This window comes from Halomonas sp. H33-56, assembly GCF_040147035.1.
GTDB classification, from domain to species: domain Bacteria; phylum Pseudomonadota; class Gammaproteobacteria; order Pseudomonadales; family Halomonadaceae; genus Halomonas; species Halomonas litopenaei.
Map to the genome: position 1 here is coordinate 2,405,848 of NZ_JAMSHP010000001.1, position 57,671 is coordinate 2,463,518.

Annotated in this window: 49 protein-coding genes and 4 tRNA genes (2 of these 53 only partly in view); 20 read left to right on the forward strand and 33 right to left on the reverse strand. The window is 62.8% G+C overall.

Going from position 1 to position 57,671, the window contains the following annotated elements; all coding sequences use genetic code 11:
* Both NFH98_RS10170 and NFH98_RS10175 read right to left on the reverse strand, forming a co-directional pair.
* Positions 1-300, reverse strand: the start of a protein-coding gene (locus tag NFH98_RS10170) for an alpha/beta fold hydrolase (protein ID WP_045993713.1). The gene continues 480 nt to the left of window position 1, outside the view; only the first 300 of its 780 coding nucleotides appear in the window; its start codon is at positions 298-300; the stop codon falls past the left edge of the window.
* A 192-nt stretch (positions 301-492) separates the two neighbouring features.
* Positions 493-1,182 carry a 7-cyano-7-deazaguanine/7-aminomethyl-7-deazaguanine transporter gene (locus NFH98_RS10175; RefSeq protein WP_045993714.1) on the reverse strand — a complete coding sequence of 230 codons (690 nt, stop codon included), beginning with the start codon at positions 1,180-1,182 and terminating at the stop codon, positions 493-495.
* 711 nt (positions 1,183-1,893) lie between these two features.
* Between NFH98_RS10175 and NFH98_RS10180 the strand changes: the two genes are divergently transcribed.
* The gene (locus NFH98_RS10180; RefSeq protein ID WP_045993715.1) at positions 1,894-2,223 is read left to right on the forward strand and encodes an ArsR/SmtB family transcription factor; all 330 of its coding nucleotides are present in this window, start codon (positions 1,894-1,896) and stop codon (positions 2,221-2,223) included.
* 185 nt (positions 2,224-2,408) lie between these two features.
* Here the strand turns inward: NFH98_RS10180 and sohB are convergent, their stop codons facing one another.
* On the reverse strand, positions 2,409-3,428 hold the full coding sequence (gene sohB, locus NFH98_RS10185) for a protease SohB (RefSeq protein WP_349622635.1): 1,020 nt from the start codon (positions 3,426-3,428) through the stop codon (positions 2,409-2,411).
* 143 nt (positions 3,429-3,571) lie between these two features.
* On the opposite strand from sohB, the gene NFH98_RS10190 reads away from it, so the two are divergent.
* A complete protein-coding gene (locus NFH98_RS10190) occupies positions 3,572-3,880 on the forward strand; it encodes an SCP2 sterol-binding domain-containing protein (RefSeq protein WP_045993717.1) in 309 nt (102 codons plus the stop codon).
* Between the two features lie 38 nt (positions 3,881-3,918).
* On the opposite strand, the gene nudC is transcribed toward NFH98_RS10190, so the two are convergent.
* The 4 genes from nudC to NFH98_RS10210 are packed head-to-tail and all read right to left on the reverse strand — an operon-like array spanning position 3,919 to position 6,678.
* Positions 3,919-4,695, reverse strand: coding sequence for an NAD(+) diphosphatase (gene nudC, locus NFH98_RS10195; protein ID WP_222516780.1), 777 nt, complete (start codon positions 4,693-4,695; stop codon positions 3,919-3,921).
* Positions 4,695-5,471: a DNA polymerase III subunit epsilon gene (gene dnaQ, locus NFH98_RS10200; protein WP_349622636.1), complete on the reverse strand. Its 777-nt coding sequence runs from the start codon at positions 5,469-5,471 to the stop codon at positions 4,695-4,697. The genes nudC and dnaQ overlap by 1 nt, the downstream gene beginning before the upstream one ends.
* A gap of 47 nt (positions 5,472-5,518) precedes the next feature.
* Positions 5,519-5,953: a ribonuclease HI gene (gene rnhA, locus NFH98_RS10205; protein ID WP_231498692.1), complete on the reverse strand. Its 435-nt coding sequence runs from the start codon at positions 5,951-5,953 to the stop codon at positions 5,519-5,521.
* A gap of 23 nt (positions 5,954-5,976) precedes the next feature.
* Positions 5,977-6,678 (reverse strand): class I SAM-dependent methyltransferase, encoded by a 702-nt coding sequence (locus NFH98_RS10210; RefSeq protein WP_315900829.1) that lies wholly within the window; start codon positions 6,676-6,678, stop codon positions 5,977-5,979.
* Between the two features lie 208 nt (positions 6,679-6,886).
* Here NFH98_RS10210 and gloB point away from each other — a divergent pair, with 208 nt between their 5' ends.
* The 7 genes from gloB to NFH98_RS10245 all read left to right on the forward strand — a co-directional run bounded on the left by gloB (position 6,887) and on the right by NFH98_RS10245 (position 17,214).
* On the forward strand, positions 6,887-7,654 hold the full coding sequence (gene gloB, locus NFH98_RS10215) for a hydroxyacylglutathione hydrolase (protein WP_045993722.1): 768 nt from the start codon (positions 6,887-6,889) through the stop codon (positions 7,652-7,654).
* A gap of 74 nt (positions 7,655-7,728) precedes the next feature.
* Positions 7,729-8,922 (forward strand): transglycosylase SLT domain-containing protein, encoded by a 1,194-nt coding sequence (locus NFH98_RS10220; RefSeq protein WP_045993723.1) that lies wholly within the window; start codon positions 7,729-7,731, stop codon positions 8,920-8,922.
* Positions 8,923-8,967: 45 nt separating this feature from the next.
* Complete coding sequence (locus NFH98_RS10225; RefSeq protein ID WP_045993724.1) at positions 8,968-10,794, forward strand: extracellular solute-binding protein; 1,827 nt, start codon at positions 8,968-8,970, stop codon at positions 10,792-10,794.
* A 190-nt stretch (positions 10,795-10,984) separates the two neighbouring features.
* Positions 10,985-12,058, forward strand: a complete 1,074-nt coding sequence (locus NFH98_RS10230) for a microcin C ABC transporter permease YejB (RefSeq protein WP_349622637.1) — start codon at positions 10,985-10,987, stop codon at positions 12,056-12,058.
* A 2-nt stretch (positions 12,059-12,060) separates the two neighbouring features.
* Entirely contained in the window at positions 12,061-13,134 is a 1,074-nt protein-coding gene (locus NFH98_RS10235; protein ID WP_231498690.1) for an ABC transporter permease, read from the forward strand.
* Positions 13,124-14,713 (forward strand): ABC transporter ATP-binding protein, encoded by a 1,590-nt coding sequence (locus tag NFH98_RS10240; RefSeq protein ID WP_349622638.1) that lies wholly within the window; start codon positions 13,124-13,126, stop codon positions 14,711-14,713. The genes NFH98_RS10235 and NFH98_RS10240 overlap by 11 nt, the downstream gene beginning before the upstream one ends.
* 206 nt (positions 14,714-14,919) lie before the next feature.
* Complete coding sequence (locus tag NFH98_RS10245; protein WP_052704431.1) at positions 14,920-17,214, forward strand: sensor domain-containing diguanylate cyclase; 2,295 nt, start codon at positions 14,920-14,922, stop codon at positions 17,212-17,214.
* Positions 17,215-17,395: 181 nt separating this feature from the next.
* Here the strand turns inward: NFH98_RS10245 and NFH98_RS10250 are convergent, their stop codons facing one another.
* Positions 17,396-18,091 carry a pseudouridine synthase gene (locus NFH98_RS10250; RefSeq protein WP_045993727.1) on the reverse strand — a complete coding sequence of 232 codons (696 nt, stop codon included), beginning with the start codon at positions 18,089-18,091 and terminating at the stop codon, positions 17,396-17,398.
* Positions 18,091-18,906, reverse strand: coding sequence for an amidohydrolase (locus tag NFH98_RS10255; RefSeq protein ID WP_045993728.1), 816 nt, complete (start codon positions 18,904-18,906; stop codon positions 18,091-18,093). The genes NFH98_RS10250 and NFH98_RS10255 overlap by 1 nt, the downstream gene beginning before the upstream one ends.
* Positions 18,907-19,126: 220 nt before the next feature.
* Here NFH98_RS10255 and rarD point away from each other — a divergent pair, with 220 nt between their 5' ends.
* Positions 19,127-20,026, forward strand: coding sequence for an EamA family transporter RarD (gene rarD, locus NFH98_RS10260; RefSeq protein WP_045993729.1), 900 nt, complete (start codon positions 19,127-19,129; stop codon positions 20,024-20,026).
* Here the strand turns inward: rarD and NFH98_RS10265 are convergent.
* Complete coding sequence (locus NFH98_RS10265; protein ID WP_349622639.1) at positions 20,002-22,431, reverse strand: EAL domain-containing protein; 2,430 nt, start codon at positions 22,429-22,431, stop codon at positions 20,002-20,004. The genes rarD and NFH98_RS10265 overlap by 25 nt on opposite strands.
* 285 nt (positions 22,432-22,716) lie before the next feature.
* Here NFH98_RS10265 and NFH98_RS10270 point away from each other — a divergent pair, with 285 nt between their 5' ends.
* From NFH98_RS10270 to NFH98_RS10285, 4 genes are all read left to right on the forward strand, one after another.
* The gene (locus NFH98_RS10270; RefSeq protein ID WP_349622640.1) at positions 22,717-23,874 is read left to right on the forward strand and encodes an NAD(P)/FAD-dependent oxidoreductase; all 1,158 of its coding nucleotides are present in this window, start codon (positions 22,717-22,719) and stop codon (positions 23,872-23,874) included.
* A 99-nt stretch (positions 23,875-23,973) separates the two neighbouring features.
* Entirely contained in the window at positions 23,974-25,686 is a 1,713-nt protein-coding gene (locus NFH98_RS10275; RefSeq protein WP_045993732.1) for a SulP family inorganic anion transporter, read from the forward strand.
* 237 nt (positions 25,687-25,923) lie between these two features.
* On the forward strand, positions 25,924-26,610 hold the full coding sequence (csiR, locus tag NFH98_RS10280) for a DNA-binding transcriptional regulator CsiR (RefSeq protein WP_108449393.1): 687 nt from the start codon (positions 25,924-25,926) through the stop codon (positions 26,608-26,610).
* A gap of 276 nt (positions 26,611-26,886) precedes the next feature.
* Positions 26,887-27,099, forward strand: a complete 213-nt coding sequence (locus NFH98_RS10285) for a YlcI/YnfO family protein (RefSeq protein ID WP_045993734.1) — start codon at positions 26,887-26,889, stop codon at positions 27,097-27,099.
* Between the two features lie 156 nt (positions 27,100-27,255).
* Here NFH98_RS10285 and NFH98_RS10290 read toward each other — a convergent pair whose 3' ends face one another.
* The 8 genes from NFH98_RS10290 to osmF form a co-directional block, all read right to left on the reverse strand.
* Positions 27,256-29,160, reverse strand: coding sequence for a protein kinase domain-containing protein (locus NFH98_RS10290; protein ID WP_349622641.1), 1,905 nt, complete (start codon positions 29,158-29,160; stop codon positions 27,256-27,258).
* A 64-nt stretch (positions 29,161-29,224) separates the two neighbouring features.
* Entirely contained in the window at positions 29,225-30,895 is a 1,671-nt protein-coding gene (locus tag NFH98_RS10295) for a dihydrolipoyllysine-residue acetyltransferase (protein WP_349622642.1), read from the reverse strand.
* A 21-nt stretch (positions 30,896-30,916) separates the two neighbouring features.
* Positions 30,917-31,894, reverse strand: a complete 978-nt coding sequence (locus tag NFH98_RS10300; protein WP_045993737.1) for an alpha-ketoacid dehydrogenase subunit beta — start codon at positions 31,892-31,894, stop codon at positions 30,917-30,919.
* A 1-nt stretch (position 31,895) separates the two neighbouring features.
* Complete coding sequence (locus NFH98_RS10305; RefSeq protein WP_349622643.1) at positions 31,896-33,104, reverse strand: thiamine pyrophosphate-dependent dehydrogenase E1 component subunit alpha; 1,209 nt, start codon at positions 33,102-33,104, stop codon at positions 31,896-31,898.
* Positions 33,105-33,447: 343 nt separating this feature from the next.
* Positions 33,448-34,182 carry an ABC transporter permease gene (locus NFH98_RS10310; RefSeq protein ID WP_349622644.1) on the reverse strand — a complete coding sequence of 245 codons (735 nt, stop codon included), beginning with the start codon at positions 34,180-34,182 and terminating at the stop codon, positions 33,448-33,450.
* The gene (locus tag NFH98_RS10315) at positions 34,175-35,119 is read right to left on the reverse strand and encodes an ABC transporter ATP-binding protein (protein ID WP_045993740.1); all 945 of its coding nucleotides are present in this window, start codon (positions 35,117-35,119) and stop codon (positions 34,175-34,177) included. The genes NFH98_RS10310 and NFH98_RS10315 overlap by 8 nt, the downstream gene beginning before the upstream one ends.
* On the reverse strand, positions 35,116-36,270 hold the full coding sequence (locus tag NFH98_RS10320) for an ABC transporter permease (protein ID WP_342586445.1): 1,155 nt from the start codon (positions 36,268-36,270) through the stop codon (positions 35,116-35,118). Before NFH98_RS10320 ends, NFH98_RS10315 begins: the two co-directional genes overlap by 4 nt.
* Positions 36,271-36,291: 21 nt before the next feature.
* A complete protein-coding gene (gene osmF / locus NFH98_RS10325) occupies positions 36,292-37,194 on the reverse strand; it encodes a glycine betaine ABC transporter substrate-binding protein OsmF (protein WP_045993742.1) in 903 nt (300 codons plus the stop codon).
* A gap of 87 nt (positions 37,195-37,281) precedes the next feature.
* Between osmF and NFH98_RS10330 the strand changes: the two genes are divergently transcribed.
* Positions 37,282-38,421 (forward strand): DUF1853 family protein, encoded by a 1,140-nt coding sequence (locus NFH98_RS10330; protein ID WP_349622645.1) that lies wholly within the window; start codon positions 37,282-37,284, stop codon positions 38,419-38,421.
* A gap of 2 nt (positions 38,422-38,423) precedes the next feature.
* Here the strand turns inward: NFH98_RS10330 and cysS are convergent, their stop codons facing one another.
* Entirely contained in the window at positions 38,424-39,809 is a 1,386-nt protein-coding gene (gene cysS / locus NFH98_RS10335) for a cysteine--tRNA ligase (RefSeq protein WP_108133375.1), read from the reverse strand.
* A gap of 1 nt (position 39,810) precedes the next feature.
* Positions 39,811-41,490: a glutamine--tRNA ligase/YqeY domain fusion protein gene (locus tag NFH98_RS10340; RefSeq protein WP_045993745.1), complete on the reverse strand. Its 1,680-nt coding sequence runs from the start codon at positions 41,488-41,490 to the stop codon at positions 39,811-39,813.
* Positions 41,491-41,662: 172 nt separating this feature from the next.
* Between NFH98_RS10340 and NFH98_RS10345 the strand changes: the two genes are divergently transcribed.
* Together NFH98_RS10345 and NFH98_RS10350 are read left to right on the forward strand one after the other, a co-directional pair.
* On the forward strand, positions 41,663-42,163 hold the full coding sequence (locus tag NFH98_RS10345) for a peptidylprolyl isomerase (protein ID WP_045993746.1): 501 nt from the start codon (positions 41,663-41,665) through the stop codon (positions 42,161-42,163).
* Positions 42,164-42,221: 58 nt separating this feature from the next.
* A complete protein-coding gene (locus tag NFH98_RS10350; protein ID WP_311767537.1) occupies positions 42,222-43,004 on the forward strand; it encodes a UDP-2,3-diacylglucosamine diphosphatase in 783 nt (260 codons plus the stop codon).
* 62 nt (positions 43,005-43,066) lie between these two features.
* Here the strand turns inward: NFH98_RS10350 and NFH98_RS10355 are convergent, their stop codons facing one another.
* The 11 genes from NFH98_RS10355 to NFH98_RS10405 form a co-directional block, all read right to left on the reverse strand.
* Positions 43,067-44,128, reverse strand: coding sequence for a CobW family GTP-binding protein (locus NFH98_RS10355; RefSeq protein ID WP_349622646.1), 1,062 nt, complete (start codon positions 44,126-44,128; stop codon positions 43,067-43,069).
* 320 nt (positions 44,129-44,448) lie between these two features.
* On the reverse strand, positions 44,449-46,269 hold the full coding sequence (locus NFH98_RS10360; protein ID WP_349622647.1) for a SurA N-terminal domain-containing protein: 1,821 nt from the start codon (positions 46,267-46,269) through the stop codon (positions 44,449-44,451).
* Positions 46,270-46,462: 193 nt separating this feature from the next.
* Positions 46,463-46,735, reverse strand: a complete 273-nt coding sequence (gene hupB / locus NFH98_RS10365) for a nucleoid-associated protein HU-beta (protein ID WP_045993749.1) — start codon at positions 46,733-46,735, stop codon at positions 46,463-46,465.
* Between the two features lie 177 nt (positions 46,736-46,912).
* On the reverse strand, positions 46,913-49,321 hold the full coding sequence (gene lon, locus NFH98_RS10370) for an endopeptidase La (RefSeq protein ID WP_045993750.1): 2,409 nt from the start codon (positions 49,319-49,321) through the stop codon (positions 46,913-46,915).
* Between the two features lie 163 nt (positions 49,322-49,484).
* Positions 49,485-50,774, reverse strand: a complete 1,290-nt coding sequence (clpX, locus tag NFH98_RS10375) for an ATP-dependent Clp protease ATP-binding subunit ClpX (RefSeq protein ID WP_045993751.1) — start codon at positions 50,772-50,774, stop codon at positions 49,485-49,487.
* A gap of 75 nt (positions 50,775-50,849) precedes the next feature.
* Positions 50,850-51,470 carry an ATP-dependent Clp endopeptidase proteolytic subunit ClpP gene (gene clpP, locus NFH98_RS10380; RefSeq protein ID WP_045993752.1) on the reverse strand — a complete coding sequence of 207 codons (621 nt, stop codon included), beginning with the start codon at positions 51,468-51,470 and terminating at the stop codon, positions 50,850-50,852.
* 73 nt (positions 51,471-51,543) lie between these two features.
* Entirely contained in the window at positions 51,544-52,884 is a 1,341-nt protein-coding gene (gene tig / locus NFH98_RS10385; protein WP_045993753.1) for a trigger factor, read from the reverse strand.
* Positions 52,885-53,170: 286 nt separating this feature from the next.
* A tRNA-His gene (locus tag NFH98_RS10390) sits at positions 53,171-53,245 on the reverse strand.
* 58 nt (positions 53,246-53,303) lie between these two features.
* A tRNA-His gene (locus tag NFH98_RS10395) sits at positions 53,304-53,378 on the reverse strand.
* A 67-nt stretch (positions 53,379-53,445) separates the two neighbouring features.
* Positions 53,446-53,522: transfer RNA gene (locus NFH98_RS10400), tRNA-Arg, on the reverse strand.
* A gap of 69 nt (positions 53,523-53,591) precedes the next feature.
* A tRNA-Pro gene (locus NFH98_RS10405) sits at positions 53,592-53,668 on the reverse strand.
* Positions 53,669-53,871: 203 nt separating this feature from the next.
* Here NFH98_RS10405 and folD point away from each other — a divergent pair.
* The 3 genes from folD to mtnN all read left to right on the forward strand — a co-directional run bounded on the left by folD (position 53,872) and on the right by mtnN (position 56,067).
* Positions 53,872-54,750 carry a bifunctional methylenetetrahydrofolate dehydrogenase/methenyltetrahydrofolate cyclohydrolase FolD gene (gene folD / locus NFH98_RS10410; protein WP_045993754.1) on the forward strand — a complete coding sequence of 293 codons (879 nt, stop codon included), beginning with the start codon at positions 53,872-53,874 and terminating at the stop codon, positions 54,748-54,750.
* 83 nt (positions 54,751-54,833) lie between these two features.
* Positions 54,834-55,301 (forward strand): S-ribosylhomocysteine lyase, encoded by a 468-nt coding sequence (locus tag NFH98_RS10415; RefSeq protein WP_108133369.1) that lies wholly within the window; start codon positions 54,834-54,836, stop codon positions 55,299-55,301.
* A gap of 28 nt (positions 55,302-55,329) precedes the next feature.
* Positions 55,330-56,067 carry a 5'-methylthioadenosine/S-adenosylhomocysteine nucleosidase gene (gene mtnN, locus NFH98_RS10420; RefSeq protein ID WP_045993756.1) on the forward strand — a complete coding sequence of 246 codons (738 nt, stop codon included), beginning with the start codon at positions 55,330-55,332 and terminating at the stop codon, positions 56,065-56,067.
* A gap of 76 nt (positions 56,068-56,143) precedes the next feature.
* Here the strand turns inward: mtnN and NFH98_RS10425 are convergent, their stop codons facing one another.
* On the reverse strand, positions 56,144-57,151 hold the full coding sequence (locus NFH98_RS10425; RefSeq protein WP_349622648.1) for a DUF5801 repeats-in-toxin domain-containing protein: 1,008 nt from the start codon (positions 57,149-57,151) through the stop codon (positions 56,144-56,146).
* Positions 57,152-57,452: 301 nt separating this feature from the next.
* Positions 57,453-57,671, reverse strand: the 3' end of a protein-coding gene (locus NFH98_RS10430) for a retention module-containing protein (RefSeq protein WP_349622650.1). The gene runs 4,995 nt beyond the window's last position; the window shows 219 of its 5,214 coding nt (coding positions 4,996-5,214); its start codon lies beyond the right edge, outside the window — the gene reads right to left on this strand; the stop codon is at positions 57,453-57,455.

A 57,671-nucleotide genomic window follows, 5' to 3' on the forward strand; every position in this document is an offset into this window, starting at 1 on the left:
ATGAAGCCTGGCCAGGGTCATCACCACCTTGCCGCCCATGGAGTGGCCAAGCAGGTGCCCTCTGGTGACGCCGCAGCGGTCCATCACCGCTGCCACGTCTTCGGCCATCTGGTCATAGTCCATACCCTCGGCATGAGGAGAACGGCCATGATTGCGAAGATCCAGGGCGATCACACGGCGCTCGCCCGACCACTGTTTGACATGGGAGCGCCAGTTGTCGGCGCTACCCAGCAGGCCATGAACGATGACCAATGGCTCTCCCTGACCACCACTGTCCGTATATTCCAGGGAAACCGTCATAGCTGCACTCCTTTGAGCGATCGAAGGTTGGTAGAGAGCCGGTAGAACGTCGTACTTCACGACACCAGCATAGTACTGAACGTGCCAGGCGGGGCGCGGAGCCAGGCAGCAAGCACAGCCATAGCAAACCAGGGCGGGGCTAGATCGCAACACCGGCCCAGCAGGCTCAACCGCCGGGGATCGAGGCCCTTATCAGCGTCCCTCTCCCCGAGCGACCTGCTCCGGCCAGACGTCCTGACTGCCGGTCACCGCCACCAGTCGCTGGCTCAGATAACGCAGCAGCACGCCGTACAGGGGCAGGAAAAAGGCCAGACTGATCGCAAGTTTGATGGCGTAGTCGACCGCTGCGATTTCTGGCCAATGCTGCGCCATGAACGGGTCAGGGCCAGCCTCGAAGGCGATGGAGAAGAACGCCACGGTATCCACCAGATTACCGACCAGGGTCGACGCCGCCGGCGCCACCCACCAGTGCTTGAGTCGCCTGAGCCGGTCGAAGACCTGCACGTCGAGCAATTGTCCGAGCAGGTAGGCCATGAAACTGGCCAGTGCGATCCGGGCGACAAACAGATCGAAACCATCGAAGGCTGCAAGGCCAGCGAAGCCGCCCTGCGGGAAGACCACCGAGACAACGTACGACACCACCAGCGCGGGCAGCATCACGCGCATCACGATGGCGCGCGCCGGCCCCTTGCCGAACAGGCGTACCGTCAGATCGGTGGCCAGGAAGATGAAGGGAAAGCTGAAAGCGCCCCAGGTCGTGTGCAAGCCAAATACCGTAAACGGCAGCTGGACCAGGTAGTTGCTGGCGGCGATAACGACGATATGGAAAACGACCATCAGCGCCAGCAGGCGACGGCGCTGTTCGAAGGACAGAGTGAACATCATGATTCCTTTTTCGCAAGGGGTGAGGGAACCCTGGGAACAACCACAATACGGCTACAGGCACGCCTGGCTGCGATACCTCTGGATGGCGCAAGATTTCGAGCCGTATGGCGATAAGTCTCGCGCCACCGCGTGGGGTGCAAATTTTGCGGCAGAAATTATACGAGACAAGCCTGCGCCTTGCCAGCACTCCCTTGCTCGACCCCTTCCCCTTTACCCACAGGCCACCCCGGGTAGACGGGCAAAATCAGATAACTGCAGATCCAGGCACCAGATGTGCCATACAGGATACCTAGAGAAACCTGATATTGCACAATATTGTCAGTCTGCTAAATACAAATACAAGAAACAACGCGATGGACACACTTTGAAAAACTTATTATCTAATTCTGCCGAAACGGTCACAAACACGCGTTTAAGACGCGTTTACTTCAACAATGCGCTATTATTGAGAAGTTTCTTAATCACTAACGGAAAGAAAGGCTTCGGCTTTCATCAGCGACCAAATGAAAGGAGTCCTGCGCCCCGGACCAACACTATTCCGAGGAGCCGGATACGCCGAATCCGACTAGCGGATCTCTTCGATGAGGATGACAAGCCATCCATGCACAACACCTCGATCCCTATTGCCGTCCATCTCGGGTGGCGCCTAGCGCCACGACGTCCAACGGGTGAAATTCGTGTCAGTCACCGCTGCAAGGGAGAGTGCTGATGAACAGCTCACAACGTGTTGCCGGCCGCCTGCTTGAGGGTGGAGATGCCGTGGTAGACAGAGCGAGCGGCCTGCTGAAAGCCATCGCCAACGACAATCGCCTAAGAATCCTGTGTCTACTTGAAGGCAACGAGCTGTCCGTGACAGAGCTCAATCAACGCCTGAGCCTGAGCCAGTCGGCCCTATCCCAGCACCTTGCCATCCTCAGGCGAGCCGAGCTGGTCAGTACTCGGCGCTCCTCCCAGACCATCTACTACTCGCTGCAAGGCGACAGCGCGAGCATCATGATCGCCGCCATCGTCAAGATGAACGCAGCCAACGACGACTGAGGCGCGACCACAGACTTTGCAGGCGCTTCGCACCCGATAGCCCTCACTGGAGGGCATCGGGCTCGCTCGATGGACAGAACGACACGGGCAGGCGGAGCTGGGGCGGCTCAGGTCAGGCAGCATTGTGATCCAATATTGCGATCCAATATTACGAACCACGACGCGGGCTTCGCCTACCGATGCTCTCAGCCGGACGCATCGACACGCTCTTCCACCCGATCGAGCGCCTGCTCGACCATGCCAGAGGCGGAAAAACCAAGACGCTCGGCCAGTGATGGCACCGCCGCAAGCCTCAGGCTCAGCACCTTGCCACGTTCCATCGCCTTGCTGAGATAAGCCTCGCTGGTGGTGACCTCATCCGCCAACCCTCTGGACACGGCCTCTTCTCCGTACCAGACCTCGCCGGTAGACACGGCGTCGATATCCACGCCGGAGCGGCGCTGGTCGACGTAGTCCTTGAACTTGGCATGGATGGCGTCGAGGTCCGCCTGCAGCTTGTCTCTGCCTTCCTCGGTGTTTTCGCCCAGCACGGTGAGCGTGCGCTTGTAGCGCCCGGCGGTCACCAGCTCCACATCGACGTCATGGCGCTTGAGCAGGCGGTGGATATTGGGGATCTGGGCCACCACCCCGATGGAGCCGATTACCGCAAACGGGGCCACCAGGATGCGTTGTGCGTTGCACGCCATCAGGTAGCCGCCGCTGGCCGCCACCTTGTCCACGCAGACCGTCGTCTTGAGGCCCCCCTCGGTGAGCCGGTGCAGTTCCGCCGCCCCCTGCCCATAGGTGTGGACCAGGCCTCCGGGGCTCTCCAGCCGAATGACCACCTCGTCCCCTTCCTTAGCCACACCAAGCAGCAAGGACACTTCGCGAGCCAGGCGGTCCACGCCGCTGGCCTTGAGGTTGCCATGAAAATCGATCACCCAGGTGGTGGCGTTCGATGCCACGCCTTCGTCCTGCCTGGGCTTGGTATCCCGACGCCACGGCCAGCGCAGACGAGACCGCTTTTCTGTGCCTGTCCTGGCTTGTACCAAACGCTCGCGCCACTGACGCTGACGCTGACCCAGGTCCTCGATCCTGAGTTGCTCCCTGGGTACACTGCCGCCAGCCTTGGCCCGGGCAAGCACGATCAGCGCCAACAGCACGACCCCTGCCACCAGCAGTAGCTGAACAAAAAAGGTCAGGATCTCACCCAGCCAGTCTTCCATCGCTCTCTCCCTGTCAGCCGGCACAATTCTGCAAAGACCTGGACCTTGACGGTCATAGGCCCTGAACGGCGCCCGGCCTTGATTGAAACATTCGTTTGAAATACGCTGCCTGACAGCGACTCACACAACTGCAAGGAATTCTCATGTCACAGACACTCGATACGCTACGCTCTCGCTTCAATCCTGACGCTGCCCAGGGCATGCACGAGATCTTCCAGTTCCACTTCAGCGATACCGAGGATCACTATGTCGTCATCGACGATGGCGCACTGGACATCCAGCAGGGCGAGCACGACGATCCCTCTGTCAGCCTGAGCATGAGCAGCGACACCCTCAAGGGCATCATGACCGGTGATATCAACGGCATGACAGCCTTCATGACCGGCAAGCTCAAGGCGACCGGCAATATCATGCTGGCGACCCGCCTGACCGAGCTGTTTCCCGAGAAGTGATGCTCAAATGGGCAGTGGCTACTCCCGGCGACTGCCCGTCAGGACCGACCGTCACGCACCTCGGACAGGTGCAACTCGATCAACTCCCGCGAGATCGAATAAAGCGGCGGCAACTGCGGTAGCTGCCGTGGCGAGAACCAGGCGGCGTCTTCGATCTCGTGGCCGTCGATCACGATGCGTCGGCTTGCCGCCTCGACCAGATAGCCCAGCATCAGGGAGTGGGGAAAAGGCCAGGCCTGACTGCGAATATAACGCAGCCGCCCCAGCTTCAGACCGACCTCCTCGTGGACCTCGCGATGCACCGCCTGCTCCGCCGATTCTCCCGGTTCGATGAATCCTGCCAGGGTGGAATAGCGTCCGGGTGGAAAACGCGGGCTACGAGCCAGCAACAGCGACTCCCCGTGGGTCACCAGGGTGATGATGCAGGGCGAGATGCGCGGGTAGTTGCGATGGCCGCAATTGTCGCAGTGCATCGCAAACTCGTGTTCCAGACGCCTGGCTGGGCTGCCGCAACGCCCGCAAAACCGGTGGTTGCCCATCCAGGCACCCACCTGCAGCGCCGTTGACACCAGCCCGTACCATGACTCGGGCAACCTCGACAGCCAGCTACGGCCGTCTGGCCAGTCGGCGCCTGGGCTGTCTTCAAGACGCAGCCCCACCGGTTCGTCCGACCACCAGCACAACGGCTGAACACGCTCATCCCAGGGCTCGACCGGCCCCAGCGGCGTATTGTCCAGGCCAGGCGCCATACAGCCCTTCGACAGGCGAATGATACGCCCCGACTCGACACCTCTTGGCAGCTCCCGATGCAGCATCAGACACCGTCCTGCGTGGCGCTGCCGGGGCCGACGTAGGCAGGGTCCAGGTCGTCCCAGCGACACTCTCCTGCCTTGCCACGCACCTTGTCGAGCTTGGCCAGATGGGCCGCCATCTCCTGATCTGTCGGGCGTACCACGCTCAGCCGCCCCGGCTCCAATGACAGCCGACGCACCGAAAGCTCGCCGGGCACCGCCGCCTGCTGGTCGCTGTCGTTGCCCGCATCCAGGGTCAGGGCGGTCTGCCCACCGGTCATCGCCAGATAGACGTCTGCCAGGATCTCGGCATCGAGCAAGGCCCCGTGCAGCACGCGGTGACCATTGTCGATATCGTAGCGCTTGCAAAGGGCGTCGAGGCTGTTGCGCTGCCCCGGGTGCAGTCCCCTTGCCATGGTCAGGGTATCGAGGATACGACAGTGATCCTTGACGGGCCCTGCATATAGCTCGGGGTGGGTGGCCTTCAACAGCTTGAATTCGTGGTCGATGAAGCCGACATCGAAGGGCGCGTTATGGATGACCAGCTCGGTGCCGCGAATAAACTCCCAGAAGTCGGCCGCCACCTCGGCGAAAACCGGCTCATTGGCGACCCGCTCGTTGGTGATGCCGTGGACACCGATCGCCTCGGCATCGATCTCACGCTCGGGGTTGATGTATTGATGGTAGGAATTTCCGGTCAGACGCCGGTTTATCATCTCCACGGCGCCGATCTCGATGAGACGGTGGCCGTCGCGCGTCTCGATACCGGTGGTCTCGGTATCCAGTACAATCTGTCGCATTCTGGGTCCCTGAAGTCGGATGGGCTGTGGGGTGTGGGCCGACGGCGTCAGGCGCCTTCCAGCAACTCGTCGATGGCCTCGTTGACCAGGGCGTCGGCGGCCTCGTTTCCAGGGTGGCCGCTGTGCCCCTTGACCCAATGCCAGCTGACCTGGTGTCGGCGTGTCTGCTCATGCAGCTCGCGCCACAGATCGGCGTTCTTCACCGGCTGCCTGGAAGCCGTCTTCCAGCCACGCTTGATCCAGCCATGGATCCATTCGGTGATGCCCTTGCGCAGATACTCCGAATCGGTCCAGAGATCCACGTGACACTCGCGCTTGAGCGTCTTCAGCGCCATGATCGCGGCGGTCAGCTCCATTCGGTTGTTGGTGGTATCACGCTCGGCGCCCTTGAGCGACTTGCGGTGATCCCCGCTTTCCAGCAGCGCTCCCCAGCCGCCGGGTCCGGGATTGCCGCGGCAACCCCCGTCGGTGTAAATGGTCACGACAGGGAGTGAATCGGGAGTGGTCAACGCATTGCTACCTTCTTCTGCTTGGGGGTCTGCCGCACACTGGGCTCGAGCCTGGTGGTGCCGAGTGCGGTGTTACCGACCGGCAAGCCGAACAGCGGGCGTTTTCCCTGGGTACAGGCCAGCTGCGAGCGGCAGCGAGCCTGGATGATATAACAATCGCCCAGGGGCAGGTTGTGGCGCCGGCCGAGGGTTTCCAGCATGCCATTGCCACCGGCGAGCCCCGGCAGGCGAAATCGGCAGTAGTCTACCCGCTCGATCTCGAAGTCGACAAACTGAAGCCAGTCCTTCATCGTCCGCGGCGTTCGCCATACGCCCTGCCCCGGCATCTGCCGCCGGCGGCGAGGCCGCACCCTCATCAAACCCGACGATGACAGCGGGGACCAGCCAAGCAGTACCAGTCGCCCCTGCGGCGAGACCACCCGGGCGGCCTCCTGCAGAAGCTGGTGGGGGTGGGACACCACCTCCAGCAAGTGATTGAGCACCACCACGTCCATCGCTCCGTCGGGCAGTGCCAAGCGCTCAGGGCGGCAAACCAGCGTGCTGGAACTTTCCGCCAGCTCCCTGGTCGGAGACCACCGTATCCAGTGGCGAACCGCGCTCATGTCGGCCAGTGGCTCGGCCAGTGACATTTCAAGACCGTGCTGGCCGCACCAGCGTTCGGCCAGCGGGCCCAGGCAGGCTCGCTCGGAACGCCGCACGGCGCACCCGCTGTCACTGGACCAATAGCGTCGAGCGTGCCGCACCAGGCACGCGAGCTCCATCGGCTCCGACGCATTTGACATAGTCGACCTGTGCCTCCAAAGTGTCTGATTTTGCAAGGCGAAAAAACGAAGTTTACTGAAGTCTGCGCCGGCCGCCCAGCTAGATGCTGCCCGCTCAAGGCTCGCTCCGAGGACCCTGCCGACCATGTTAAGCGTGACACCGATTCCAGCCTTTAGCGACAACTATATCTGGCTGCTGCGCCAGGATTCGAGTCAAGAGGTCTGCGTCGTGGATCCCGGTGACGCCGAGCCTGTTCTGCGCTTTCTCGAACGTGAAGGGCTGAGCCTGGGCTGCATCCTGCTGACCCATCACCACCATGACCACACCGGCGGCGTTGCCGAACTGATCCAGCGCTATTCGCCCCGGGTGATCGGGCCGGATAACCCCGAGATCGCAGGCGTCGACGAGATCGTGCGTGACGGTGACGAGTTTCGCGTCATGGGCCGCCTGTTCGAGGTGATGGCGGTGCCTGGGCATACCCTGGACCATCTGGCCTTCTTTACCGCAGGCATCCCGCCGCTGCTGTTCTGTGGGGACACCCTGTTCAGCGGTGGCTGCGGACGCCTGTTCGAAGGTACCCCGGAGCAGATGAAGGGGTCCCTCGACCGACTGAATTCCCTGCCGGCGGATACACTGGTATTCTCCGCGCACGAATATACATTGGCCAACCTCGCTTTTGCGAAGGCGGCCAACCCCGGCAACCCCGACGTTGCCACCGCCTTCGACGAATGTCAGAAGGCACGAGATCTGGACCGACCCACGCTGCCTACAACGATGGAACGTGAGCGCCGCATCAATCCCTTCCTTCGTTGCGATGATGAAGATGTCAAGCGCGCTGCCTCAGCCCATGGGTCGACCGATAGCACGGACGCCACCTTTGCCACGCTAAGAGCCTGGAAGGATTCCTTCTGAACGGCTCGGCGTCCTGAACCATCGTCCCACAGGACGCCCGCGATAAGCATCGCGGGCCAGGAGTTTCTGTACGCATGACATTTCACACGACCCGTAGACGACTTCTTGGCGCGGCCAGCAGTCTGGCCCTCCTTGGCTCGTTGATGGCCGGTGCCTATACATCCCAGGCCTCGCCACTCCCCCCCGGTGGCGCCATGCCATATGGCGGAACCAGCGCTGACGCAAGCGCCGCGCCTTCGCATCAACACCTGACTCGCCACTTCTGGGATGCCCTGGAACTCGAGCCGCAGGATGCCTGGACAAGTCTGCGGGCGGATTTCCAGTGGCAGGACCAGCCGGTCAATGCCCGCGTGCAGGAATGGATCGACTACTACCAGGACAGCCCCCATAACGTGGCGGAGATCACCGAGCGCGCCCGCCCCTGGCTCGCCTGGATCACCCAGCAGGTCGAATCACGTGGTCTGCCGGGCGAGATCGCGCTGATCCCCTTCGTCGAGAGCTCCTTCGATCCCAAGGCACGTAGCCACTTTGGCGCCGTCGGACTGTGGCAGATCATGCCGCGTACCGGTGACGCCCTCGGCCTCAAGCGCAATGGTGCCTGGGATGGCCGCAATGATGTCGTGGCCTCCACCCGCGCCGCCCTGGACTACATCGAGATGCAGGCGGATCAGTGGTACGAGGGCGACCTTCAGTTGTCACTCGCGGCATACAACGCCGGCGCCGGCACCGTCAACAATGCCCGCCGTGCGGCACAGGCTCGCGGACTCGCCGGCGACTACTGGGATCTCAACCTGCCCTCGGAGACCATGGCGTACGTGCCGAAGCTGATGGCCATCTCGCGGATCATCAATGATCCCGAGCGCTATGGCGTCAACCTTCCGGAGATCAGCGGCTCGGCGGCCTTTGCCAAGGTCTCGGTCACCGCACCGATCTCGTTGAACAAGGCAGCCGCTCTGGCCGGAGTGACCACCCACGAGCTGAGCGAACTGAACCCCGGACTCAAGTCGCGCAACGTCAACCCGCGTCACACCCGTCAGATTCTGGTGCCGGCAGAGAGCGCCGCCACCCTGCGCAATGCCTTGAGCAACCTGGGGCAGATCGAAGTGGCCAGCGCCTCCGACGAGACCCATGTCGTCGAGAGCGGAGACACCTTGAACCGCATCGCCATGCTTCATTCCATCTCGCCTCGGGACCTGGCACGCTGGAATGGCATCGACAACCCGCAGGCTCTTCAACCCGGTCAGCAACTGACACTTTCCGGTCGGTAAAGCGGGCGCCACGGTGGCGCCCCTCAGGACAAGGACTCCACCGCCATGCGACAGGTGGCAATTGGCGCCTGCCTGCTGGGCGCCCTGCTGGCGACCGCCAGCGAGGCCGCAGACGTTTCCAGCGTGCCCACCGTGCACGCCCTTCCGCTCTATGGTGAGCCGGCCCTGCCGGCTGACTTTCGCCACTTTCCCCATGCCAATCCTGATGCTCCGTCAGGCGGTGATTTGATTCGCGCCGCCCAGGGCAGCTTCGATTCGACCAATCCGTTTATTGTTCGTGGCACGCCAGCCTCTGGCCTTACACAGATCTACGACACCCTGCTCGAATCGAACCCGGGAGAGCCCTTCACCATGTATGGGCTCCTGGCCGAGGGTATCCGCCTGGACCCCGAACGGCGCTGGGTCGAGTTCGACCTGCGCCCCGAAGCGCGCTTCCATGACGGCGAACCCATGGACGCCCAGGACGTGGTATTCAGCTTCGAGACGCTGACCACCAAGGGGCAGCCCTTCTACCGCGCCTACTACAGCGATGTCGACAGCGTCACCGCCATCGACAGCGACACCGTGCACTTCGACCTCGGTGACAGCGAAAGCCGTGAACTGCCGCTGATCCTGGGCCAGATGCCGATCCTGCCCGAGCACTACTGGCGTGATCGCGACTTCGAGGCGGTGACCCGCGATTCGCTGCTCGGCTCCGGCCCCTATCGGATCGCCGAGGTCGATCCGGGCCGCCGCATCGTCTACGAGCGCGTCGACGACTACTGGGGTAGCGAGGTACCGGTCAACGTCGGCCGACACAATATCGGACGGCTGATCTACGACTACTATCGCGACCAGACGGTGGCACTGGAGGCCTTCAAGGCCGGCAATCTCGACTTCCGCCTCGAGAATTCCGCGAGCAACTGGGCCACGGCCTACGAATTCCCGGCGCGCGAGCAGGGCTTTGTCAGGCAGCTTCAGGTCCATGACGGCCAGCCCGCCGGCATGCAGGCCTACGTCATGAACCTGCGCAAGGCCAAGTTTCAGGATCGCCGCGTGCGCGAGGCGATCACTCTTGCCTTCGACTTCCCGTGGCTGAACAGAAACCTGTTCTACGACGCCTATGCGCGCACCGACAGCTACTTCGAGAATTCCGAGATGGAAGCCACCGGCTTGCCGTCCGAAGACGAGCTGGCAATGCTCAAGCCCTTCCGCGACCAGCTGCCGGAGAGCGTCTTCAGCGAGCCACTGCCGATGCAGCAGCCCCAGGAGATGCGTCCACGCCTGAGGAAGGCCCTGGAACTCCTGCGTGAGGCCGGCTACGAGGCCCGTGACGGGGTAATGATCGACCCCGAGAATGGCGAGCCACTGCACGTCGAGATCCTGCTTTACAGCACCCAGTTCGAGCGCATCGCCCAACCGCTGCTGCGAAGGCTGGCCCGACTGGGGGTGCAGGGCAATATCCGTACCGTCGACGTCAATCAGTACCTCAATCGTCTGCGCAGCTTCGACTTCGACATGGTGGTGGGCAGCTTTCCGCAGTCCTTGAGTCCCGGCAATGAACAGCGTGAGTTCTGGGGCAGCGAGTATGCCGAACGCCCCCAGAGCCGGAATCTGATCGGCCTTCAGGATCCCGTCATCGACGCTCTGGTCGATCGCCTGATCGCCGCCGACTCGCGCCAGGCACTGGACACCGCCGCCCAGGCGCTGGACAGAGTGCTGCGCTGGGGCTTCTACGTGGTCCCGCAGTTCCATCTGGCCGCCCACCGCATCGCGGTGTGGGACAAGTTTGCCTGGCAGGAGCCCTTCCCCGAGTACACGCTGGACCTGAGCGCCTGGTGGGTAGACCCTGAACGCGAGGCGGTCATCGAGGATCGTCAGCGTAGCCGTTGATTCAACGGCGGCCCAAGGGCGCCGTGCTGTGGTAAGAAGGTCAAAGATTCAGAGGGCAGGCGCACGTGTCCAGCCCGAACGGCAGGCCCGACCACGCCGGCGGCCCTGATACAGAAAATGTTTCTGGTGGTGCGAAGCGTCGTGCGAAACGACGCTTCGCCTTGGCAAACCCAATCCTCAAGGAAATGCCGTGGGTGCCTACGTACTGCGCCGTCTGCTGCTGATGATCCCCACCTTGCTGGGGATCATGCTGCTCAACTTCATCATCGTCCAGGCCGCGCCGGGCGGGCCCATCGACCAGTTGCTGGCACGTTTCGAGGGCTTTTCCAGCGAGGCCAGTACGCGCCTGCAGGGCGGTGGCCGCGAGACCATCGATAGCGGCGAGTCTCGCGGCAGCCGCGGGATCCCCGAGCAGTTCATCACCCAGCTTGAGCAGCAGTTCGGCTTCGACAAGCCGGCCCATGAACGCTTTATCGACATGATGGTGGACTACGCCACCTTCGACTTCGGCGAGAGCTTCTTTCGCGGCGAGGCGGTCACCACCCTGATGTTCGAGCGACTTCCGGTGTCGATCTCGCTAGGTCTGTGGACCACCCTGCTGGTGTATCTGGTGTCGATCCCGTTGGGTGTACGCAAGGCCCTCCGACACGGCTCCGCCTTCGATGTCTGGACCTCCGGCCTGGTCATCGTCGGCTACGCCATTCCCGGCTTCCTGTTCGCTATCCTGCTGATCGTGCTGTTCGCCGGCGGCAGCTACTTCGACGTCTTCCCGCTGCGAGGGCTGACGTCACCGGACTTTTCCGAGCTCAGCGCCTGGGGCAAGGTCAAGGACTACCTGTGGCATATCGTGCTGCCGGTCAGCGCCTCGGCCATCGGCAGCTTCGCCACCCTGACCATGCTGACCAAGAACAGCTTTCTCGACGAGATCCACCGCCAGTACGTGCTGACCGCCCGGGCCAAGGGTGCCAGCGACAGGCGGGTGCTCTATGGCCACGTCTTCCGCAACGCCATGCTGATCATCATTGCCGGGATGCCGTCGGCGCTGATCGGGATCTTCTTCACCGGCTCGCTGTTGATCGAGGTGATCTTCTCGCTCAACGGGCTGGGCCTGCTCGGCTTCGAGGCGGTCATGCAGCGTGACTATCCGGTGATCTTCGGCACCCTCTACCTCTACACCCTGATCGGCCTGATACTCAAACTGGTTTCCGACCTGACGTACGTCTGGGTGGATCCGCGCATCGACTTCGAGACACGGGAATCCTGATCGTGCCTAGCCTTTCTCCCATCACCCGCCGTCGCCTCGCCGTCTTTCGCCACCAGCGCCGTGCCTGGTGGTCACTGTGGGCCTTCGGCCTACTGTTCGTGCTCAGCCTGGGGGCCGAACTCATCGCCAATGACAAGCCGCTGCTGGTGCAGTATCAGCAGCAATGGTACTTCCCGATGCTGGTCGACTATCCGGATACCGTCTTCGACGGCTTTCTGCCGACCGCGGCCGACTATCACGATGACTTCACCCGCAACGCCATCGAGTCGGATGGCTGGATGCTGTGGGCGCCGATTCCGTTCTCCTACGACACTCTGGACGAGTATCTCGACCACCCTGCGCCGTCACCCCCGGATGGCCGCCACTGGCTGGGTACCGATGACCAGGGACGTGACGTGCTGGCGCGGGTGATCTACGGCTTTCGCCTGTCGGTGATCTTTGCTCTGGTGCTGACCGCCGGATCGCTGGTGCTGGGGGTGCTGGCCGGTGGCGTGCAGGGCTATTTCGGCGGCAAGGTCGACCTGATCGGCCAGCGCCTGACCGAGATATGGTCGGGGTTGCCGGTGCTGTTCCTGCTGATCATCCTGGCCAGCCTGGTGGAACCCAATCTGTGGTGGCTGCTCGGGATCATGCTGCTGTTTTCCTGGCTCGGACTGGTGGATATCGTGCGTGCCGAGTTTCTGCGCGCGCGCAATCTGGAGTACGTACGGGCGGCCAAGGCCATGGGGCTGCCGTCGCATCTGATCATGTGGCGCCATGTGCTGCCCAACGCCATGGTGGCGACCCTGACCTTCATACCCTTCCTCTTCACCGGCGCCATCACCACCCTCACGGCGCTGGATTTTCTCGGGTTCGGGCTGCCGCCAGGTTCGCCTTCCCTTGGCGAGCTGGTGGCCCAGGGCAAGAACAACCTCCAGGCGCCATGGCTTGGGATTACCGCCTTCATGACCCTGGCGGTCATGCTGTCGCTGCTGGTATTTATCGGCGAGGGGATCCGCGACGCCTTCGACCCGCGCCACGTCCAAAGCGCCAGCGGCAACACGACACCGCAAGGAAGCCCCGCGCATGAACAATGACACCCTGCTGTCGCTGGATCGGCTGTCGATCGGCTTCGGCGACACCACCGTGGTCAAGGAACTGTCGCTGGACGTCAGGCGCGGAGAGACCCTGGCGCTGGTGGGTGAGTCGGGGTCCGGCAAGTCGGTCACCGCGCTTGGCGCGCTCAACCTGCTGCCGCCCAACGCCACAATCAAAGGCGGTAGATGGCTCGGCGACACCGACCTGTCGCGGCTGACGCCGCGTAAATGGCAGGGGCTGCTCGGCAACCGCGTCGGTTTCGTGTTTCAGGAGCCGATGACCTCTCTCAATCCGCTGCACACCATCGGACGACAGCTGGCGGAGACCCTGCGCCTGCACCAGGGCCTGCGAGGCCGCGGGGCTCGCCACCGCTGCCGCGAACTGCTGGAACAGGTAAAACTGCCGCGAGCCGAGGAACTGCTCGATGCCTGGCCCCACCAGCTGTCCGGCGGGCAGCGTCAGCGGGTAATGATCGCCATGGCCATCGCCAACCAGCCTGAGCTGCTGGTGGCCGATGAACCCACCACCGCCCTGGACGTGACCGTACAGCAGGAGGTACTCGCCCTGCTGGCCGAGCTGCGTGATCACCACGGCATGGGCATGCTGTTCATCACCCACGACCTGAATCTGGTGCGTCGACACGCCGACCGCGTGTGTGTCATGCGTCATGGCGAGCACCAGGAAACCGGGACCGTCGAGCGGGTCTTCCAATCCCCCCAGAGCGCCCACGCGCGGGAGTTGCTGGACGCCGAGCCGGAAGGTGTCCCGACCCCCTGTAGCGATGCCCCGACCCTGATCGAGGCCCGCCAGCTAAGCGTCACCTTCGAACGGCGCCGACGCCTGTTCCAGCGTCCCCAGCCCGGCTTCGAAGCGCTGGCCCCGCTGGACTTGCACATCGCCGCCGGCGAGACCCTGGGCGTGGTCGGCGAATCGGGATCCGGCAAGACCACCCTGGCCTCCGCTCTACTGCGCCTGAACCAGGCCAAGGGGGTCATCGACTTCGCCGGCGCCAGGCTGGATCAGCTATCGGGCAAGGCACTGCGCCAGCAGCGCAGAAATCTGCAGATCGTGTTCCAGGACCCCTACGGCTCTCTCTCTCCGCGAATGCCGGTGGCGGATATCATCAGCGAGGGACTTCGCTATCATCAGCCTGAGCTTTCCGAGCAGGAAGTCAGCGCTCGGGTCCGTGCGACCTTGCGTGAGGTGGAGCTCCCGGAACACGTCGCCCAACGCTATCCCCACGAGTTCTCCGGCGGTCAGCGCCAACGCATCGCGGTGGCCCGAGCGATCATCCTCGAGCCGCGCCTGATCGTACTCGATGAACCGACCTCGGCACTGGACAGGACAGTGCAGAAACAACTGATCGCCCTGCTCAGGGACCTCCAGGCACGGCGCGGACTGAGCTATCTGTTCATCAGCCACGACCTGGCGGTAGTGCGCGCCATGGCCCACAGGGTGATGGTGCTGAAGGAAGGCCGTCTGATCGAACAGGGGGCCTGCATGGACGTACTTTCCCGGCCGGCCGATCCCTACACCAGGGCTCTGGTCAAGGCGGCGGGGCTTGAGCCCCAGAGATGAAGCAAGGCTGACAGGAGGTGTCCCGACAGGGGGGCGGTAGAAGGCATGGCATCTGAGCGCGGTTGCAGCCAAATGCGCTCCATGGCGGTTCATGCCGGGACTGGGGCCGTCCAGGCCTCAAACGTTTATTCTTTCGACTATGCCGTCGAATGTTGTTATTGCCACCTCGTTCTATACTGGCCGGGTTACCGTCTATAGGTCTCGCCATGTTCCGCTGCATCACGCTTCTTGTACTCGCCCTGCTCTGGCTGCCCGGCAGTCAGGTACTGGCTGGCGAGCTCGCGTTGAATGATGACTGGCAATATCGTTGGGGGGACTCGCCCCGCACTCCTGACGGAGAGCTTGAGTGGCTCACCGCCGCTGAAGGGGAATGGAAGTCCCTGGAGGGCATCGGCAATCCCCCGGGTCGTGACGGTCGCGACAGCCTCTGGCTGCGTCGGGAGTTGCCCGCCGGTGACTGGCTTCAGCCGGCGCTGTTCGTCTCAAGCCTCAACCTGGTCGCCGAAGCCTACGTCGATGGGCAACACGTCTATCGCCACGGTCAGCTCGAAGGACCGGACGCCGGGGCCTTCGCCGGCTGGACCTGGCACGCCATCGAGCTGCCCTCGCCCACCCAGGGCAAGACCCTGTACCTGCGCCTGAAGTCGTCCTACAAGGACATCGGGCTTTGGGGCAAGGTCGTGATCATGGAACAGTCACGGATACTGCCCTCGATTCTCGAGGCCACCAAGGGCGAACTAGTGATCGCGCTTGCCTGCCTTATCGTCGCAGCCCTGGCGCTCGTGTTGATCCTGACCCAGCCCGAACGCTGGCGGCTGGGTAGCCTCGGGCTCTTCTCGCTGGCGGTCGGTTTGATGGTGCTGGCCGAGAGCGACGCCAGCCAATTGATCGTGTTCGCGCCCCTGGCGTGGGACTATGTCGCCGCCATTGCCTATTTTTCTTTGCCGGTGGCCATGGCGCTGATCCTCGAGCACTGGTTTCCGCAGATCCCGCGACAGGGCATGCGACGTCTGTGGCTAGGCTTGCTGGCCTACGCCATCATCGCCCCGGCGCTGGCGATGCTGGACGTGGTATCGCTTCCTCCGACCTTTCCCTTGTTCGACCTGATACTGCTCGGGGCGCTGGCCTATATGGCACGCTGGCTGTTTCGCTATCGACGAGAGTTCGACAGCGACCAACGCCTGATCGTCGCCAGCTACGCCATCTTTGCTGCCATCGCCATCACCGACATGCTGGTGGCCCACGGCCTGGTGGGCTGGATCAGTGTACCGGTTCACCTTGGTGCCCTGGCCTTCATCGTCGCCATGATCGTCATCTCGACACGCCACTATGCTCGCTCCCAACGCCAGTTGCAGCGACTCAACGATCACCTCGAGCAAGAGGTGGCCGAGCGCACCCGACAACTGGAAAGCCTCGCAGAACAGGAGAGACAACGTGCCCTGGTGCTGGCCACCGAACACCACAAGACCCAGCGACTGGCCAGCCTGATCGACACGTTGCAGGCATGTACCAGCCTCGAGGAAGCGCTATGCCTGACCCAGCGGGCCATGCCGGAGATACTGGAACCGATGCAGGGCGCCTTCTACCGGCCTCAGGATCAGCCGGACAACATGACGCTGGAACTGTTCTGGCCCACCACCTATCGCCCCCCGGCTTGTCTGGACACCACCGCGATTCCGCCGCTTCGAACGCGCACGGAAGAAAGCCTGCCTGCCCTGGATGACCTGCTTTCGATCTCCGTCAGGAGGCCCCACTCGGACCCTTCGGCACCTTCCCCTGCCGACAACCTGCCTCACTGGGTCTTTCCGTTGGACTTGACCGGCCCGGATCGCCAGCACCGCCGACTGGGCGTGATCTGCGTCGTGCCCGACGGGCCACTGGTCAAGCGCCCGCAGTACTGGGATCGCACCCGCAGCTTCATCGAACTCGGCGTCAGCCGCCTGGCCCTGGTATTGTCGAGCATCGCCCTGCAGGAAGAACTATCGGCGCTATCCTATCGCGATGATCTGACCGGATTGCACAACCGTCGCTACTTCGATGAGCTTTTTGCCCACGAGACGGCTATTTCGTTGCGCAAGAAGAGTCCCTTGGCGGTGGTCATCCTGGACATCGACCACTTCAAGAAATTCAATGACCGCTATGGTCATGCGGCGGGTGACACGGTGCTTGAAGGGGTTGGCAGAATGCTGGCCAACAGCTTTCGTGACATCGACGTGGTCTGTCGCTTTGGTGGAGAGGAGTTCGTCGTGCTGCTGCCCGGCGCCGAGGCCGACGACGCTCATCATCGCATGCAGCGCATGTGCCACGCCCTGGCCAGCGCGAGCTTCCGCCACGAGGGCCAGAGCCTGGGTACGGTATCGGTATCCTGCGGCATCGCCAGCTTCCCGGCTACCAGCGACGATCCGAGCTGCCTGCTGGCGATGGCAGACAGCGCCCTGTATCGGGCCAAGCACGCAGGCCGGGCGCGCATCGCACTCGCCACGCCTCACGAGAACGGCTAGCCGGCCGGGCAAGCCGCCTGGAGGGGCCTGAAGCGCTCTCGCTACAGCGCCCGGCCCCGCGCTATCCAATCAGCGCCCGGCCCCGCGCCATCCAATCAGCGCCCGGCCCCACGCAGTCAATCCAGCGCCCGCTGCTGCGATCCAAACCAGCGCTCTCACACCAGCGCCCGGCCCCGCGCTGTTAAAACAGCTCGCGTTCCTCGGCTGTCAATTCACGCCATTGGCCGGGTTCGAGAGACGCATCCAGGGTCAAGGGTCCGATCGTGTGGCGATGCAGCGTTTCGACATGGTTGCCGATGGCGGCGAACATGCGACGGACTTGATGATAACGCCCTTCGACGATGGCGAGTTCGACCTCCCTCGGCCCGTGACAGGTCAGGGTAGCGGGACGCGTTGGGGTCTCCTCGCCCTCCAGCATGATGCCCTCGGCAAAACGTGCGACTGCCTCGTCAGGGTCGTCCAGGTCCCGCGCCAGCAGGGCCTGGTATATCTTGGCGCTGCGATGGCGAGGCGAGGTGATGCGGTGGGACCACTGGCCATCGTCGCTCAACAACAGCAAGCCAGTGGTGTCGACGTCCAGCCGCCCTACCGGCTGCAGACGCTCGGCCTTGGGCAGATCGATCAGGTCAACCGCCCGCGGGTAGAGTCCCCGTCTGGCCGTGCACTCCACCCCGACGGGCTTGTGCAGCATGATGTAACGAAGTCCAACCAGCTCAAGAAGTCGTCCCTCCCAGCGCACCTCGTCATCACTCGCCACATGTCGCGCAGCCTTCTTTTCAAGCTCGCCGTTGACCGTTACCTCCCCGCGCACCAGGGCTCGCTTGGCCAGGCTGCGCGTCAGGTCGGTGGTCTCGCTGAGAAAGCGGTCCAGACGCATCAGTTGGCCTCGTCATCGGCGAGTTGAAAGGCGTCGGCATCCTGCCATGCCGGGAACTTCTCCCGGAATGCCGCCAATTCGTCGCGGTCGAGCACACCGGTCTTGATAAAGGGCTCATCACGCGCCTCGTCGATCAGCGCCTCACCCTTGGCATCGATCAACATGGAGTCACCCGAGTAGGCGAGGCCCTTGGCGTCCTCACCGACGCGGTTGACACCGATCACCGGGGCCAGGTTCTCGATGGCACGCGCCTGCAGCAGCGTGCGCCAGGGATGGCGCCTCGGCGCCGGCCAGTTGGCAACACATAGAAGGGCGTCATATTCGAAGTGGGTCGATGGGTTCTGGCGTTGACGCAGCCATACCGGAAAGCGCAGGTCGTAGCAGACGCTCAGCAGGATGCGGAAGCCATTGAGCTCGACGATCACGCGCTCACGACCCATGTCGTAGCGTTCATGCTCGCCTGCCATGCGGAAGAGATGGCGCTTGTCATACCAGCTGATGTCGCCGTCCGGACGCGCCCAGACCAGGCGGTTGAAGTACTCGCCCTGCTCCTCGATGGCAACGCTGCCGGTGACCACGCAGCCTCGTTGGCGAGCCTGATCCACAAGCCATGCCACCACGCTGCTGTCCGCCATGGGCTGGGCCATCTCGCGTGAGTTCATGGTGAACCCGGTGGCGAACATTTCCGGCAGCACGATCAGGTCGGTATCGTTGGCGCCCAGGTCCGCCAGGCTGTCCTCCAGCATCCGGCAGTTGGACTCGGGATCTTCCCAGTGAAGGTTGCACTGGACAAGCGTCGTACGCAGCTGTGTCATGGTAGTCTCATCAATTGACGTCGTCCCCCTAGCCTAAACGACACAGCGCCTTGTCGCAGCAGGTGGCGACGGTCGAATGCCCCTGGCCCCGGAAAACCCACCGTCATCCGGCCTGACGCGACGCGGCGATCAGCTCAACCTTCGCTACCAACATCGATACCAACGTCGATACCAACATCGATATCAACATCGGCACCAACTCTGAACGGGAATTCGCGGCATGAAAGGACTCTCCACACCCTCGGCCCAGGGCGTCGCCTTTGCGCTGCTGGCTTATGGCACCTGGGGTGGATTCCCCCTTTTCTTCGCATTGTTCGACGGCGTGGGTGCACTCGAGATACTCGCCCATCGCGTCATCTGGTCGTGCCTCTTTCTGGCACTGGTGATCAGTCTGCTCAAGCGCTGGTCGGTCATCGCCAATATTCGCCAGGCACCTCGACAACTGCTGCCGGCGCTCGCCTGCGCTCTGCTCATCGGCGCCAACTGGGGCCTTTATATCTACTCGGTAGAGACTCACCGGGTGCTGCAGGCGAGCCTGGGCTATTTCATGACACCGCTGGTCAACGTGGCGCTGGGCGTGGTGGTGCTCAAGGAACGCGTCGCGCCGACGCAGCGCCTGGCCATTGGCCTTGCCCTCGGTGCCATCGTGCTGCAGCTATTCCAGTTGGGCACCTTGCCCTGGCTGAGCCTGTGCCTGGCGGTGTCTTTCGGCACTTACGGACTGCTGCGCAAGCAGCTTGCGCTGGACGGGCTGTCGGGCCTGTTCATCGAAACGCTGCTGCTCCTTCCACTGGCGCTGCTGCTGATACAACAGCTGCCGGTCAGCCACTTCGACGGGGCGCTATTCTTCACTGCCCCCTACAGCGCCGCGCTGCTGATGGCCTCCGGGGTGCTGACCGCCCTGCCGCTGCTGGCCTTTGCCGGCGCTGCGCGCCGGCTGACCCTCGGTACTCTGGGATTTCTGATGTACATCAATCCGACGCTGCAGTTTCTGATTGCGTTGTGGGTGTTCAATGAGCCCCTGGCGGTCGAGCAGCTTACTACCTTCGTGCTGATCTGGATCGCGCTGGCGCTCTACTCCTGGTCGAGCCTGCGTCAGCAGCGCCGAGTGCCCACCTGACGTAGTACCGTCGTCGGCATCGGGCCCGCTGGCTTCTCGCCATAGACCGCGACCAGATCCTCCAGCTCCATCGGTGGCGCGAAGAAGTAGCCCTGCCCTTCCTGGACCCCCAGGGTGATCAGCCAACTTGCGTCCTCGACGGTCTCGACGCCTTCCGCCACCACCGTCAGTTCCATGCGATGGCAGAGTCCCACCAGCGCCGCATACGCCTGACGCGCCTGATCGAAACGCCGCGCGGCGTGAAGTAATGAATAATCCAGCTTGATCGCCGCCAGGGGCAGGCGCTGAAGCAGGTTGAAGGCCGTGTAGCCGCTACCGAAGTCGTCCAGGGCGACGCCAACACCGCGTTCGTGGAGCCGCCTCATCTGTCGCTGAACCCGCTCGACGTCATCGACATGCTCGTGCTCCACCAGTTCGAGTGCCAGGCAGCGTGGAGGCAGCCGACGTCGCGCCAGTTCAGTCACCATGAAATCGGGGAAGTCATCGGCCACGAGCGTCGAAAGGTGGACATTGACCGAGACGGTACCGAGCCAGGCCGCGCCTCGCAGTTCCATCAGCCAGTCGAGGGTGCGGCCGATCACCCAACGGTCGAAACGCTCCGCCAGGCCGAGCATCAGAACGACCGGAAGAAACTCCGGTGGCGGAATATTGCCCGCGTCGGGATGACACCAGCGGATCAACACCTCGGCGCCGACCAGGGTTCTGCTCGAGGGCGCCATCTTGGGTTGGGCCACCAGACGCCATTGATTGCCGGGATTCTCGATCAGCAGACTGACCTGCCGGCACAGCCAACGCAGCTGAGTCTCGTGATAGGGACCCGCCGCGGTCACCCTGAGCACCGGACGTACCCAACCTTCGCTTTCCAGCCGCTGCACCCCCTCTTCCAGCGAAGCCAGACAGTTGCTCAGGTCGGTGGAATGGCCGGGCACCACCACCACACTGGCATGCCAGCGCAGGACCCGTGCGCTGTCGCGTTGCTGAAACTGCCCCACCAGGGCCAGGTAGCTATCGAGCTGGGATTCCACATCGGGTCCGTGGGCCTGGGCAGGGACCATGCCGATCAGCTGCTCTTCGCCCCCCAGATACAGCCGCCAGCCCTTGGGGAGGTGCGCCTTGAAGACATCGATACTGATCCGTAGAAGACCCTCCAGGCTGCCGCTGCCAAAGCGCCTGCGATAGCTCCTGAGTTCGGGTGAGACCAGCACAAACAGCCACTCCACCTCCTCGCATCGACTGCCTCGATAGTCGCTTACCAACGCCAGCCTGGTAGGCAGACCAAAGCGCTGATCGACCATCAACTTGCGACGAAGACGTCGTGACCTGTTGCGCGCCACCAGCAAGGCCCCCACGCCCAGCAGCGAGCCAACCGCCACCACCGACACCCCGTACAACGCCTGACGATACTCCCGCGCGACCTGCTCCAGCCGCCCGCGAACGCCGATCCACTGGAACGGGAGGTTGTCATGGCCCTCGAACAGACGGTACCAGCGGGCATCGATCAGGTGACGCTGGGCCATCACCGAGGAACTGGCCGGTACCAGGTCAAAGGCTGGCGTCAGCGCCAGTTCCACGGCGGCGTGGGCAAGGAAGTCGACATCGAGAATCGCCCCGCCGGCACAGCCTATCGCCATCTGGAATTCGAAATGGCAGAACACCGGATAGCCCTGGGCGGCCAGCGCTTCCAGTCGATGGGCGGTACTTCCCGCCCCTTCGGACCAACCGGAGTCCTGCCCCCCTTGCATGTACAGTCGAGTTCCCGGGGGACTTCGCGACAATCGCTCGATCACCTCCTCCGGGGTCCAGCCAGTGACCACATCGACCAGGGTCACATCGGCGACACTGCCGATCACCTCCACCATGTCATCGACGACATTGAAGGCGTGTTCGGAGTCTTCGGCCAGCAGCATCAAAGGCACCGGTGAGCCAAAGGTTTCCACCAGCATATTGAGCGACTGCGCCATGACCGGGTAGGACTTGAGCAGTTTCACTCCAAGCGCCTGGGCCTGCTCCCTGAAGCGGTCATCATTGAGTCCCAGTGCCACCACCTTGCGCGGCCAGGGGAGCTCGTCACGATACTCCAGATAGAAGGCCATGGCGGGGTCATCGGCAATGATCAGACTGCCGCTTTCATTCAAGGTGCTGGCGGTCAATCGCTGGAGCAGGGCCTCATGGGCCAGCGGCCGCGCCAGTCGCAGCGCATCGACATACTCCACCAGCAGTTGTCGGTCTGCGCTGGCTTCGTGACGAAAACGCGCCTCGACACTGCTGACCACATCGTCATTCCACCGGTACCCCTGGTGGTAAGAGGTCAACAGTGTCAGTGAAGCACCCTGCGACTCGTCCAGTTCATCACCCGATAGCATCGCAGAAGCGACCATGGCCACCAGGCCAAGGGTGGTCGGCACAAGTCTCCTGAGTCTCACCAGTAGCAGTGACCTCAACCACGGGAGAGGGCACGGCCCGAGCAGGATGTGCATGAGTAAGGCTCCCACGGGAGCGTCTGCTGGCGACGTTCGATCAAGTGCTGTCTCGCCCCGTAGATGAAGCCTAGAAGCCACCGATGCTCCGCTCGCGCTCCCTTTGGAGGTAGCGATGGACTGAAGATGGGGTTAGGTCCAGCGCGCACCGTCTTTGACCTCGCGCATGTCAGCCGGGATGATCGCTACTCGCTTTCAGGATGACGGCCGCCCATGTCCTCGACCACCGCGCGATCCCGCCCCACCGCTATCGGCAGCAAGCCACGGCTGCTGCTGATCGGGGCAGGCCACGCCCATCTGCATCTGCTGCACCAGAGCTCCTTGCTGTCGCGCTTCGATGTCACCCTGGTCGACCCCGGCGCCTTCTGGTACTCGGGCCTGGCCAGCGGCGTGCTGGCCGGCGACCATTCCCCTGCGACCGACAGGATCGATCCAGCGGCGATCTGTCATGGGCGAGGGGTTGCGCTGGTCAGGGCGCGTCTTTGTGCGCTGAACACCGACATGCGCCAGGCGCTGCTGTCCAACGGGACCTCTCTGGCGTTTGATCGACTGGGGCTGAATCTGGGCTCTGCTCCTGCGTTGCGTTCGAGCGATGATGAAGCCAGCGGCGATAGCGCAGCCTCGCTACCAGGCGACAAGCAGACACGCTGGCAGATCAAGCCCATCCCCCACCTGGTGCGGCTGCGTCGCAGCCTCGAGCGTCGGTTTCAGTGCCGACAGTCGGTGAGTGTCGAGATTCTCGGTGCCGGCGCCAGCGGGGTCGAGATCGCCTGCGCCATCGAAGCACTCGGCCGCCGCCACCAGCTCGCCGCTGGTGCTCTGACCATTCGCCTGCGACATCGCGGCTCTGGCCCCTTGCCAGAAGCGCCCGCGCGAGCCCGACGCTACCTGTTGGCAGCCCTGGAGCGTCGCGGAATCCTTGTCGTCGACAGCCTCCATGACCGACATCTGCCGGCGTCCGACATCATCGACGCCACTGGGCTGGGTCCTCCGCGAGGACTCGAGAGGTTCGGCCTGCCGACGATCGATGGTCGCGGCATAGCCATCGACTCGTCGCTTAAGGTCCAGGGGACCGACGGCGTCTTTGCCAGCGGAGACTGTGCTGCACTGATCGACCATCCCTTGCCACGGTTGGGCGTCCACGGGGTTCGTCAGGGCCCCGTACTGGCTCGCAACCTGATCGCATCGCTGGACCCGCAGGCGTCACTGACCTCTTACCGCCCGCCTGCGCGGGCCTTGTCCATCGTCAATCTCGGCCACGGCGAAGCTTTAGCGCTCTACGGAAACGCCTGGTGGGGCGGACGACTGGCCAGCCGTCTGAAACGTCATCTGGACCTGAATTTCATGCAGCGTACCAGGCGTCTGCGCTGACAAGACTCTACTCGCTCACCGCTTTCGGCTAGGCTAGAGGTTTATCGGCAAGCGCCTGCGCCAGGCCCCCAATACCCTGACTAGGACGTCGGCATTTCCATGATCAAGCGTTACCTTCCGATTCTTGCCTGGTTGCCACACTATACGCCGCGTCTGCTGGGGGGCGATCTGCTGGCGGGTATCATCGTCACCGTCATGGTGATCCCCCAGTCGCTGGCCTACGCCATTCTGGCGGGTCTGCCTGCCGTGGTCGGACTCTATGCCAGTCTGCTACCGGCGGTGGTCTACGCCATGCTGGGCACCAGCCGGTCGCTGGCGGTGGGCCCGGTGGCGATCATCGCTCTGATGACTGGCGCCGCTCTGACCAAGGTGGCCACTCCCGGTAGCGCCGCGTACGTCGAGGCGGCGCTGGTGCTGGCACTGCTGTCGGGACTGATGCTGACCGCCATGGGCATGCTGCGCCTGGGCTTTTTCGCCAACTTTCTCAGCCACCCGGTCATCGGTGGCTTTCTCTCGGCCTCGGGACTGCTGATCGCCATCAGTCAGCTATCTCACCTGCTGGGCATCGAGGCCGGTGGCTATACCGCCCTGGCACTGATCTACAGCCAGCTATCCCACCTCGACCAGACTAACCTGATGACCCTGGCGATGGGCGCCTCGACCCTGCTTTTCCTGTGGGCGACCCGCCGCTATGGGCAACACGCTCTGACGGCACTGGGCCTGCCCAGGGGGCCTGCCAGCATGCTGGTACGCGCAGGTCCCGTGGCGGCGGTGGTCATCACCACGCTGATCAGCTGGCGATGGGATCTTGCCTCCAGGGGGGTTGCGACCGTGGGGCAGATCCCCGCCGGCCTGCCAGCCTTCGGTCTGCCGACATTCGAGCTGGGCCTGTGGCACGCGCTGCTGGTGCCGGCGCTATTGATCAGTGTGGTGGGCTTTGTCGAGTCCATCTCGATGGCCCAGATGCTGGCCGCAAAGCGCCGCGAGCGCGTCTCCCCCAATCAGGAGTTGATCGGACTCGGCGGCGCCAACCTGGCCGCTGCTGTCACCGCCGGCATGCCGGTCACCGGCGGACTGTCGCGCACCGTGATCAATCAGCAGTCTGGTGCACGCACCCCCATGGCCGGTCTGTTTGCCGCCATCGGTATCGGTGTGGTGACGCTGGCGCTCACCCCCCTGCTGGAACATCTTCCGATCGCCACCCTCGCCGCCACCATCACCGTGGCCATACTGACGCTGGTGGATATCCCGCTGATTCGCCAGACCTGGCGCTACTCCCGCAGCGACTTCTCGGCCCTGGCGGTGACCATGCTGCTGACGCTGGTGGAGGGCGTCGAAGCCGGCATCATCGCCGGGGTAGGTCTCTCGATTGCGCTTTTCCTGTACCGTACCAGTCGCCCCCACAGCGCCATCGTCGGTCGCATCCCTGGCAGTGAGCACTTCCGCTCGATCACCCGGCATCAGGTCGAGACCGTCAGCCATCTCGCCCTGTTCCGGGTCGACGAAAGCCTCTATTTCGCCAACGCCCGCTATCTCGAAGACACCCTCTATACACTGGTGGCCCAGCGCCCCGAGCTGAGCGACGTGGTACTTATCTGCTCTGCAGTGAATCTGATCGACGCCTCGGCGCTGGAAAGCCTGGACGCGATCAACGCCCGTCTGAAGGACTCTCGCGTCACCCTACACCTGGCCGAGGTCAAGGGGCCGGTGATGGACCGGCTGAAGCATTCCGACTTTCTCGATGAATTGACCGGCCGCGTGTTCCTGAGTACCTATGCCGCCTGGACGGAGCTTCGACGCACCCGGGACTGATCCACCAGACTCGCCTCGCCGGACGATGCCCGGTAGCTGCCCGACAACCACCAGGCGAGGCCGGAGCCGCGTCGCTCTTGCGGGTCGAAGGGCCCGCCTCGTGCCATCGTTGCCGCAGATAGGAAAGCCACACCTGCTGCCATCGACACATCTGGGTGCCGACCGATGCCTTAGGAGAATATCGACATTGTCGGCATTGCGGTAAGATGGCCCGGTGATACATGGACGGGCCACGAGATGGAAGACTCACCCAAGCAGAACCTCGCCATCAGCGCTTACCGCTGGCTCAAGCAGGACATCATTCGTGGCGTCTTCGCCCCGGGCGAAAAGCTGTTGATGGCAAGGCTGAAAGAACGCTACGACCTGGGCGTGGGGCCGCTGCGCGAAGCCCTGTCCCAGCTGGTTGCCGACCGTCTGGTGGTTGCCATCAGTCAACGCGGTTATCGGGTGGCCCCCATGTCGCTGGCGGAGCTCGAGGATCTGTACGATGCCCGCGCCCAGCTCGAGGGGCTGATGCTGGAGTTGGCCATCCAACGCGGTGACGATCGCTGGGAAGCCGATATCATCGCTACCGCGCACACCCTGGCCAAGGTCGAAAGCGTCAGCTCCTCCGAGGAGCTGCTCGATATCTGGGACAGTCGCCACAAGGCCTACCACAGTGCCATCGTGGCCGGTTGCAACTCGCCTCATCTGATGCAGGTGCGCGACACCCTGTTCGACCAGGTCGAGCGCTACCGTCACCTGTGGCTTCGCGAGACGGTGTTTTCCAGCGAGGCCCTGGCGGTCAAGCGTGACGAACATGCGGCACTGACCGAGGCGGTATTGAGTCGGGACGCCGGCAAGGCCCGGCGCATGATGCGTGACCATCTGATGACGCCGGTACCGATCATCACCGAAGTGATGGCCCGGCGCGGCCTGGATTGAGTCACCATGACGGCGCTTACGCTTGAGCAAGGCAGTTGGCCTGCGCTCACCTGCGCTCAAAGAAGGGCCACACTCCCGCCTCGGCGCGCAGTGAGCTACTCCCCAAGGGAGAGCGACAGCGCCAGACGGATAGCTGCACACTTGGAAGTGCACCGTGCCTGGTCCTGAACCTCGATGGGCGCGGGCACCGTCTAGACAGGGCCCGGGATTGTCACCCGTAACACCTAGACTTTTCATAAATCTGATAGCCGTACGCGTTGCCACCGGAGGAATACCATGCCCCATCTACTCAGATTCTCGCGGGACCTGGAGGCACGCCTGGATTTCCTGGCCGAAAAGACCGGCCTGTCGAAGGCTGCACTGATCGAACGTCTGGTCAGCGAAGGCGCCGAGGTCCTCGAAGCCGAGCTGGCCCACGAGGGCGCCGGCAGCCAGCGTGCAGAGCGCTCCATCGATCAACTGCTGCGCGAAAGCGGGCTCGGCGCCTGACGACTCGCCTGAAAAGTGCCTGCGCTCGGTAATACGGCGTTAAAAATCGGCTGGTGCGCCAGCCCGGTTAAAATGCTCATTTACACCCCGTAAACTGCGCTTTCTCACCGATTTTTGCCTTGTCTAACCTTCGCTCGTCAACTTTTCGGACAAAACCTAGCGCTGCGCCTGGTGCAGACCTTCTCGCAGCGCTTCTGACTCCCCCCCGACCGGCTGCTCGGACATCGTTCTTGCCAGCGCCGCTCTGGGATCGCGAGGATAGTAGCGTTCCGGCTGGCGTGCCACGTGGGGAAAGAACCGCGTGTCCTTGTAGGGCATCTTCATGAAGCCGGAGATACCCAGTCCCTCGATCAGCTTCACCGCATCGACGATGTCCTCGAGACAGTCATGGAATTCCTGCTCCCTTGAAGGGTCGAGCAGCCGATAGTGGTGGTGAATCTTGAGATGCGACGGCAGCACCTCGAAGATGATCATGCCGGTGTGGTGGATATCATTGAGCGCCTGCAACGAGGTGATGATCGCCTCCGGCAGGACCAGCAATTCCTCGGGGTCGGGACCGTCCTCGAAATAGCTGTGCAGACGGGAGCGATCCTCCAGTTCCGGCACCGCGCTGACCTCATAGGACAGTTTCAGCGACGGATCGACCACGAAGGGGTGATCCGGACTGGTCCGCTCCAGGTGCAGGGTATCGCGGGCATTGAACAGGCAACTCTTGAAGATGCCCCGCCGATGGATCGCCCGCGCCAGGGTCACCATGTTGTTGACCGCCGCCACGAAGGCTCGCTTGAGCCCTGCATCGTGCAGATTCAATGACGAGTCGATATAGACGCCATCGGCCTCCCAGCGCACCGCCAGTCCTCCGACCACCGGGTACTTGCCCAGCCGGCTGACGGCGGCCAGAAAGGCCTTTTCGGTCTCCCCCATGCCCTGCATGAAGTTGCGATAGTAGCGATCGAGCTGAACATCGTTGACGTCATTGAGCGTCTCCTCCACGCCCTCTTCCCTCAGAAAAGCCTTGCGCGAGCTGTACACCACGGTATCGATCTCGCGACTCAGCGCGCGGCTCCACACCGGCACCTGTGCCACTTCCTGGGGCCGCGGCAGATCGAGCATCACCAACCGTCCCAGGCGCGGCATTTCGGTAATGAAGTGGTCGCCGGCCCTCAACCGCACCTCGGGGTCGGGATCGAGCATCCCGTCCAGGGTCCTGGCAAACTCCATCGGCAGACCCAGCGAGGTGGCGGGGATGGCGCGATGTCCAAAACGGCAGGACTGCGCCGAGGCCAGCGCGTAGAGGGTCCCGGCGACACCCTGCTCGTCGAAGCGCGGTGATGACAGCGCGCCCCCAAGCTGGTCCTCGCCGATAAAATAGACGTCCCCGAGCCTGGCGTTGGTCTGCTGCAGATTGTCGGACATCAGCTCCATCACGTTGGCGGTGACGAACTGCAGCCGTGCGTCGAGCTGTGCAAATACCGACGACCCCCAGTCGATCAGCGCCACCGTTTCGTCGCGGGCGTCAAACACCAGATTCGACGGTTTGATGTCGCCATGGACCACCGGCTTTCTCGGGGCGCCGGCGGGGGTGGTTTCACGCCTCAGCTCACGCAGGATATCGGCCAGTTGGGTGGCGATACGCACCACCAGCCGCGGTGACAGCCGACCCTGACGCAGCGATACCTCTTCCAGATTGAGCCCCGGGGCCCGCTCCATCACCAGAATCGCCTGGTGGCGCACCCGCTGATAGGCGACCAGCGCCGGCACACGGGGATGCACCACCTGCTCGAGCATGAAGGCCTCTTCCTCGAGGCGATCCTGCAGGTGCTGCGGCAACGTGACCCGGCTGAACTTGAAGACGTGATGGCGCTGGTCGGGACTGACCCCGGCAAACACGAAACCGTAGGCGCCCTTGCCGACCAGTTCGATGCGCCGATAGCCCAGCTGCTCTAGCTGGGTACGACACAGCGCTACCCACTCCTTGAGCTTGCGCGCGTCGTCCTGGCTGAGCAGGTAGATCGACTGATCTTCCGGGATGTAGAACTGCTGCAACGGGGCCTGGGGCATGGCGGTATCCTCCACCGATACACGATGCCACGGCGGCGCCTCGGGCGCACGCCGTAACAACCGTTCAGGACAGGTGAAGCAGCATGCTTTCAGGGTCCTCGAGATAGCCTTTCCAGGCATTGCAGAAACGCGCGATGGTGCCGCCATCCAGCAAGCGATGATCACCGGCCCAGGTCACCGTCATGATGCCCCGACGCACGACCTGCCCTGCCTCGTCGAAGCGTGGCAGCCACTGGGTCTTGCCGATGGCCACGATCGCCGACTCGGGGATATTGATGATGGGGGCGGCATAGGTCCCGCCGAGGGCACCGATGTTGGAGATACTGATCGTGCCTCCCTTGAGGTCGCTGGCAGCCACCCGCCCCTCGCGCGCGGCCTCGGTCAGGCGCTGCACCTCGGCGGCGATCTCAAGCAGGCTCAGGCGCTCACAGCCCTTGATATTGGGCACCATCAGGCCGGCCTTGCCGTCCACCGCCATGCCCACGTTGCAGTGGGGCGGATAGTGGATTTCGGTGGCCTCGTCATTGAGACGCGCATTGACCAGGGGATGTTCGTCGATCGCCAGCGCCAGCGCCTTGATGAAAAACGGCATCAGGGTGAGCTTGACGTCCCTGGCTTCGGCCTGGGGCTTGAGCCGGCCGCGCAGGGCCAGCAGGTCGGTGACGTCGATCTCTTCACCGTACTGGAAGTGCGGCACGCTGCTGGCCGCCGCCACCATCTGGCGCGCCATGGCCGCCCGGACCCCGCGCAGCGGTTCCACTCGCACCTCTCCCTCGTCGCGGGCTGTTCCATCGGTGCCGGCGGGAGACTCCGCCCCTGCTGAATCGGACCCGGAATCGGCCGCGGAGACGGCACCGCTGTGTCGAGCGCCATCGAGAAAGCTCAGCACGTCTTCCTTCAACACGCGGCCCTGGCGACCGCTGCCGGGAATGTCCTCGAGTCGCAGCTGGTGTTCTCGGATCAGTCTGCGTACCGCCGGGCTCGCCGGGATGCGCCCGTAGGGGCCCTTGCCCCCCTCGGACGCAGCCGTGTGCGCGGGAGAGTCACTCTTCCGGGTCGGGGTCGGGGGCGACGCCTCCTCGACCGCCGGCGCTTCACCAGCGGCGGCACCCGCCACCTGATAGGCAAACAGCGGCGCATGGACCTTGGCCATCTCGCCCTTGGCCACATACAGCTCGGCGACGACCCCATCCTCCGGCGCAGTGATCTCGACCATTGCCTTGTCGGTCATGACATCGACCAGTCGCTGGTCTTCGCTGATCTCGTCACCCTGGGCCACGTGCCATTCGACGATCTCGCACTCGACGATGCCCTCACCGATATCGGGCAGAATAAAGTCTACCCGTCGCCCCGCACCGCCCTTTTCGCTGGAGCTCGACGGCGGTTCTACTGGCTCTGCCGGCTCCTGGACAGGCGCCTCTGCGGCGCTCTCCGCCTGCACCGGTGTGTTGTCTTCGCTTTCTGCCTGGGCCTCTCCGCCCTGCCCATCGCCGCCCTGAGGCTCGCCACGATAGGCAAACAAGGGCGCATGGACTCGCGCCATTTCACCCTTCGCCACGTGCAGCCTGGTAACGACGCCGGCTTCCGGGGCGGTGATTTCCACCAGCGCCTTGTCCGTCATCACCTCGACCACAGGCTGGTCTTCGGCGATGGTATCACCCTCGGCAATCTTCCATTCCATCACCTCACACTCGACGATGCCCTCGCCGATGTCAGGCAGCTTGAACTCTGTCATGTCTTGGCTCCCGGCGCCGTCTCAGTAGTGGAGTGAGGTCTTGATGGCCTCGTAGATCTTCAGATGGTCGGGCAGATACTCCTTCTCCAGCGTCAGCGGAAAAGGTGTATCGATGCCGGTCACCCGTTGGATCGGCGACTCCAGGTAAAGAAAGCAGCGCTCCTGAATGGCAGCGGCGATCTCTCCGGCGAAGCCCCCTGTGCGGGGCGCCTCGTGGGTGATGACCAGGCGGCCTGTCTTCAGTACCGACTCGGCGACGGTATCCTCGTCCCAGGGCAGGATGCTGCGCAGATCGATCACTTCGCAGGACACCCCGTCCTTTTCAGCCATCTCCACCGCCCGATCGATCACCTCCATCTGAGCCCCCCAGCCCAGCAGCGTGATATCGGCTCCTTCCTTGGTCACCTCGGCTTCTCCCAGCGGCAGCTGGTAATCCTCTTCCGGGACCTCGCCGGTGGAGGCGCGATAGAGGCGCTTCGGCTCGAAGAACAGCACGGGATCTGGGTCACGAATGGCGGCCAGCAACAGGCCCTTGGCCTCGTAGGGATTGCGCGGCACCACGATCTTGAGACCCGGGGTGTGGGCGAAATAGGCCTCGGGCGACTGGGAGTGATAGAGGCCACCGGAGATACCACCGCCGTAGGGCGCGCGGATGGTCAACCCGCCGACGTTGAACAGATCGCCGGAGCGGTAGCGAAACTTGGCGGTCTCGTTGACGATCTGGTCGAAGGCCGGAAAGATGTAGTCGGCGAACTGGATCTCCGCCACCGGCACCGATCCCTGGGCCGCCAGCCCATTGGCGAAGCCGATGATGCCCTGCTCCACCAATGGCGTGTTGAAGCAGCGCGCCTTGCCGTACTTTTCCTGAAGGTGACTGGTCGCACGGAAGACGCCACCGAAGCCCCCGACGTCCTCACCGAAGCACAGCACCTTGTCGTCTTCGGCCATGGCGATGTCCAGCGCCTGGTTGATGGCCTGCAGCATATTGATGGTCGGCATCTCAGTCCCCTCCCTGGTCGGCATCGCGATGGCCCAACGCCGGGTCCAGCGACCTGGCCCCACGCGGATAGGCCTCCGGGTAGCGACGAACATGCTGCTTGAGAGCATCGAGCTGATGCTGCAGCGCAGGCGTCACGTCGGCATAGACGTCGGTGACCATGGTATCGATCGCCGGAGGTGGGCGCTTTTCGGCCCGTTTCATGGTTTCCAGCACCTCGCGACGCAGTTCGTCCTGCAACGCCTTTTCCTCGTCTTCGCTCCACCAGCCCTGGGCCTCGAGCCACAGCTGCATGCGCCGGATCGGGTCCTTGGCCCGCCAGGCGTCCTCTTCCTTGCGCGAACGATAGCCCGATGGGTCATCGGAAGAGCTGTGGGCCGCCAGACGGTAGGTCATGGCCTCGATCAGTACGGGCTTGTTCTCCTCCACCGCCAGACGTCGTGCCTTTTCGGTGGCCCGGTAGACCGCCAGCACGTCGTTGCCGTCGACGCGGATCACGTGCATGCGATATCCCAGCGCCCTGGGCGCCACGCCATCTGCGGCGAACTGCTCCACCGACGGCGTGGAAATGGCGTAGCCATTGTTGCGACAGAAGAAGATCACCGGCGCTTCGTGTACCGCCGCCATATTGAGCGCCGCGTGGAAATCGCCCTCGGAGGCAGCGCCCTCACCAAAATAGACGATGGTGCAGAGGCCCTCTCCCGCCAGCTTCTGGCCATAGGCATAGCCCGTGGCCTGGGGAATCTGAGTCGCCAGCGGTGATGAAATGGTCATGTAGTGCAGCTTGCGCGACCCATAGTGGATCGGCATCTGCCGGCCCTTGCCGTAGTCCAGTTCATTGCCGAACAACTGGTTCATGAACTCGTCGAAGCTGAAGCCGCGATAGGCCAAGGCGCCCTGCTCTCGGTACTGAGCCATGATCATGTCGGCGTCGTCCAGGGCGGCGGCGCTGCCGATGACCGCCGCTTCCTCGCCGGTGCACTGCATGTAGAAGCTCAGGCGTCCCTGACGCTGCGCCGCCATCATGCGCTCGTCCAGCACCCGGGTGGCCACCATGGCGTGGTAGATTCTCAGCGCCTTGTCGCGCTCGAGATCCGGCCCTTCGGCGCCGTCATGGAGGGTGCCATCCTGGGATAGCACCGCATAGGTGGGAATGCTGTATTCGTCGCCGGACAGAAAGTCCGGGCGGTGGGTCTGTGCGGTCGTCGTCATCGTGCTGTTCCTTTGCCCCTTTTGAGGGCAGTGTTGTCTTTATTCCCGCCCCTTGCCAGGGGATTGCCCGTGGCGGGACCAACGCACCGACTTGACGTTAACGTAAACTGAGACGCCTGCCTAGCCGCGACTTTGGTCGAAAATTCGTCTCGAATTGCCTCGATGGACCGCTTTGCGGCGAGCACCATGGGACGCCCGAACCGGGCCACCGTGACGGGGAGACCGGCTGGTGAGAGACGCAGGCCACCACGAAGCCCCCCTCTCTGCACGGGGGCTTCGCTGATACGGAGATCAGGAAAGGGAAAGCGGACCAGGTCTCGGTGTTCGGACCCGGACGACGCCATCAGGCCCGGCGAGCAGGAGCCAGGCGCGCGAACACGCTGTCCACCGTCAGCGCCAGCAGTGCAATCAGCACTGCGCCCTGGACGATGTAGGCGGTGTTGCCATTGACGATACCGGAGATGATCGGGTCCCCAAGGTTGCTTGAACCAACGGTAGCACCCAGGGCGGCGGTGGCGATGTTGATCGTCACCGAGGTGCGAATACCGGCCAGGATCACCGGTGCCGCCAGCGGCAATTCCACCTGGCGCAGGATCTGGGCACTGGTCATGCCCATGCCACGGGCGGCCTCCCGCACCGAGGGATCGATACCCTCGATCCCGGCGAGAGTGTTACGCACGATGGGCAGCAGACCATAGAGCAGCAATGCCACCACGATGGGCAGGGTGCCGAAACCCAGCACCGGCACCGCCAGCGCCAGTACCGCCACCGGAGGAAACGTCTGTCCCAGCGATGCCACCTGGGCGACCAGCGGCAGAAAATCGCGTCCTCCCGGACGGGTGACGGCGATGGCGCCGCCCACCCCGATCAAGGTAGCCAGCACGGCGGCAACGCTGACCACCAGCAGATGGCGTCCCAACAACACCAGAAAGTCCACCCGCGAGAAGATCACGTCACGGCTATCGGGCTCGACCCAGCGAAACAGCGCTTCCAGCTGCCCCATCAACAGACAACCCGCCAGCAGCAACAGCCCCCAGATGACAGGAACCCGCCAGCGGCTGGCCCAGTGCTCAGTCATGGCCCCGGGCTCCCACCAGCCGACGAAAGCTCAGTTCGCCGATCGGAATATCATCGTCATCGACCACTGCCAGGCGCTCGACCCGGCGCCATAGCATCACCGATAGCGCCTCCCTGAGCGAGGCGCCCTGGTCGATCCGCTCGCGCGCCACGCCACCGGTGCCCAGAGGCATCATGCGCTCGCTGACCGGCAGTAGCGCTGCCTCCTTGAGGCCGCGATCCTCGCCCCCCAGCAACGAGGCGACGAAATCGTTGGCGGGGTCTCTCAGCACGCTCAATGGATGCCCCTGCTGCATGATCTGCCCTTCGTGCATCACCACCAGCCGGTCAGCCAGGGTCAGGGCCTCGTCCATGTCGTGGGTCACGAATACGATGGTCTTGCCCAGCCGCGCCTGAAGATCACGCAGCTCCAGTTGCAGGCTCTCGCGGGTGATCGGGTCCAGGGCGCCAAACGGCTCGTCCATCAGGAGGATATCCGGGTCCGCCGCCAGGGCGCGGGCGACCCCGACCCGCTGCGCCTGCCCCCCGGACAACTGGTCGGGGTACTTGCCGGCAAATTCGTCCATCGACAGCCCCAGCAAGGCCATCAGCTCCTCGACCCGTGCGTCGATCCTGGCCTTTGGCCACTTGAGCAGTCGCGGCACCAGGCCGATGTTGCGCGCCACGGTCCAGTGGGGGAACAGACCGGTGCTCTGGATGGCGTAGCCGATCCGACGCCTCAGCGTCTCTTCCCTGAAGCTGCGAATGGGCTGCTGGTCGATATGGATCTCGCCATCGCTGTGTTCGATCAGCCGGTTGATCATCCTCAGGGTGGTGGACTTGCCGCAGCCGGAGGTCCCCACCAGGCAGCAGAACTCCCCGCTCTCCACCTTCAGCGAAATGCTGTCCACCGCAGTGGTCGACCCGAAACGCTTACTGATATTGATCAATTCGATCATGCGGCCTCTCCTCTCCCCAGTCGCCTCGACAGGTTGCCGAGTACCGCATCGGCGAGTATTGCCATCACCAGAATGGGCAAGGCCCCCAACAGCACCAGATCCATGGCGGCCTGACCCAGCCCTTGAAAGATGAAACGCCCGAGCCCACCGGCGCCGATTAGGGCCGCCACCGCGGTCAGGCCAATGGCCTGCACCGTGGTGATGCGCACCCCTTCCAGCAGTACCGGCACCGCCAGTGGCAGGCGCACCTGAAAGAAGATCTGCAACCGACTCATGCCCATGCCGCGCGCCGCCTCGATCACACCGGGGGAAACGCCCTCCAGGGCAACAAAGGTGTTTCTGACCATCGGCAACAGGCTGTAGGCCACCAGGGCCAACAGCGCCGGCGCCCAACCGATGCCGCTGATGCCGAGCGAATCGACCCAGGGGTAGCGATTGGCAAGCCACGCCAGCGGTCCGAGCAACAAGCCGAACAAGGCCAGACTGGGGATCGTCTGCAGGAAATTGAGTACCGCGAAGGCGCCCCGTTGCACTTCGGGGTAGCGCCGCATCAGCAGCGCGATGCCGGCGCCGAGGACCAGACTGACGCCGACGGTGGTAGTGACCAGCAGCAGGTGCTCGCCGATGGCCAGCCAGAAGTCATCGGCACGGCCCTGGTACTCCTGCCACAACGCCAGACGATTCAGCCCCAGCGGTAGGCAGACGGCGAGCAGCGCCAGCGGAGTCAGCATCAAGAGCCAGGACACCCCGGTCGACAGCCGCTGTCGAGTCCGCAGGTCCAAAAGCGCCAACATCAGCACAAACAGCGCACACCAGATGCCTGAACCGATCCCGAGCCGCGCCTGGGGCAGCTCAGGATCGATGAGCTGGTGCACCGCCAACACCAGCCACAGCGGCAGGCCTGCCAGCGCCAGCAGCACCAGCCCAAGCGAGCGCCAGCCGGGGTCAGCGCTACGCGCCGACAATGCCGCAAGGCCCATGGGCAGGCTGGCCAGCAGCGCCATGGCGGGCCCGGCCACCTCCCAGGCGTAGAGAGCCTCGCCGGGCACAATACGATTCGGAGCGACGCTGACCACAGGCAAGGCCCACCAGGCACCGAGCCCCACCAGCATCAGAGTCAGCAATACCGTATTGCCGCGCTCACCGTTCACTGCACTCAAGAGACCGATGGCTCAGTCCTCGAGAGTCGACAGGTAGTCGGCGGCCACCTTCGCCGGGTCCAGACCGTTCACCGCCACGTCACCGTTGAGACGCTGCAGGGTCTCCAGATCCAGCGACTGGAACACCGGCGCCAGGGCCTCTTCGATCTCGGGGTGAGCCTCGAGCACCTCCTTGCGCACGACGGGAGCCGGCTGATAGACCGGCTGAACACCCTTGGTGTCGGTCATCACGGTAAGGTCCAGCGCCTGCAGGCCACCATCGGTGCCGTAGGTCATCGCAGAATTCACGCCGCTGGTCTGCTGGGCCGCGGCGCGCATGGTCGCGGCGGTGTTGCCCCCGGAGAGTACCAGCAGGTCATCATCGTCCAGAGAAAAGCCGTAAGCCTCCTCGAACGCCGGCAAGGCAAAGGCGGACTCGACGAAATCGGTACTGGCCGCGAGCTTGTATTCGCCCCCCTGGTTGATGAAGTCAGCCATGTCTTCCAGGGTCTCGAGCCCGTTGTCACGGGCGACGTCTCCGCGCACGCTGATGGCGTAGGTATTGTTGGCCGAGGCTGGCTCGAGCCATACCAGCCCCTGCTCGGCGTCCTTGCTCTTCACCGTTTCATAGGCCTTGTCCGCGTCATGCCACACCGGGCTGTCGGTCATGTCGTGGAAGAAGGCACCATTGCCGGTGTATTCCGGATAGATATCGATCTCGCCATTGATCAAGGCCTCTCGCACGATGCTGGTTCCACCGAGCTGAAGCCGATCCTCGACCTCAAGCCCTGCCGCTTCTAGGCGCTGCAGGATCATCTGGCCCAGCACGGAGCCCTCGGTATCGATCTTGGAGGACACCACCAATGGGTCCTGTGCTTGAACCTGCCCCGCCAGGGCAGAGGCAACCATCACGGCTAACACCAGGGGACGCTTCATTTATCTCACCCGATTCCTTGTGTGTGTATGCTGAGTATAAGGAGGCAAGGCCAAGCCTGCTGAACGTTTCACCAACGTGAGTCCATCATGACCTCATGCCAAGGCGCAACCACTGCCGTCCAGCTCGGCGCAGTACCGAACCATCCCATGGTGCGTGATCTGGCATGGCTGATGACGGCTCCCGACCTGATCGACACCGGCTGGCCCGGGCGTCCGAGCCTGACCCAGCTCGGGCTGGGCGAGCCGGAGCACCGACACGCCTACCTGGCGGCCGTCGACGCCGACCCGAGCGCACTGGAGGCGATGGTGGGGCGCACCGCCACCACTCGGCTTGGACAATATCACGAGTTTCTTTGGCAATTTTTGCTCTCTACGGCACCGGCTACCCAGTTGCTGGCTCACAATGTGCCTATTCGAGAAGAAAAGCGGACCCTGGGCGAACTGGACCTGCTCTACCGCAACGCCGATGGGCGCCTTCAACACCTGGAAGTGGCGATCAAGTTCTTTCTCGGCCTCCCCTGCGGTCCGGGGGACTCGGGCGATACTTGTCGCTGGATAGGGCCCGGGGGGCTGGACAGCCTGGCGCTGAAGGTCAGCCATCTGCTGCATCATCAACTGCCCCTGCTGCAGAGCCAGCGCGCCCGAGAGCTTTTGCGTCTGGGCCTGAATGACAGCCCCGCCAACACGATCAAAGGGGCTCCCCTGGCGTCACTGCAACACGGAATCGAGGCCCACCTGGCGATGCCCGGGGTGTTGTTTCAACCCTGGCACTGTCCCATGGCGCTACCCCGCGGCGTGCCGGATTCGGCGCTACAGGGGCTCTGGTGTCACTGGCGCGACTGGTCGGCCCTGTGCCGACAGTTCGAGAACATGCGCTTCGGTACCTGCCTGGCGAAACCCCATTGGCTGGCCCCGCCACAACCGCGACACTGGAGCAGCCGTGACGACCTGACACGGGCGCTGGCGGCACATTTCGCCACCTATGCGACACCGGTACAGGTGATGCTGACCGAGGACCCCCTGCGCTTCGAGCGAGAGGCACTGGACCCGCCGCTGGATGGCTCATGGGTCCTTGGCCAGGATGCCGATGAGCCTGCCACCCCGGACATGAAAAATGCGCCGCCCGCGGCATGCGGACGGCGCATCTTCGTGGTCGGCGACGACTGGCCCCGACAGGTCCCCCTGCCGCCCCGTGCGGTGCACAAGCGACAGGCGACTACGGGCTGAGCTCAGCCCTTGTCGACCACCCAGGTGGTACCTTCGCGGGAGTCCTTGAGCACGATCCCCAGGGCGGCGAGCTCGTCGCGGATGCGGTCCGCTTCGGCGAACTGCCTGGCCTTCTTGGCCTCCGCCCGCGCCGCGATACGCGCATTGATCTCGTCTTCGGACAGCGCTACCGAACCACCCTTGAGAAAGGCGGCCGGCTCCTGGGTCAACAAGCCCAGGATACCGCCCAGACGCTTGAGCTCGAGCGCCAGGGCAGGAACGTCATCGCTGCCTTCCTTGCGCGCACGATTGAGCTCGCGTACCAGTTCGAACAGCACCGACAGGGCCTCCGGCGTGTTGAAGTCATCGTCCATGGCGGCGCTGAAGCGTGCGGCGTAGTCGCCCGGCCCTACTTCGATTTCCGCCGGCAGCGCGACACCGTCAAGCGCGGTATAGAAGCGCTCGAGTGACTTGCGTGCCTCGCCAAGCGCCTCCGGGGCGTAGTTGATGGCACTGCGATAGTGGCTTGCCACCAGCAGATACCGGACCACCTCTGGATCGTGGTGCTCCAGCACCTCGCGAATGGTGAAGAAGTTGCCCAGTGACTTCGACATCTTTTCGCTGTCGACCCGCACCGCTCCGGCGTGCATCCAGGTATTGACGTAGCGCTCGCCTGTGGCCGCCTCGCTCTGGGCGATCTCGTTCTCGTGGTGCGGGAAGGTCAGGTCCGGACCTCCACCGTGGATGTCGAAGGTGTTGCCCAGGCAGCAGGTGGACATTGCCGAACATTCGATATGCCAACCCGGACGCCCCTCGCCCCAGGGAGAGGCCCAGCTGGCCTCACCCGGCTTGGCACCCTTCCACAGCACGAAGTCCAGCGGATCTTCCTTGTGCTCGTCGACCTCGACGCGGGCGCCGGAGCGCATATCGTCGAGGTTACGATTATTGAGCTTGCCGTAGCCTTCGAACTTGCGCACGCGATAGTAGACATCGCCGTTACCCGGCGCGTAGGCAAAGCCCTTGTCGATCAGCACCTCGATCATGGCGATGATCTCGGCCACGTGACCGGTGGCCCTGGGCTCCTGGTCCGGACGCTGGACAAACAGTCGACCTTCATCCTCGTGCATGGCGTCGATCATGCGCTCGGTCAGTTCACCGATGCTCTCGCCGTTCTCTTCGGCGCGACGCAGGATCTTGTCGTCGATATCGGTGATGTTGCGCACGTAGGTGACGTCATAGCCACGATGGCGCAGATAGCGGCTGATGACATCGAAGGCGACCATGACCCGGGCATGTCCCAGGTGGCAGAAGTCATACACCGTCATGCCACAGACGTACATGCGTACCTTGCCCGGCTCGATGGGCGTGAACTCTTCCTTGGTGCGGCTCAGCGTGTTGTAGATCTGCATGTCAGCCCTTCTTCTGCATCTTGGCCCAGGTGTCCTTGAGACCGACCGTGCGATTGAACACCAGGTGATCGGGGCGGCTGGCGTAACGGTCGGCACAGAAGTAGCCGACGCGCTCGAACTGATAGCGATCCTCGTTGCCGGCATCAGCCAGGCTCGGCTCGCCGACACCCTGGACGGTCACCAGCGACTCGGGGTTCAGGTGCTCGAGGAAATCGGCGTCCTTGTCCTTGTCCGGCTGCTCGACCAGGAACAGATTGTCGTAGAGCCGCACCTCGATCGGCACCCCGTGGCTGGCACTGACCCAGTGGATGACCCCTTTCACCTTGCGCCCTTCCGGGTTCTTGCCCAGGGTGTCGAAGTCCACACTGCAACGCAGCTCCTGGATCTCGCCAGCCTCGTCCTTGACCACCTCGTCGCAACGGATCACGTAGCTGTTGCGCAGGCGAACCTCCTTGCCCGGGGCCAGACGGAAGAACTTCTTCGGCGGCTCTTCCATGAAATCGTCGCGGTCGATCCACAGCTCTCGGGTAAAGGGGATACGGCGTACCGGCATGTCGTCACGGGCCGGGTGTCCCGCCACCTCGTAGACCTCTTCGTGGTCGGCGTCGACATTGGTCAACACCACCTTGAGTGGCTTCAGCACGCACATGGCACGAGGCGCATTGTCCTCGAGGTCGGAGCGGATGGCATGGGTCAACATGGCAATGTCCACCAGACCGCCGTCGGCCCGGGTCACACCGATCATCTCGCAGAACTTGCGAATCGACGCCGGTGTATAACCGCGCCGACGCATCCCGGAGATGGTAGGCATGCGCGGATCATCCCAGCCATCGACGATGCCGTTGTCGACCAGCAGCTTGAGCTTGCGCTTGGAGGTCAGGGTATAGTTCAGATTCAGGCGCGCAAACTCGATCTGCCGGGGCTTGGCCGGCACCGGCAGCTGCTCCAGAAACCATTCGTAGAGCGGCCTGTGGTCCTCGAACTCCAGGGTGCAGACCGAGTGGGTAATCCCTTCGATGGCGTCAGACTGCCCGTGGGTGAAGTCGTAGGACGGATAGATCTTCCACTTGTCGCCGGTCTGGTGGTGGCTGGCATGCCGAATGCGATACAGGATCGGGTCGCGCAGGTTGATGTTGGGCGAGGCCATGTCGATCTTCGCGCGCAGCACCTTTTCGCCTTCGGCAAATTCCCCCTGGCGCATGCGCTCGAGCAGATCGAGGTTCTCCTCTGCGCTGCGGTCGCGGTAGGGACTGGGGCGACCGGCTTCGGTCAGGGTACCGCGGTATTCGCGAATCTCGTCCGGAGACAGATCATCGACATAGGCCTTGCCTTCCTTCACCAGATGCTGCGCCCAGGCGTAGAGCTGGTCGAAGTAGTCGGAGGCGAAACGAATGTCGCCCGCCCACTGGAAGCCCAGCCAGTGCACGTCTTCCTTGATGGCGTCGATGTAGGCCTGCTCTTCCTTGGCGGGATTGGTGTCATCGAAGCGAAGATGGCAGTCACCACCGAACTGCTCCGCGAGTCCGAAGTTGAGACAGATCGACTTGGCGTGCCCGATGTGCAAGAAGCCATTCGGCTCGGGGGGGAATCGCGTCACGATCTTCTGTGACCGTCCGGCCTCGATTTCCTCGCGAATCTGATTGCGAATGAAATTCGGCGCGTTGCTGGTCTCGGTGGTCATGTTGATGAATCAACCTCTGGTGAAGTAAGGGCTTTGAAGGGCACAGATCCGCCCCCGGCTTCGCGCTGCGAAGCAAAACGGCTATTATAGCGTCACGCCAGGGCCCGGCGCCAAGCCGGGCCGAGAACGAGAAAGGCGCCAAGAGGCGCTGTAAACGCTACAGGACCACTCCATGATCATTCTGCAGACCAATTTTGGCGACATCTCGATCGAACTCAACCATGAAGAGGCGCCAAAGACCGCGGCCAACTTCGAGCAGTACGTCCGCGATGGCTTCTACGATGGCACCCTTTTCCATCGCGTGATCGACGGCTTCATGGTCCAGGGCGGCGGCTTCGACAGCAACTTCGAGCAGAAGCCCACGCGTGACCCCATCGAGAACGAAGCGGACAACGGCCTCAAGAACGCTACCGGCACCCTGGCCATGGCGCGGACCCAGGACCCTCACTCCGCCACCGCCCAGTTCTTCATCAATGTGGCCGACAACGACTTCCTCAATCATACCGGCAAGAACATGCAGGGCTGGGGCTACTGTGTCTTCGGTCGTGTGGTCGACGGCATGGACGTGGTCAACCGGATCAAGGACGTGGCCACCACCCGACGCGGCATGCACGCCGACGTGCCTGCCGAGGACGTGATCATCCAGCGCGCCTACGTCAAGGACGACGCCTGATCCTCCTGCCTTTCCACCGAGCACGCCCGCACTGCGGGCGTGCTGCGTTCAGGAGACCATGAACACCATGACCACTCTGTTGATCGCTGACCTGCACCTGCATCCCGAGGCGCCGCAGATCACCCAGGGATTCTTCGACTACCTCGAGCGCAACACCGCCGAAGGCACCGATCTTTACCTGATCGGTGACATCTTCGACGCCTGGATCGGCGATGACCTGATGGACCTCGGCGCCGCGGATCCGTCTGGCCACGCGGCACTGGCCTGCCAGGTGGCCGAACGCCTCAAGGCCGCCAGCGACGCCGGCATGCGACTTTTCCTGATGCACGGCAACCGCGACTTCCTGCTGGGCGAAAGCTTCGCCCAGCGGGCTGGTGCCACCCTGCTCGACGAACCACAACGACTTGACCTTGGCGGTGAGCCTACCCTGGTGATGCACGGAGACAGCCTCTGCACCAGCGACGAAGCCTACATGGCGTTTCGCGCCAAGGCCCGTGACCCGCAGTGGCAGGCAGGAGTCCTCGCCATGCCGATCCCGGAGCGTCTGGCCTTGGCAAGCCAGTTGCGTCAGCAGTCCGGCGAGGCCAACAGCACCAAGGCCGCTGACATCATGGACGTCACCCCCGAGGAAGTCGTCGACGTGATGCAGGCCCACGAGGTTCGCAGGCTGATTCACGGTCATACCCATCGTCCCGCCGTGCATGACTTGAGCCTTGCCGGTCCTCAGGGCGATCCCGTGTCGGCGCAACGTATCGTGGTCGGCGACTGGACCCGCGATCAGGGCTGGGAGGTGCGCATCGAAGACGGCGAGGCCCCATCACTCAACCGCTTTTCCTTCTGACGCAGCCTTTATCGACGCCCTGCCCGCCCTGGGCCTTCGGGCATCGATGACACGCCGGACGCTCAGGCGTCCGGCCCCGCCTCACCCGACGGCCGACGTCGACACTGCTCGAGCGCCCGCTCCAGGCCATCGATATCGAGTTCCATATCCTCTGGCCAGATCATCTCGAGCCGCGAATCCTTGCGCCAGGACGCCTGAGCCTCTTTGCCGGGAACGGACGGAAGCGGGAAGGTGCGCCAGCCCCGGCCGGTTCGCATGACCCCTTTCACCCGCACGCCAGATGGCAGTTGCTTCCACCACTGGTCCAGCGCTGCGAGATCGAAGCACTCCTCGCGGTGCCAATGCCAGCTTGCGGAGCGATAACCCAGACCGTGTCCGTTCTGTCTTGCTGCACCACCGGCGATGGGCGCCGGGGCCTCAGGCGTGCCTGGCGATGAATCGATCGCCTCGGCATGCAGCGAAGGCCGACGCAGCAGCAGACTCTGAGCATCGCTACGGGAGTTCTGACGGCCTCGCGCCGGGGAGTCGAGCAGATGGCTGATCGGCAACCCTTTCGCGCCGCTTTCCACCATCCAGGATGGTGCCAAGCCACTCTCCTGGCGCCATCGCTCGATCCCTTGGCGATGCTCGTCCTCGAGCAGGTCCTGCATGGACAGCACCCATCCATCGGCCACTGCCAACTGGTCGACAAAGGTGGAATGGCTCAAGACCCTGGGATCATCGAGACGGCGTGCATCGAGCACAGTAATGACCTGGCGGAGATCCAGCACCTGGGCAAGATCGCCGCCCCCCAGCACCTCCAGCAGGCCGGCCGGGTGGCCGAGCCCGGAGGGCTCGATCAGCAATCGATCTGGCCGTTCGCGGCGCAGCAACTGCACCAGCACCGAGCGGAAGACCGTCGCCACCTGACAACAGAGACACCCTCCTGGCACCCCCTGCACGGTGACGTCGTCGCGCTCCCCGACTATCGCTTGGTCGATGCCCACCTGACCAAACTCATTGATCAGGATTGCCCACCGCTCACCAACGGGTTTGCGATCGATCCAATGGCGGATCAACTGGCTCTTGCCGCTGCCGAGAAATCCGGTGATGACATGGGTGGGGATGCTGGCTAGTGGTTGCATGACGGTTCTTGGCTCCGGCTAGAAGATTGGCAGCAGATGACGACCAATAAGATAACGGTATAAATATAAACAGCCTATGCAGAGGCCTTGTGCGACGCTATACCCTGAACGCCGTATGCGCTTCACTAGAACGCGAGATAACGGTATAAAAAGAACCATCGAGCAGGCACGCAATACCCGAAACATCGCTCCAACAATCGTTCCAACAGGACTTCACAGGCCGGCGCCAACGAAAAGGAGCGCCAGATGGCGCTCCTTTTCGACAGCAGGGGGACCGCGACACGCGTGCGGCCCCTCTCCGCGCTGGCTAGACGAGTTGGCTAGTAACGCTCGATCTCGCCGGTATCGCGTAGATGGGTCAACAGGCCATCCAGCACCGCCTGGGCACGCAGCCGCTCGGCCATGCTGGCGACAAACTGCTCCATCTGCTGGTTACCCTCACCCTGGCCAATGCTCTCCAGGGCAATAAGACTGACATCGGCGCCATCGACCGCCCGGCCGTAAACCACCTGGCCCTCTTCAGGATGCGGCAGCTTGAACGCGGTGGTCAGCACTGCATCGGGTACGCTGGGCGCGTCCTGACGGCTGATGTTGTCAGCACGCTGCCAATCGATGTCCAGCGACTGGCCCCCCTGCAGCTGCGACACTCGCTCTTCGGCAAGCTCGATCAAGGCGTCGCGGGTCTTGGCCTGACGCACCGCCGCTTCGACCTGGTCCTTAACCTGCTCCTGCGGGAGCGTCGCCGCGTCGCGGTGATCGAGCACCCGCAGCACCAGACGCCGTGAGCCATCCAGCTCGATGACCTCGCTGTTGAAGCCCTCTCCAAGCACCTCATCGCTGAAGGCCTGGTCCATCACGCCAGGTTCGGCCAGTACGCCTTCAGCGCCTTCACGACCGACCCAATCACTGGTCTGACGCTCGAGTCCAAGGTCGTCTGCCACACTCTGAAGATCGTCGGCAGCGAAGCTCTCGTCGATCAACTGCTGGGCCTTGTCATTGAAGGCGTCGCGCACCTGTGCCTGAGCAAGCTGATCACGCAGACGGTCACGCTCGGAGGCAAAGTCCGCACGATCGATCTCGGTCACCTTGATCAGGTGCAGTCCGTTATCGGTCTCGACCGCCTCGGAGACCTGGCCCTCGTCGAGGGCAAAGGCGGCCTCTTCAAAGGCCTCGCCGAAGATACCCCGGGTGATCACCCCAAGATCGCCACCGTCGTCGCTGGTGGATGTGTCATCGGAGAACTCGGCCGCCAGATCGTCGAACGCGTCGCCATCGGCCAGTCGCGCCTTGATGGCTTCGATACGGGCCTCGGCCTCGTCTCTGCTGCGCTCGTCGCCAAAGGTCACCATGATGTGTGATATCTGACGATCAGCGTTCTCTGCCTGGGCTTCCCAGGCTTCGCGCAGGTCCTCCTCGCTCACCTCGATATCGGCGGCCATGGCCTCCTGATCGAGCACGATGTAACCGAGCTTGACCTGCTCCGGCCGCAGGAATTCCTGCTGATGCTCGTTGTAGTAGGCTGTCATTTCCGCCTGAGACACCTCGACAGGCGCCTCGAGGTCCGCCTCGGTCAGTCGGTGGTAGCGGAAACTACGCGTCTGGCGCTGCAACTCGGCAAGCCGCTCGCGCTCGCCTGGCAAGGTGAAGTCGCTGGCGATCAGGCCCTGCTGGATGTGCCCGCGCATGACGTCACGACTGAGCTGCTCGCGGAAGGACAATGGCGTATAGCCGACACTTGATAGACGGCTGCGGAAGAGCTCCTGGTCGAACTGGCCATCGGCATTCTGAAACTCCGGGCGACTGACGATCAACTGGTCGAGTTGATTGTCCGAAACCGCTAGTCCGCCATTCTTGGCGTAATCGATCATCAAGCGGTCACTGATCAAGCCTTCAAGCACTTCGCCGCGAAGCGCGCGCTCCTGGTCGGCAGGCACCTGGTTGGAGCGCATGGCGCGCTGGACATTCAGTTCGACCTGCTGGCGATTGATGGGCTCACCATTGACCGTGGCGACCTCATCGCCGGATTGTCCGAATAGACCAATCAACGACTCCACGCCAAACAGTGCCATGGTGACGATCACGGCACCAATGATGATCTTTGCGATCCAGCTCTGGGATCGGTCGCGAATACTCTGCAGCATGCATGCCTCTGCGAAAGGATGGGGATTCGTCGCGCACCAGTATACGCACCCGAGGGCCTGGCGCGACCTCCCCCAAACTCATGAAAAAGGCGCACCGCGATAGCGATGCGCCCTTGGCGAGTCCGGCGTAGGCGGTGGCCGCCAGACTCGTGTCAACGTGACGATGCTCGACGTGCCGCCGAGACCACGCGTCTTAGTTGACGGAATCCTTCAGAGCCTTGCCGGCCTTGAAGCTCGGCACCTTGGCGGCACTGATTTCGATCGGCTGACCGGTCTGCGGGTTGCGGCCGGTACGTGCAGCGCGCTCCTTGACGGAGAAGGTACCAAAGCCAACCAGTGAAACGCTGTCGCCCTGCTTCAGGCTCTCGGTCACGGATTCCACCATAGCATCCAGCGCGCGAGAAGCGGCGGCCTTCGGAATATCGGCAGACGCGGCAATGGCATCAATCAGCTCGGACTTGTTCACACTTCACCCCTTGACTATTACAGAAAAAAATTCGAAACGGCGATACTTCTTGCCGACAGGCTCGATCGCAGCATGGCGATAATTTATAGCAATGCTGCAAAAGACCTGTCAAGCAACCTTCCTTGCCAATCCGCATGAACTCGGCATTCTACACCCAAGATCATGGAAAAAACGTCACTAGTGTGTGCTGACCATTGAGTGTGTCGCAGACGACTCTGTCGACAGTGAATCGTCGGTTTTTTGATCCACCTTTTGTGACAGAGCGAGCTCGAGCACTTCATCAATCCAGCGAACCGGATGGATCGTCAGAGCATCCTTGATATTTTCAGGGACCTCCTTGAGATCGCGACGGTTCTCCTCGGGTATTAGCACCGTCTTTATACCACCGCGCCTGGCCGCCAGCAATTTCTCCTTGAGCCCACCGATCGGCATGACTTCGCCTCTCAGGTTGACTTCACCGGTCATCGCGACGTCGCAACGCACAGGACGGTTGCAGAATGCCGAGACCATGGCGGTCACCATGGCGATACCCGCGCTGGGGCCGTCCTTGGGGGTGGCTCCCTCCGGCACGTGGATATGCAGGTCTTCCTTCTCGAACCGCTCGGGATCGATCCCCAGGGCCTCGGCGCGGGCCCGCACCACCGTCTGGGCGGCACTCACCGACTCCTTCATGACGTCACCCAGTGAACCGGTCTTGTTGAGACGCCCCTTGCCAGGCGTCACCACCGACTCGATATTGAGCAACTCACCTCCCACCGAGGTCCAGGCGAGTCCGGTCACACGACCGACCTGGTCCTGCTGGTCGGCCAGACCGTAGCTGTAACGCCGCACGCCAGCGTAGGCTTCGATATCCTCGGCCGCCAGCGTCTGCGAGCCCAGGGCACCTTCCTTGCCTTCCTTCTCGAGCCGCTCACGCAACACCTTGCGACTGACCTTGGCGATCTGCCGCTCGAGCTCGCGAACGCCGGCTTCGCGGGTGTAGTAGCGAATCAGCTCCAGCAGCGCATCCTCACCAAAGCTCAGCTCATCTTCCTTGAAGCCATTGGCGGCCAGCTGCTTGGGCACCAGATAGCGCGTGGCGATGGCCAGCTTCTCATCCTCGGTGTACCCCGGGAGGCGTATCACCTCCATGCGGTCCAGCAGCGGCCCCGGAATATTCATCGAGTTGGCGGTACAGATGAACAGAGTTTCCGACAGATCGTAGTCCAGCTCCAGGTAGTGGTCACTGAAGGTGTTGTTCTGTTCGGGGTCCAGCACCTCAAGCAGCGCAGACGCAGGATCTCCACGATGATCCATGCCAACCTTGTCGACCTCGTCAAGCAGGAACAACGGGTTCTTCACCCCCGCCTTGGCCATGCGCTGGATCGGCTTTCCGGGCAGAGAGCCGATATAGGTACGACGATGCCCACGAATTTCCGATTCATCACGCACGCCGCCGAGGGCCAGACGCACGTACTTGCGATTGGTCGCCCGGGCGATGGACTTGCCCAGCGAGGTCTTGCCGACGCCGGGAGGCCCCACCAGACACAGCACCGGCCCCTTGAGCTTCTTGACCCGCTTGTGCACGGCCAGGTACTCGAGGATGCGTTCCTTGACCTCATCCAGTCCATAGTGGTCCTCGTCGAGCACCTTCTGGGCATTGATCAGATCGTGCTTGACCCGGGTACGTTTCTTCCACGGTACCGACACCAGCCAGTCGAGGTAAGAGCGCACCACCGTCGCCTCCGCCGAGGAAGGTGACATCATGCGCAACTTGCCGAGCTCCTGGTTGGCCTTGTCGGCGGCCTCCTTGGGCATCCCGGAGTCCTTGATGGCCTGCTCGTACTTGTCGGCCTCGTTTGGCGCGTTCTCGAGCTCGCCCATCTCCTTCTGGATGGCCTTCATCTGCTCGTTGAGGTAGTACTCGCGCTGGGACTTCTCCATCTGGTCCTTGACCCTGGAGCGAATGCGCTTCTCTACCTGCAGCAGGTCGATCTCGGCTTCGATCAGCGCCATCAGGTGCTCGATACGATCGCGGACGCGATCCATCTCGAGCAATTCCTGCTTGTCGCCGATCTTCAGCGACAGATGGGCGCAGATCGTATCCACCAGGCGGCTGGGATCCTCGATCCCGGACAGCGAATTCAGTACCTCGTTGGGCACCTTCTTCGACATCTTGACGTACTGCTCGAACTGGTTGAGCAGCACCCGCACCAACGACTCCTGCTCACGCTCGCTCAGGGGCTCGCTGGAACGCAGTATCACCTGGGCCGTGGAGTAACCCTCTTCGGCTACCGAGATCTCACCGATATCGGCGCGAGACTCGCCCTCGATCAGCACCTTGACGGTACCGTCCGGGAGTTTCAGCAGCTGCATGATCTCGGCTACCGTGCCGATGGCGAACAGATCTTCGTCATCGGGATCATCCTTGCTCGCCTCACGCTGGGCGACCAGCAAGACCCGCTTGTCATCCGCCATGGCGGCTTCCAGCGCTTGAATCGACTTCTCTCTGCCGACAAACAAGGGGATGACCATCTGCGGGTATACCACCACGTCACGCAGTGGCAAAAGGGGCAGACTCATAGTCTGTTCGGCGTTCTGCTGCATCGCAGACGTTCCTCAAACTTAGCGGGTGAAACCTAAGGGGATGGGGGCAGCCCCGAGGCATTGCAAGGGGAAACGCCTAGCCGAATCGCCATCGAAGGCTCCGGCAGACAAAGGGGCCGCGTCTGCGGCCCCTTTTGACGGCGTCGCGGGAAGCGCTGACGGACTAGCCGTCGGTGCCGTCCACGCGAGTGTCTTCCTCAGCGTCGCTGGCCTGGCTGTAGATCAGCAGGGGATCACTCTCCCCACCGATGACAGAGGCGTCGATAACCACCTTGCTGACGCCCTCGAGAGAGGGAATCTCGTACATGGTGTCGAGCAGCACCGACTCGAGAATCGAACGTAGGCCACGGGCGCCGGTCTTGCGCGCCATTGCCTTGTGGGCCACCGCGCGCAGGGCATCCTCGCGGAAGTCCAGCTCGACGCCTTCCATGTCGAACAACCGAGCGTACTGCTTGACCAGCGAGTTCTTCGGCTCGGTCAGGATCTGAATCAGCGCGTCTTCGGTCAGCTCGGTCAAGGTTGCGATGACCGGCAGACGTCCGACGAACTCGGGAATCAGGCCGAACTTGACCAGATCCTCGGGTTCCACGTCCAGCAGCAGATCGCCGACACCCTTGGTCTCATCCTTGCTCTTGACCTCGGCATTGAAGCCAATGCCACCGGTCTCGGCACGATCCCGGATAACCTTGTCGAGGCCGGCGAAGGCACCGCCGACGATAAACAGGATATTGCCGGTATCAACCTGCAGAAATTCCTGCTGCGGATGCTTGCGACCACCTTGCGGAGGCACCGAGGCCGTGGTGCCCTCGATCAGCTTCAACAGCGCCTGCTGCACGCCCTCGCCGGAAACGTCCCGGGTGATCGACGGATTGTCCGACTTGCGCGAGATCTTGTCGATCTCGTCGATGTAGACAATGCCACGCTCGGCCTTGTCCACGTCGTAGTCGCACTTCTGCAGCAGCTTCTGGATGATGTTCTCGACATCCTCGCCGACGTAGCCCGCTTCGGTCAGCGTGGTGGCATCGGCGATGGTGAAGGGAACATTGAGCAACCGCGCCAGGGTCTCCGCCAGCAGAGTCTTGCCGCTACCGGTGGGCCCGATCAGCAGGATGTTCGACTTGCCGAGCTCGACCTCATCCTTGCCACTGTGACGCAGACGCTTGTAGTGGTTGTACACGGCCACCGACAGCACCGTCTTGGCGCGGTCCTGACCGATCACGTAGTCGTCGAGGGTGTGTCGAATTTCGCGCGGAACGGGCAGACGCTCCTCGTCGCTCTCGGCATCGGCATCGAGAACTTCTTCGCGAATGATGTCGTTGCAGAGATCGACACACTCATCGCAGATATAAACGGACGGACCGGCGATCAGCTTGCGTACTTCGTTCTGGTTCTTGCCACAGAACGAACAATACAGAAGCTTGCCGTTGTCGTCCTTGCCTTTGCCGTCGGCCATTCGCGTACCTCTCTGGCAGCGGTGGCCCCAGGGGCCACCGGTAATCACGTAGTCATCGCGCGAGCTATCACGCTATCAGGATGCCGGGCGCTTATCCAGCACTGCGTCGATCAGGCCATACTCCGCGGCCTGGGCGCCGTTCATGAAGTTGTCGCGATCGGTATCCTTGGCGATGGTCTCGATATCCTGGCCGGTGTGGTGCGCCAGGATCTGGTTCAGTCGCTCGCGGATGCCCAAAATTTCACGGGTGTGAATCTCGATGTCCGAGGCCTGCCCCTGATAGCCACCCAGCGGCTGGTGGATCATCATCCGCGAGTTGGGCAGGCAATAGCGCTTGCCAGCGGCACCACCGGCCAGCAGCAGGGCTCCCATGCTCGCCGCCTGACCGATACAGACGGTCGAGACGTCAGGCTTGATGAACTGCATGGTGTCGTAGATGGACATCCCCGCCGTCACCGAACCGCCGGGCGAATTGATGTAAAGGTGGATGTCCTTGTCCGGGTTCTCGGACTCCAGGAACAACAGCTGGGCGACCAGCAGGTTGGCCATATAGTCTTCGACCGGCCCCACCAGGAAGATCACCCGCTCCTTCAACAGCCGGGAGTAGATGTCGTAGGCACGCTCGCCGCGGGCGCTCTGCTCGACCACCATGGGCACAAGGCCGCCGGCAGCGTTGATATCGAACTCGGTGTTCATGAGGAGATGTCCTTGTTTCCTTGCGTGACAAAACGACGAAGCCGGCCCGACGGGGCCGGCCAGGAGAGGCGCCTCAAGCGTCCTCGCCTTCCTCCGCCTCGTCGCCCGGCTGCTGCTGCGCGGCAGCCAGGGCCTGCTGGTAGGACATTTCCACGTCCTTCACATTGGCCTGATCGAGCAAAGCGTCGACGGCCTTTTCTTCCAGCAGTGCAGACTTGACCTGGGTCTTCATCTGCTCGTTGCCCATATAGTACTCGACGACCTGCTCGGGCTCCTGATACTGCTGTGCAAGCTCCTCGACCTTTGCCTTGATCTCGTCGTCGGAAGCATCCAGCTCGTTGACCTTGATCACCTCAGCCAGCAGCAGACCGACCTGCACGCGGCTCTTGGCCTGTTCGGTAAACAGCTCGTTGGGCAACTGGCTGACGTCGAAGTCCTCGCCCAGACCAAACTGCTGCGCCGCCTGACGCTTGAGGCCATCGACCTCCTGCTGGACCAGCGACTCGGGAACGGGGATCTCGTTGGCCTGCTTGAGGGCCTCGAGCACCTGCTGCTTGACGCGATTCTCGACCGCCTGGTCAGCCTCACGGCTCATGTTCTTCTTGACCTCGGCGCGGAACGCCTCGACGTCACCACCTTCGACACCGAATTTCTCGATGAATTCCGCATCGACTTCCGGCAGCGCCTGGCCCTTGACCGCGTTGACCTTGACCTTGAAGGTCGCTTCCTGGCCGGCCAGCTGCTCTGCCTGGTAGTCCTCGGGGAAGGTCACGCTGATGACCTTGTCCTCACCCGCCTTGGCACCTTCGAGCTGATCCTCGAAGCCGGGGATGAAGCTGCCGGAACCCAGCACCAGATCGTGGCTCTCGGCGCTGCCGCCTTCAAACGGCTCGTCACCCAGGAAGCCCTGGAAGTCGATATTGACCTGATCGCCCTGCTCTGCAGCACGCTCAACCTCTTCCCAGGCAGCGTTCTGCTTGCGCAGCGTCTCGATCATCTCGTCGACGTCGGCATCGGTCACTTCAACCACCGGACGCTCGACCTCGGCGCCTTCAATGGTCGCCAGCTCGAACTCAGGATAGACCTCGAGGGTGGCAGTGAACTCCAGGTCCTTGCCGGTCTCGTTGACGGTGGCTTCGATCTGCGGGTAGCCGGCCGGATTGAGCTTCTCATCGGTAATGGCGCGAACATAGCGCTCACGCATGACCTCGCCCACCACCTCGTTGCGCACATCAGCACCATAGCGCTGGCGGATGACCGACATCGGCACCTTGCCCTTGCGGAAACCGTCGAGACGAACGTTCTTGGCGGCATCCTTGAGACGGGCGGCGACGGCCTCGTCGATCTCGGCGGCCGGCACCTGGACGTTGATGCGGCGTTCGATCTGGGAGGTCGTATCGACGGAAACTTGCATGAATAATCCTCTACCGACTGGGGGCGTACTGAAAAATTGGAAACGTCAAAGGGGAGATTCTAAGAATCCCGCCGGGCACTGGCAAGCGCCAACGCCCACAACATGGGGCCTGGCATGTCTTTTACAAGGGGCTATCGGAAAATTCGTGGCCACCGAATGACGACACGACCGCCGCCGAGGGCGAAACACAGGCACGACAAAACGCCGGACAAGCAACTTTGCCTGCCAGCTTCAGATTCGACAACGACTTGTTCAAGAAAGAAACTCGGGGAAGGAATCAGGTTGATGGGGTGGATGATGGGGATCGAACCCACGACCACCGGAGCCACAATCCGGGGCTCTACCACTGAGCTACATCCACCACAACCTGTCAGCTACCGAACCCACGTTCGGGCTTGACCACACTTGCATCGCCTGAATGGGGTGGATGATGGGGATCGAACCCACGACCACCGGAGCCACAATCCGGGGCTCTACCACTGAGCTACATCCACCATATCAGGACAATACCGCTACAACCTTTGCCCGAGCCTGTCAAAAGCAGCTACCAGCAAACTTCACTGGCGCGCCCAGCAGGACTCGAACCTGCAACCTACGGCTTAGAAGGCCGTTGCTCTATCCGGTTGAGCTATAGGCGCATTCTACAGAACCGAACTCTTCACCACAACCCGCTTTTCGAGAAAAACTCCTTCTCCAACAAGCTGTTGTGGTCGGGGTGGAGGGATTCGAACCCCCGACATCCTGCTCCCAAAGCAGGCGCGCTACCAGACTGCGCTACACCCCGCCGGCCAGCCGCTCGGCCATGCAAACCGCCGAAGCAGTCTCTGCAAGCGCTGCGTATTCTACGGAACTTTCCCGCCAAGTCAACAGGCTACCGAGACATTCCTGTTGTCATTCGGGCTCAAGCTTTGCCTGGATGGCGGAGCGTGCGAAAATCCGTGGCCGCCAATTTCATCCAGCACACCCACTTCTGACCGAGGGAACCCCATGACCGCCCAGCTCATCGATGGCAAGTCCATTGCCGCCACAGTACGCCAGCAGGTCGCCCGTCAGGTACAGGCGCGGATCGATGCCGGAGAACGCATCCCGGGGCTTGCTGTGGTGCTGGTCGGTGAAGACCCCGCCTCCCACGTCTATGTACGCAACAAGCATCGCGCCTGCGAGCAGGCGGGTATTTCATCTGTTCAACACGCCCTGCCCGCTTCCACATCACAGGCAGAGCTCGAAGCCCTGGTCGACCAGCTCAACGCCGACGCATCCATCGATGGCATTCTGGTTCAACTTCCGCTGCCCGACCACCTGGACGCTCGCCCTATCCTCGAGCGCATCCTGCCAAGCAAGGACGTGGACGGCTTCCATCCCTACAACCTGGGACGGCTGGCCCAACGTCTGCCGCTGCTGCGCCCCTGCACCCCCAAGGGCGTGATGACGCTGCTGCATCACTCGGGTCTAGCGGTGCGAGGCCTCGACGCCACGGTGGTCGGTGCCTCCAATATCGTGGGACGGCCGATGGCACTGGAATTGATGCTGGCGGGCTGCACGACCACCGTCTGTCACCGCTTTACCCGTGACCTCGAGGCCCAGGTACGCAAGGCGGAACTGCTGGTGGTTGCGGTCGGAAAACCAGGACTGGTGAAAGGCGAATGGGTACGTGACGGCGCGATCGTCATCGATGTGGGCATCAATCGACAGGAAGATGGGCGCCTGGTGGGCGACGTCGACTTCGACGAGGCCGCCCGACGTGCAGGTCACATCACACCGGTCCCGGGTGGCGTTGGCCCGATGACGGTAGCCAGCCTGCTGGAAAACACCTTGATGGCCGCAGACATTCATGACGGCCAGCATCGCGAAACTCCCGACGGCTGAACCTGCACTTGCGACATCCATGCGTGATGGACTCAATTGACGTAGCATCGCGCCCATCCAACACAGGATCACGGAGACACTCCATGAGCGACAAGAAGATGAATGTCGAGAGCTTCAACCTCGACCACACCAAGGTTCGCGCCCCCTATGTGCGTCTGGCAGATATCAAGACCGGCGCCAACGGCGATCGCATCCACAAGTATGACTTGCGGATTTGCCAGCCCAACAAGGAGCACATGGAGATGCCTGCCCTGCACTCCCTGGAGCACCTGATGGCCGAGCTGTCGCGCAACCACTCGGACAAGGTTGTCGATATCAGCCCCATGGGCTGCCAGACCGGCTTTTATATCGCCATGATCAACCACGACGACTACGACGACGTGCTGGCACTGATCGAGGGTACGCTCAACGACGTGCTGTCAGCGACCGAAGTTCCTGCCTGCAACGAAATGCAGTGTGGCTGGGCCGCATCCCACAGCCTGGAAGGCGCCCAGGAGCTGGCAAAAGGCCTGCTGGCCAAGCGTGACGAGTGGCACCAGGTCTTCGCCTGAGCCGAAGCTCCACCTCAAGAGGAATCGCATGAAACGCATTGGCATCATCGGAGCCATGGCGCAGGAAGTCGCCCAACTGGCGGCCCAGCTGGAAGACGTCAGGACCCGCACCCACGTCGGCTCCACCTTCTACATCGGCCGCCTGCATGGGGTCGAGGTCGTACTGCTGCAATCCGGGATCGGCAAGGTCAACGCCGCCATCGGGGCGACGCTGCTGCTGGACAACTACCAGCCCGAGGCGATCATCAACACGGGTTCCGCAGGCGGGTTCGGCGAAGGACTGTCGATCGGCGACGTGGTGGTGTCCAGCGAGGTGCGCCACCACGATGTCGACGCGGTGGTATTCGGCTACGAACATGGCCAGGTGCCCAATATGCCGGCGGCCTATCTCCCGGATGAACGCCTGGTTCGGGTGGCACGGGACTGCGTCGAAGGCATGGCTGAGGTCAAGGTGGTCGAGGGCCTGATCGCGACCGGCGACGTCTTCATGGCGTGCCCCGATCTTGTCTCGCGCACCCGCAACCGCTTTCCCACCATGCTGGCGGCAGAAATGGAGGCGGCCGCGATTGCCCAGACCTGCCACCTCTACGGTTGCCCCTTCGTGGTGATTCGCGCCTTGTCCGATATCGCCGGGCAAGGTGACAACCACCTGTCCTTCGAGGAATTCCTCGAGCAGGCGGCTGATCACTCCAGCCGTATGGTGACGGCAATGGTGCAACGGCTGGCGTCACCGCAACCTGCCGTTGACCGACAGCAGCCGGCCTGACAACTCTGTCTCGCCAGAAAGCACTGCCGTCATCCTGACAGCACGCCCGGCTACAGCCGGGCGTGCTGCCACTCGCTCAACCGATATCCGGCTGTGAACTCTCCAGCAGCCTGACCAGAAAGTCGTCACTGCTTCCGTCCATGGACACCCCCGTTAGCGTCACCTGAACATCCGCATTGCTGCCGTCCTGCAAGAGCCCTCCATCGAGCTTCACGTGGACCACGGTGTCTTCGCCATCTGCGATGGCCAGGACCTTTTCACCACCTTCCAGATCACCAATGTCTTCGAGCAACTCTCTTAGATCCAGCATATTGCCCAAGACATCGACCGCAGTGGCGTAGGAGCTGTCAGCGCTGGACGCAGGCTCTCCCAGACTCCAGGCCAGCTCATCCTCTTCCGCCAACAGCGGTAGCGCGGCTGCTCGGCTTGACCCTGCCATCGCGGCCCCGAAGCCCTCCGGATCGATGCCGGTGATGGTTGGCGTATCGTCATTGATCACCACCTCAAGCGTCCCGCTCACTGTCGAGCCATCCTTGTCGGTAGTGGCGTAGCCCAACTCGAGCGACAGATCGCTTTCCTGGCCGCCCTTCGGGTGGTCGACATCCTTGCTCAGGTAGACCACCACATCACCGGCCTCGGCATCCACCAGACTAATGGTCAGGACCCGCTCGCCATCAGCATCATTGCCCATCACGGTGTAGCCGTCTGAACTCACCACAAACTCGACTGGAGAGTCTCGGCTGGTCAACTCAGGCAGCCCGTCGAGATCCCAGCGGAAAGCACCCTGCACGGCAGCACCATCAGCCCCAGCGTCGAACCCGAGGTTGGCGCTCGCGCTGTCGTTGCAGCCGGTGTTCACCACCTCGGTTCCCGGGGCGTCGCCGGGACCGCCGGCGATACCTTTGGGCAGGCTGTGCTCGTCGAGCAGGCCCTTTCCCCTATCTACTCGAGCCACTCCCGTCGGCCCTGTTACCAGAACACTCCCCTCTTCAAGGCGATCTCCCGCCAAGGCCACCTTCAGATTTCCTTCGGCGTCTTTTATCCAGACGCCACCTGAAGCGGCGACGATTACGGCATCTTCCATGACACTTTACCTGTCCCTAATGCGATTTCATCCATACAACACTAAAAATGACAGGCAAGGGAGCACACGCACCGTACTAAAGAACAATCCTCGCACAAACGAAGGAAGAAATAGCGAAGCTGCAAAGCAAAACATGACAAAGCGTCAGCAGCTGGATCATGCCTCCTTTCCCGGCTTCGCTCGGACCACCACAGCCATCACTGGCTGCTTCTGAAGGAAAGTCCTGCTGTTGATACTCGAATGTGAACTGACGCATACAAAAAGGGCCTGGCATCGCCAGGCCCTTTTGCAAAACGCATCGTCACTCGACGATCAATTGTCCATCATCAAGCATCTGCTGCAGCACCTGTTCACCACTTCCGGCCACACCGAGGCCGCCCAGTTCGATGGTCAGATCAGCGTTGTTCCCGGACGCGTCAATCCCGCCATCGGTCTTGATCTTCAGGAGAATATCCTCGCCTTCGTCGACAGCCACCAGATAGCTGGACAGGTCCGACGCAGCGCCATCGATCAACAGACC

Excerpts from the sequence above, each read along its gene's own strand:
- NFH98_RS10275 (WP_045993732.1), top strand. The coding sequence starts at position 23,974 with ATGATCAAGCGTTACCTTCCGATTCTTGCCTGGTTGCCACACTATACG.
- NFH98_RS10220 (WP_045993723.1), top strand. The coding sequence starts at position 7,729 with ATGACATTTCACACGACCCGTAGACGACTTCTTGGCGCGGCCAGCAGT.
- clpX (WP_045993751.1), bottom strand. The coding sequence starts at position 50,774 with ATGGCCGACGGCAAAGGCAAGGACGACAACGGCAAGCTTCTGTATTGT.
- NFH98_RS10225 (WP_045993724.1), top strand. The coding sequence starts at position 8,968 with ATGCGACAGGTGGCAATTGGCGCCTGCCTGCTGGGCGCCCTGCTGGCG.
- nudC (WP_222516780.1), bottom strand. The coding sequence starts at position 4,695 with ATGCTGCATCGGGAGCTGCCAAGAGGTGTCGAGTCGGGGCGTATCATT.
- NFH98_RS10330 (WP_349622645.1), top strand. The coding sequence starts at position 37,282 with ATGACCTCATGCCAAGGCGCAACCACTGCCGTCCAGCTCGGCGCAGTA.
- NFH98_RS10270 (WP_349622640.1), top strand. The coding sequence starts at position 22,717 with ATGTCCTCGACCACCGCGCGATCCCGCCCCACCGCTATCGGCAGCAAG.
- NFH98_RS10290 (WP_349622641.1), bottom strand. The coding sequence starts at position 29,160 with ATGCCCCAGGCCCCGTTGCAGCAGTTCTACATCCCGGAAGATCAGTCG.
- NFH98_RS10300 (WP_045993737.1), bottom strand. The coding sequence starts at position 31,894 with ATGCCGACCATCAATATGCTGCAGGCCATCAACCAGGCGCTGGACATC.
- NFH98_RS10355 (WP_349622646.1), bottom strand. The coding sequence starts at position 44,128 with ATGCAACCACTAGCCAGCATCCCCACCCATGTCATCACCGGATTTCTC.
- tig (WP_045993753.1), bottom strand. The coding sequence starts at position 52,884 with ATGCAAGTTTCCGTCGATACGACCTCCCAGATCGAACGCCGCATCAAC.
- NFH98_RS10240 (WP_349622638.1), top strand. The coding sequence starts at position 13,124 with ATGAACAATGACACCCTGCTGTCGCTGGATCGGCTGTCGATCGGCTTC.
- clpP (WP_045993752.1), bottom strand. The coding sequence starts at position 51,470 with ATGAACACCGAGTTCGATATCAACGCTGCCGGCGGCCTTGTGCCCATG.
- lon (WP_045993750.1), bottom strand. The coding sequence starts at position 49,321 with ATGCAGCAGAACGCCGAACAGACTATGAGTCTGCCCCTTTTGCCACTG.
- NFH98_RS10305 (WP_349622643.1), bottom strand. The coding sequence starts at position 33,104 with ATGACGACGACCGCACAGACCCACCGCCCGGACTTTCTGTCCGGCGAC.
- NFH98_RS10295 (WP_349622642.1), bottom strand. The coding sequence starts at position 30,895 with ATGACAGAGTTCAAGCTGCCTGACATCGGCGAGGGCATCGTCGAGTGT.
- NFH98_RS10310 (WP_349622644.1), bottom strand. The coding sequence starts at position 34,182 with ATGACTGAGCACTGGGCCAGCCGCTGGCGGGTTCCTGTCATCTGGGGG.
- cysS (WP_108133375.1), bottom strand. The coding sequence starts at position 39,809 with ATGCAGATCTACAACACGCTGAGCCGCACCAAGGAAGAGTTCACGCCC.
- csiR (WP_108449393.1), top strand. The coding sequence starts at position 25,924 with ATGGAAGACTCACCCAAGCAGAACCTCGCCATCAGCGCTTACCGCTGG.
- NFH98_RS10255 (WP_045993728.1), bottom strand. The coding sequence starts at position 18,906 with ATGACACAGCTGCGTACGACGCTTGTCCAGTGCAACCTTCACTGGGAA.
- NFH98_RS10180 (WP_045993715.1), top strand. The coding sequence starts at position 1,894 with ATGAACAGCTCACAACGTGTTGCCGGCCGCCTGCTTGAGGGTGGAGAT.
- NFH98_RS10315 (WP_045993740.1), bottom strand. The coding sequence starts at position 35,119 with ATGATCGAATTGATCAATATCAGTAAGCGTTTCGGGTCGACCACTGCG.
- folD (WP_045993754.1), top strand. The coding sequence starts at position 53,872 with ATGACCGCCCAGCTCATCGATGGCAAGTCCATTGCCGCCACAGTACGC.
- NFH98_RS10190 (WP_045993717.1), top strand. The coding sequence starts at position 3,572 with ATGTCACAGACACTCGATACGCTACGCTCTCGCTTCAATCCTGACGCT.
- osmF (WP_045993742.1), bottom strand. The coding sequence starts at position 37,194 with ATGAAGCGTCCCCTGGTGTTAGCCGTGATGGTTGCCTCTGCCCTGGCG.
- NFH98_RS10415 (WP_108133369.1), top strand. The coding sequence starts at position 54,834 with ATGAGCGACAAGAAGATGAATGTCGAGAGCTTCAACCTCGACCACACC.
- NFH98_RS10250 (WP_045993727.1), bottom strand. The coding sequence starts at position 18,091 with ATGCGTCTGGACCGCTTTCTCAGCGAGACCACCGACCTGACGCGCAGC.
- rarD (WP_045993729.1), top strand. The coding sequence starts at position 19,127 with ATGAAAGGACTCTCCACACCCTCGGCCCAGGGCGTCGCCTTTGCGCTG.
- NFH98_RS10285 (WP_045993734.1), top strand. The coding sequence starts at position 26,887 with ATGCCCCATCTACTCAGATTCTCGCGGGACCTGGAGGCACGCCTGGAT.
- NFH98_RS10175 (WP_045993714.1), bottom strand. The coding sequence starts at position 1,182 with ATGTTCACTCTGTCCTTCGAACAGCGCCGTCGCCTGCTGGCGCTGATG.
- NFH98_RS10340 (WP_045993745.1), bottom strand. The coding sequence starts at position 41,490 with ATGACCACCGAGACCAGCAACGCGCCGAATTTCATTCGCAATCAGATT.
- NFH98_RS10350 (WP_311767537.1), top strand. The coding sequence starts at position 42,222 with ATGAACACCATGACCACTCTGTTGATCGCTGACCTGCACCTGCATCCC.
- NFH98_RS10345 (WP_045993746.1), top strand. The coding sequence starts at position 41,663 with ATGATCATTCTGCAGACCAATTTTGGCGACATCTCGATCGAACTCAAC.
- NFH98_RS10360 (WP_349622647.1), bottom strand. The coding sequence starts at position 46,269 with ATGCTGCAGAGTATTCGCGACCGATCCCAGAGCTGGATCGCAAAGATC.
- gloB (WP_045993722.1), top strand. The coding sequence starts at position 6,887 with ATGTTAAGCGTGACACCGATTCCAGCCTTTAGCGACAACTATATCTGG.
- NFH98_RS10245 (WP_052704431.1), top strand. The coding sequence starts at position 14,920 with ATGTTCCGCTGCATCACGCTTCTTGTACTCGCCCTGCTCTGGCTGCCC.
- NFH98_RS10425 (WP_349622648.1), bottom strand. The coding sequence starts at position 57,151 with ATGGAAGATGCCGTAATCGTCGCCGCTTCAGGTGGCGTCTGGATAAAA.
- dnaQ (WP_349622636.1), bottom strand. The coding sequence starts at position 5,471 with ATGCGACAGATTGTACTGGATACCGAGACCACCGGTATCGAGACGCGC.
- sohB (WP_349622635.1), bottom strand. The coding sequence starts at position 3,428 with ATGGAAGACTGGCTGGGTGAGATCCTGACCTTTTTTGTTCAGCTACTG.
- mtnN (WP_045993756.1), top strand. The coding sequence starts at position 55,330 with ATGAAACGCATTGGCATCATCGGAGCCATGGCGCAGGAAGTCGCCCAA.